Below are 57,671 nucleotides of genomic sequence, written 5' to 3'. Positions count from 1 at the left end.
TCCATGAGTCGCTCGACATTGAGCCGCAGGGCCTCGGCGTCCCCCACGGGTGAGAAAAGCGCTGTTCCGTCGGCATACGCCCGGACGCCACCAATATCAGTCGACACCACAGCGCAACCGCTGGACATCGCCTCAGCAGGTGGGAGATGCCAGCCCTCGGCATCGCTCGCGCAAAGGTAGATCTTCGATGACTGGTATGAATTCCGAATTTCTGCCTTAGACGGGTTCTTAATGTGCTGAACATGGTCGCCCAAGGATTCGGGGCGATCACAGGTGCCGAAGGTCACCGCCCGGAAGTTTGGGTACTTCTCCCCCAAAGAGTTGAGCACCTGAACAATGAGATCTGCCCTCTTCCATGGCACATCTGACACCATGGCACAAACATCATTCACCCGTGCATCAGTCTCCGGTCCGGACGGGAACTCAATCGGATCAATTCCGTTGGGAATAAGATCGCAATCCTCACCCAGAGTATGCATGTGCTCTTCCAGCCACGGCGCGATGACTATCTTCTTCAGTGGAAGTTTCCACGTGGAGTCGATGAAATCCGGGGCTGCCGACCAGTCTTCGTAGTGCTGAATGAAATACGATCCCGGGATTCCGGTCTTCTCGGCAACTGAAGCAACCAATGTTGCAGTCTGCACTTCCGTTGCGACGATGTAGTCCGTAGGGCGGACCAGGCCCGGGGTAAGGAATGGCAGGGTGAGGAATTGGATTCGTTCGTCAAGCGCAAACCATTCAGGCTTTTTATGCGGGCGGAGGCCTGCAAGGATTGAAGCGATCGGTCTACGGAAGTCTTTGACCTTGTGCCGAGCACCTTTGAGGAGCAAGGCATGCAAGAGAACGACTTCATGGCCTTGGCCGGCCAAATAATTGGCGTAGGAATAAACGACCTTGTAGCCACCAATTGGATACTTGCTGAACCCAGGCAGAACGATGGTAATTCTCGACCCCTGATTACGGCCGGCCGGTGACACAACCACTTCTGATTCCTGCTTGTTGCTAAACACTTTACTCCCGAAAACTATCTAGAGACTTGCGTTGACCGTGCCCCGGAGGATCTTCCTCGACGCGTTCCGCGGCGTGAGAACACCTCGACCGGAGCACCGGCCACAAACTCGATGAAGCATGGCAAGGCAATGCTGCCGCTGCGCAGCCCCGAAAGCAGAGCCCGTGAGGTAGGAACCCAGCCGTGACCTGTTTCGAAACCTGCCAGGCCATGCTCAAGTCCGGGAGCATCCGGGGCAACCCTTGCCCGCAGTGCATCAGCCATAACCCGGCGCCAGCCGAAGCTCAGGTCATTGGCGGTCTGGAGCATGGCGAAGGGGCTGCTGCTTCCCTGGAACTTACGGGACAGGGCTGCCACATGTTCTATTGACTTGAAGATGCTCTTCCGGCCGCCGACCTCGCCGAGGACGTTGCCGCCGTGCTGGACGTAGTCCTGGACAACGTCGTCAACCACAAGCGCGCCACCGGTCGCTTTAGCACAGACAGCCAGCCAATGGTCGTGTACCTGGGAGACGGTATTCAAACGCGGAAAGGGCAGCGCCAGGTCCAGGAGATCCCGCTGGAAGACACACAGGCTGCCGGTCACCTGATTCTGGGCAAGGAGTGCGCCCAAATCAACGTTCTTACGCTGGGTTGATTCTGTAACAACCTCATTGGCGGGAAGCCGGACAACCCGTGCCTGCCCGGCCACAAGGCTGACATCATTTAGGTGCGGCAGCAGCACCTCCAGCTTGGACGGATACCAGGAATCGTCCTGGTCAGACAAGGCGACCCATGCCGCTTCCGCCGGAACGTGCTGAAGGACGCGTTCAAAGTTGCCGTAGAACCCGAGCCTCTCCTCGAAGCCAAGCACTCGAAACCGCTCGTCTCCGCCGAACTCCCGGTCTACGAAGTCACGAATTTCAGCAAAACCTCCGTCCGCTGAAATGAGGCATTGGAACTGCGAGTGCGTCTGGCTCTGAATGGATCGCAGCTGGGTCCTGAACAGCTCCCAGTCCGGCTGGTACGCCGCAAGGGCAATAACACCGAACGTCGATGAGTCGTAGCGCATGGCCCGGGCCGCTATTCCGCGGCCGCCCGCTGGCCGAGGTACGTTTCGAGAACATCCCGGGAAGGCCGGGGTTTGAAGCCCGAGTTCTTGACTTTTGTCAGGTCCAGCACGCTGTTCAGCGGCCGGGGCGCCGCAGTCTTGCCTTTGAAATATTCTTCGCTGCTTACACCGGTGACGGCCGACCTTGGCTGCCCCGAAATTTCGTAGACATCGGCGGCGATATCTGCCCATGACTGGGGCTCGCCATCGTTGCTCAGGTTGTAGGTGCCGAAATCTGCGCCAGACTCCAGTAGGTGCTGGATTCCTGCTGCGATGTCTTCGGTGAAGCTGAGACGGCCGATCTGGTCGTTTACCACGGAGGGCTCGATGCCGCGGCTGGCGAGGTTTGCCATGGTCCGCACAAAGTTGTTCCCTTCACCGATGACCCAGCTGGTCCGGACAATGTAGTGCTTGGGAACTACAGACACCACCGCATCGCCGGCAGCCTTGGTCTGACCGTATACGCCCAGCGGGCTGAAAGGTTCAGTTTCATCGTGGCTCTTTTGGACCCCGTCAAAAACATAATCGGAGGATACATGCACCAGCGTCAGGTCGTACTCAATTGCGGTCCTCGCCAGCGCCGAGACGGCAGCAACGTTGACGGCCCAGGCAGCTTCGCGGCCTTCAGGAGACTCAGCCGTGTCAACTGCCGTATAGGCTGCGGCATTGACGATGGCGGAATAGTTTTTCCAGTTCCGCTGCGCAAAAGAGGCCGGACTGCCCAAGTCGAATTCGGCCCGGCCTGCAAACTCGACGTTCTTGTCGGATGCGTACAGTGTCCGCAGCGCCTTGCCCAACTGCCCGTCAGCCCCGACAACAAGAGTTTTTTTCCCGGGCATCGGAACAACGTCCGCGAGGCGCGGGTGAGCCCTGTCCTTGTCAGAAAGTTCAGCTTCGTCCAGGGGAACCGGCCAGGCAATTGCCGCCGTCTCGTCAGCCAGGTTGAGGAACGTATATTGCCCTTGGGCGTCGGCCGACCAGTGGTCGTTGACGAGGTATGTATATGCCGTGTTGTCTTCCAGCGTCTGGAATGCATTGCCAACACCACGTGGTATAAATATCGCCTGGCTTGGGTCCAGTTCTGCCGTAAAGACCGAACCGAAGGATGGCCCTTCGCGCAGGTCGACCCAGGCACCGAAAATCCTTCCGGTGGCAACGGAGATGAATTTGTCCCACGGCTCAGCGTGAATGCCTCGGGTAGTGCCTGCCTTCTCATTGAACGAGATGTTGTTCTGCACCGGGCGGAAGTCCGGCAGGCCCAAGGCAACCATCTTTTCCCGCTGCCAGTTTTCTTTGAACCACCCGCGGTTATCGCCGTGAACCGGGAGGTCGTACAGTACGACGCCGGGAATGGCAGTTGGGTGCGCGGTCAGCTTTTTGGAGAACTCAATCGACATTGCTTACTGGCCCTGTTCCTTGTACTTGGCTTCAGTGGCTGCTTTCTGCGGCCGCCACCAGTCCTCGTTATCGCGGTACCAGGCGATGGTGTCTTCGATGCCTTCGTCGAAGTTGGAGAACTGGGGCTCCCACCCAAGCTCGTCGCGCAGCTTGGTGGAGTCGATGGCGTAGCGCAAGTCGTGGCCAGGCCGGTCCACCACGTGGTCGTAAGCGTCCGGAGCCTGTCCCATGTGCTTGAGGATCAGCTCAACAACGTCTTTGTTGTTCTTCTCACCGTCCGCGCCGATCAGGTATGTCTCACCAATTTTTCCCTTGGCGATGATCGCCAGAACCGCGGACGAATGGTCATTCGCATGGATCCAGTCGCGTACGTTTTCGCCCTTGCCGTAAAGCTTCGGGCGGATCCCGTCGATCACGTTGGTGATCTGGCGGGGTATGAACTTCTCCACGTGCTGGTAAGGACCGTAATTGTTCGAGCAGTTGCTGATGGTGGCCTGCAGCCCAAAGGAGCGCACCCAGGCACGCACCAGCAGGTCCGAGCCGGCCTTGGTCGAGGAGTACGGGCTCGACGGGTTGTATGGGGTCTGTTCAGTGAACCGCTCCGGGTCATCGAGCTCAAGGTCGCCGTAGACCTCGTCGGTAGAAATGTGATGGAAGCGCTTGCCGTGTTTCCTGGCCGCCTCAATCAGCGTGTACGTGCCAATGATGTTTGTGTCCAGGAACGGGCGGGGATCATGCAGTGAGTTGTCGTTGTGCGACTCCGCGGCATAGTGAACCACCACGTCGGTGGCGGCAACAAGCCCATCCACCAGTGCAGCATCAGCGATGTCTCCGTGAACGAACGTAAAGCGGTCTTCAGGCAGGCCCCGCAGCGATTCCAGGTTGCCGGCATACGTCAACTTGTCCAGAACAGTGACATGGTCATCAGTATTTGCCAGGACGTAGTGGACGAAATTCGAGCCAATGAAGCCGGCGCCGCCGGTCACAAGGAGATTCTGCATCCAATCAGCTTACCGGCTGAGCCAAAGCCTTCTCCTCAGGTCCGTTGTGCTGTTCCCGCCGCACGCGGCGCCACGCCAGGGCCAGGCACCGAAGCAGCATAACGCGGGCCCTGATGATGACGGACAGGGAACGCCAGCTCCTGGGAGTGGCGTTACCCTCATGGATCCTGCGGAGCAGGGTCGATTCATCCAGGTGGCACATGGACCCTGCCACGTTGCCGCAGAGTGCCAGCCAAAGGTCGTGCGATTCAACGAGATACTTCGGAACGGGTGTAAACAGATGGACTACATCGCGGCGGAAGCCCATGGCACATCCGTAGTAGGCCCGGTAGCCCACCAGGGTGCCGAGTATGTTCGCTGCGTGCCGTTGGCTGTCTTTGCTGGAGAGACGGGAAATGTTCGGGCGGGCAGCATCCCCCAGCACGTCGAAATTCGAGGCAACAACCCTCGATGACTGGAGTGCGCGGAGCATCAACTGGAGCCTGCCGGGCAGCCAAACGTCGTCCTGGTCAGCGAGGAGAATGTACTCCCCCCGGGCCGCGACTACCGCTTGTTCAAATGACTTTACATAGCCCTGATTGGCGCGTACCTCTAAAAGGCGGATCCGTTCGTCGTCGAAAGCCCTGATTTTTTGAACGGTATCGTCCGGCGAGGCGTCGTCCACGATCACGACTTCATCATTCGGCCCGATCTGACTCATGATGGACTCAAGCTGTTCCTTGATATAGCGCCCGCCGCGGTAGCTGGCCAGGCAAACGCTGGCCCGGACTGCCTTGCTCTTGGCCTGCTCCGGGATGCCAACGGAATCGGTCTCCACTCTGCTCCTTCGTTATGCTGGAGTAGTATCGGCTCGCCGGAATAACTGTGCAGAGCCCGTTCTATCCTAGTCCGCACGGCCTAGGCTCCTGAGTGCGTTGTCCTGGTGACGGTCCCCGGCACAACCCACATTTCCCGGTTCCAATCGAGCCCCGTTGGGCTGCTGGTGGCTCGCAGTCGCCGGATGACCAGTGTGAAGTTGATATAGTTTGGACACCATGGAATCCACCCCCCATCCGCGCGTCCTGGTGATCATGCCTGCCTGGAATGAGTCGGAAGCCGTCGGTAACACAGTCCGTGAAGTGCTGAACACAGACCCCCGATACGACGTGCTTGTTGTTAATGACGGATCTACAGATGACACCGCCGCCGTTGCTGCTGCCGCTGGAGCCACGGTACTTAACCTCCCGTTCAATCTGGGTGTTGGCGGGGCTATGCGTGCAGGGTTTAAGTACGCCCGTCGTTGCGGCTACAGCCAAGTGATCCAGGTGGACTCGGACGGTCAGCACGATCCGCGCAGCATTGACGAAGTGCTTGAGGGGCTTGCCCATGCCGACATATCAATCGGCGCGAGGTTTGCAGACCGCGGCGACTACAAAGTCACCGGGCCCAGGAAATGGGCAATGCAGCTGCTGGCAAAAGTCATTTCTGGGCTGGCGAAAACGCGCCTCACGGACGTGACGAGCGGTTTTCGCGCAGCAAACCTGCGTGCTATGGATCAGTATCTCGACCACTACCCGGCCGAGTACCTCGGTGACACCATTGACTCCCTCGTCGTTGCCATCCGCTCCGGGTGCACGGTCACGCAGGTGCCTGTGGAAATGCGTGCCCGGCAGGGTGGAAAGCCCAGCCACAATCCGGCGAAGGCCGCAATATACCTCGGAAGATCGGTGTTTGCCCTGTTGTTTGCCCTCACCCGTAAGCGTTCCCACATGGTGCAACTGACTCCGCCCTCACCACACGCGACTGGCGTCTAGAGCATGGGTAATATCGCAGCCTTCCTGCTTGCCTTGGCGATTGTTGGCCTGGTCGTTGAAATGCTTCGACGGAAAAAACTCCGGGAGAAGTACGCTGCCCTTTGGCTGATCGTCGGCGTCCTCACGCTTGTTCTGGCAGCGTTCCCAAGGATGCTCAATGTTGTTGCCGAATTCGTCGGCGTACAACTGCCCTCCAACCTTCTCTTTGCGATGAGCATCCTGATGTTGCTCGGCGTGTGCCTGCATCTTTCATGGGAAATCTCAGTCGTCGAGGATGAAACACGGACCCTCGCCGAGGAGGTGGCCATCCTGCGGGTACAGGTGGAAGACCTTCACAACCGGCAGGCCCAAGGCGTTATCCTGCCGTCACAATCGATGGCGACTTCTCCAGAGTCTCAACCCCTTGCCGCCAAGCCCGATGTACGAGATAAAGGTTCGAACTGACACATGCCGTTGGATATTTTTGTTCCCTACTGGGGCGATCCGGAATACATGAAGGAAACGGTCACGAGTGTGTTGTCGCAGGACTGCGATGATTGGCTCCTCACCGTGGTGGATGACGCCTACCCCAGCCTCGAGGTTCAGGACTTCGTCACCGCCATCAAAGATGAACGTGTCCGTTACGTCCGCAAGGAAGAAAACGCGGGGATAACGGAGAATTACCGGACCTGCGTTTCCATGGCAACAGAAGAAATGCTCGTGATTCTCGGCTGTGACGACGTCCTTCTTCCCAACTACGTCTCCACGATCCTCGACGCCCACTCCCGCTATCCGGACGCAGCCCTGATACAGCCCGGGGTCCAGGTCATTGACGAAGAGGGCCGTGTAATCGTCACGCTGGTGGACTCAGTTAAGCAGAAACTCATCAAACCAAGCGGAGGCGGACGGCAACTCATGTCCGGCGAGGCGATCGCCAGCAACCTGATGCACGGTGACTGGCTCTACTGGCCATCTCTCGCTTTCCGTACTGACAAGATCCGGAAGGTGCAGTTTCGGGACGGATTTCCTATCATCCAGGACCTGGCCCTCATCATGGACATGGTCTACAACGGTGATCAGCTGCTTATCGAGCCGACCGTCTGCTTCCAATACCGCCGGCACTCGAACAGCGCATCCTCCACGAAACTCGTTGATGGATCCAGGTTTGCCGGCGAGCGGGAGTATTTCGCCGTGGCTGCCGGGCAGGCACGTGAGCTTGGCTGGGATAAGGCCGCCCGCGCAGCGCAACTTAGGCTGACATCCCGCGCCCACGCGGCGTCCCTGCTTCCCAAGGCTGTAATCGGCAAAAATACCGCCGCCGTCAAGGCCCTGGTCCGCCATACCTTCGGCAAGTAACGCCGTCGCTACGAAAGGTCCCACGTGACTTCCACTACAACTTCCGCCCGCCCTGGTGGCACTGTTCTCGTAACCGGGGGCGCCGGATTCATCGGCTGCGCAATCTCCGATGAACTGGCCAACAAATTTGACCGCCTGGTGGTCGTGGACAACCTTCACCCTCAAATACACGCAACAGGAGAACGTCCACCACAGCTGAACCCAGCGGCGGAGCTCATCGTCGCGGACGTTACTGAAGCGCAGACGTGGGACTCCGTGCTGCAAAGCGTGACGCCCGACGTCGTCATCCACCTCGCTGCGGAGACCGGAACGGGTCAATCTCTGGAGGAGTCCACCCGACACACACACGTCAACGTCGTCGGCACATCTCAGCTCCTGGATGGCCTTAACCGACATGGCAAGCTGCCGCGGCGCATCGTGTTGTCGTCGAGCCGTGCAGTATATGGAGAAGGCGCCTGGACCGATTCAGAAGGACGTACCTTTTACCCTGGCCAGCGAACGAGCGAAACGCTCGACAAGGCTCAGTGGGATTTTCCCGGCGCCTTCCCCGTCGCCATGAAGGCATCGGAAGTCTTCCCGGCACCAGTCAGCGTTTACGGTGCAACCAAGCTGGCCCAAGAGCACGTCCTTCAAGCATGGGCCAAATCCTATGGCGTCGAAACAGTCATCCTTAGGCTTCAGAATGTTTATGGACCTGGCCAATCGCTCATCAACCCTTACACCGGCATCATGAGTCTGTTCTGTCGTATGGCCATGGGCGGCAAATCAATTCCGCTGTATGAAGACGGCGAAGTCCGCCGTGACTTCATCCTCATCGACGACGTTGCCTCCGCCATCGTCGCGGGAGCCGTCTCCCCCAGTGTTCAAGGCGAGCCGATGGATATCGGCTCCGGCGAGTTCCAGACAATCGGTACAGCCGCCAAACTCATCGCCCAGCACTACAAGGCACCGGAAGCCCACGTCACCGGCCAGTACAGGCAAGGTGACGTCCGCCACGCGTGGGCAGACATAACCGCCGCTGAAAAAGTACTGGGATGGTCACCCAAATACAACCTGGCGCAGGGCATTGAGCGGCTGGCGAACTGGATCGACGCACAGCCAGACGTCAAGCCTGCCTGACCGTCAAAGGCATGAAATCCACCGCAACCACAGCGATTGTCAGCGTCTTTAACCCTGATGACCGCGTTTTCGACAACGCCTCGGCCCTGCTTTCCCAAGTGAAGCACGTCGTCATTGTCGATGATGGAAGTCCTCAGAACCCGCAGCAGATCCTGCAGGGCCTGCGGGACCTTGGCTGCACGGTCGAGAGACTCCCCCGCAACTCCGGAATAGCGGCGGCCCTGAATGCGGGAATTGAGCTCGCACGCGGCTTACCGGAACGACCAAAGTTCATCCTGACCATGGATCAGGACAGCCTCCTTGATGAGGGCTATGTCGCGGCGCTTGAAGAAGCAGCTGAGTCTGCCGAAAAGGCAGGCGTAAGGGCAGGCCTGATCGCTCCGGCTTCCATCCGAGGCCTGCCCACCCGCCGCGCCGGTCACAAGAACGGCGTGCCTTTGGGGGGTGAGCCTATTCAGTCGGGCCTCCTCGTGCCGGTGTCAGTGATTGAAGAGATTGGGGCATTCCAAACCGAGCTTTTCATTGACGGAGTGGACACTGAGTTTTTCCTGCGATGCGAATCAGCAGGGTTCAAGACGGTTATTGCACCGAATGCCGCCCTCAACCACACGCTGGGAACCATGACCAGGGCGAGGCTGTTGGGTGCTGATGTCTCATTCCGCGGCGTCCCCGTCAGAGTGCGAACCGCCGCGACATGGCGGTACTACTATTTGTTCAGAAACCGTATCCTGCTCGCCCGCAAGTACTGGCGTGGGCACTCTGCGTGGGCCCTGAAAGGATTTCTGGCTGATTACCGGCACCTGGCAATCGTGACGCTACTGGCGCCCGGCCGCCTGGAACGCCTGTCCGCGGCCGCAGCCGGGATCGTCGCCGGTGTTGCCGGCCAGGCCGGGCCACGACGAACCCGCTAGATGCGTTGCAGCACTTGGCATAAATTACCGCAGTTCCTACAAATCAACGTCAGACTGCCCCTGGGCGATATGGAAGAGACTGCGTCTGGACGCACATTGGGGACTGGGTACGTGGACACTGGATCAAACAAAGCTTTACCTATACGCGCCGTCCGGTCAGTGGTGTCCGCATGAGCACTTCAGGTTTGAGACCAAGCGCATTCCGTTCCCTTCGCGGGCCAGCTGCTTTCGCCTGCGCAGCACTCCTGGTTGTCATCCTGCGCGTCAATAGCTTCCTCGACGGCTACCTTGGGCTTTGCTTCGCTGCTGCTCTCATACTTCTTCTTCCCACAGCCCGTCATCTTTCGCTGCGGGTTCTCCTGAATGGGCTTCTGACACTTGGTTTCGCACCTATGACTTGGTGGGTCCCCGAGCGCTTTCTGTACGTTGACCATGGCACGGCCTTGATGGCGGCTGCTGCCGGTCTCCTCGCTTGGTGGGTTTTCTCTCCCCGGGCCGTTGTGCCCAGGCTATGTCGCCTCCTGCCACGAATGCGGTGGATCGATGTGATTCCGCTGCTGGCAGGGGGTCTGGGCGCGCAATCTTTATCAGTTATGCTGTCCGTCCGGTCAGCTTCCGATGCTTTGTCCCTGATGACAAGCCGGTGGGACTACCAATCACATTTCAGTATCTTCTACATGATCCGCACACATGGAGAAGTCGTACCATCGATCCCGCACCCTGCGCCGGGAGTGACGTGGGGCTTCGAAGAATATCCGCAAGCGTTTCACGCGTTACTGGCCTCCTTCGCGGACATCATCCGACCGGTAGACACGATTCTTGAAGCCGAGCTGATTTCTTATCTGAATCTGCAGGCAATTATTAGCGTGCTGACCGTTGTGCTGGTAGTTGCAGGGTTGTGCGCGTTACCTTTGGTCCGTCGGCGGCCCCTCTTGATGGTTCCGTTTATTTCCGCTGCAGCAGCCGCCTGGGTTTACGGACCGGGTTCCATACCCGTCTATGAAGGATTCGCCAATTTCTACCTCGCCTGCGGCCTCGCCACTGCGACGGCCTTAACGCTCCTGATCTTCAACCGCCGGCTTCCTGTGCTGGCAGTTGCGGCGGTAGGAGCGGGACTGATCGGGATAGCAAACAATTGGGTCCTGCTGCTGACGTTTGTTGCGTTCCTCTTTTTTGTCAGGTTCTGGCCGATTCTCACCCAACGCGAACTGTACGGCAGAGTTTGGTGGACCTTGGTGTCCATTTCAGGGGCGCTAACCGGGGTTGGCGTCATTCTTCCGCTCGTCCAGCTCTCGCCCCTAGTGGAACAGACCCGGGACATACTGGGCCTCCCCGGCGGAATCGCACTTCCGGATTTTGGGCTTGCCCTGACAATCATCGCTTTGGTCTCCACCTTGGGAGTTGCAAATTCCGTTGCTCGTGCCGCAAACCCGCTCCAGAGAAGTGGACAGCAGTCAGCAGCAAGTGCATGTCTGGGACTTTCGATTCCGATCGGGCTTTGTCTTTGGCTCGCCATCTCACAAAGCGTGACCAACGGCGTCATTTCGTACTACTTTTATAAATACTTGATTGCCCTGCTGTTGTTTACGTGGCCCATTGCAGTTGTAGCAGTGTCCTCCCTCGTGCCAGAGCGTCTTTCCATACTCGTTCGGGCGGAGAAGAAACTTGCGATAGCCCTATGCGTGTTTGCCGCGGCGGTGACGCAAATCTTTGGCTTCTCCGTTACTGGCCTTGACGAGCTGGGGCTGCCTGCAACTGCCCGAGGGATAATCGAAATGGAGAACCAATCTGCACAGCTGAAGACGACTCCGGATTTTGTGACACGCCTCCTGAGCAGTGCACATCAAAAACAGCCGGATGAGTCCGTCTATATTGTCGCGCCAAATACGATTGATACCCTGCTGGCAGCCCGCTGGCAGTGGGGCATGCTAGGAAAGTCTACGTCAAAGACCACGATGTTGAGCCCGTTTATCGAAGACATAATGACAGACTACGAGAATGCTCCTGAGCACATAGCCACGTTGCTACAGGCAAATCCTGGCACGTCAGTCATAGTTGATCCAGAACTGTACGAAGACGCCAGCACTCATTTAGAAACACTCGGTTTGGGAGCACGGTTACTCAAACTGCTGTAACGGCCGAACTACCTGATCCTATGGCTTCAGCCTTTTACCTATCGCCCCGTTAGGGCGAGAGCGCACCTGCCATGAGGGGAGCCAACTCCTCTGAGGCGCGGGCACTTATATGATTGATGTCCGAGTAAAGGGCGGTGTTCCCAATGAAGGGCGGGCACTTGCCGTCGACACAGAACCAATTTTTTGTGGGTATATAAACGGCCCCGTCACCGAGGGCGGCAACTGCACGGCGTTCTACTTCACTGTTGTTGTCAAACCTCGCAGCCCGCTCCGTGATGCAATCGGCAGGCTTGCTAAAGCGCGATATGCAGAGACTGGGATCTGCGCCGGCTGGAGCGGGAGCCTCAAGCAATACGTATCTTGCTCCATTCCCAACAACCAATCCACCCATCGCGGAGATGTTGCGTTGCCACTCCGCGTCAGCCTCCGGACCTGTTGCCCCACTCTTCAAATGCCCGTCATTCCTAAGCATTGATGATACGACGACGTCGGGGCGCTCGGTCAGGATTTTTTCTTTTACCCACTGCTTGAACCGGATACATTCCTCGGCGGAAGCATCTTGTCCGTCAGGAACTTGCGTCGGTGAGCAGGCGGCTACGGTGTAGACGAAAATCTTGACGTCCTGGTCCGCCAACGCCTTGCGGATGCCAGGCACAAAGCTCATTGTGGTGGAATCGCCGAAGACTATTACCGATTTGTCGGCCGCTTCATCCCCGTACACGCATCTTTGCGCATTGACCGTGACATCCTTGTCGTGCGCCAGCGGTGACAACTCACCACCCAAACAACCGTCTTTCGTCCACTCCACAGGCTTGGCCAAGGCACCATCCGGACCCATTCTGGTCGGGTCGGGAGTAAGACTAGGCCACTCCGCTGCATTGACTGCAGAAAGAAGCTGTTCTTGGCGCCCTTCGACGGTTTTCGCAGTTATGGATTCCGGGCCTTCCACACCTGGGCCGGTGGCTCCTGCTTCGACAGACCGCACATTTCCGAGCGTTGCAGAAGCGGTCAGGGGCGCAGCAACCAAGAGCGCGGCGAAGACTGCAACAGCGAAAAAACCGGGTTGTGGCCTTGTCGCGCCGGCTCGAACAGTAAACGTTTTAGAAATAAAGCTGCCGCGGCGCATTGGATCCTCTACCAACTTGAACGAGCAAACTGACAGCAAAATCATCAGGCAGACAGCCGCGACGTAATACCGCTTCGAGCCGAGAGGCAAGAGCACACCGACGAATATTATGACTGGGAAGTGCCAAAGGTAGAGCGAGTAGGAAATCTTACCGACGTACCTACTCAACGGGTTTGTGAGGACCCAAGCTGCCTTGTCGTATCGGCCGGACTGCTTGCCCGTGCCGGCCAATATAACGAGACATGCACCCAGGACTGGGTACAAGGCATTCGGCCCCGGGAATGGCATTTCGGGCGTGATGAATAGAGCGGAACAAGCAAGGACAGCCAGACCGAGCCACAGCAGCGCCGCCCTAAGCGTTCCACTGAACCCACTAAACTTTGCAGTCAGCACGGCGAGAATTGCCCCTGCGCTGAGCTCCCATCCTCTGGAGAATGTAGAAAAATAAGCAACGGTATGGTGCGTCTGGGTTTCCCATAGAGCAATGGCAAAAGAAACCACCGTAAAGGCAGCCATGGTGCAAACCAGGATGGTTGCAGTTCCACGGCGGTTGGCTTTCAACCTCCGCGCAAGGAACAACGCCCCCAGTATTATCCATGGCCAGAAGATATAGAACTGCTCCTCAACCCCGAGCGACCAATAGTGCTGGAGTGGAGATACGGATGATCCTGAGTTCATGTAATCTGTGCCAAGAATGGCGAAGCGCCAGTTCGCAGAGAACAAGAGAGCCCAAATCCCGTCTCCCGCGATGGAGGCGGCACGCCCGCCGTAGAAAAGCACATAGGCGATAGTTATCGTTACAGAGAGCACGACGACCGCGGCTGGAAGAATCCGCTTTATACGCCGGATATAGAACTGCCGGAATGATATCTTTCCTGTTGCAGTCGCTTCCCGGAGCAGAATCCCGGAAATAAGATAGCCAGAGATGACGAAAAAAATATCAACGCCAACAAAACCGCCCAGCGGCCAGTGAACCAAGTGATCTAGAACAACAATCACCACAGCGACAGCCCGCAGGCCCTCAATGTCCAGCCGACGTTGGTGCACAGACACAGGGCTGATTGCTCCCGGCCGCGTCTCACTGGCCAGTACTGAAGGCATAGTAAATCCGCTCATTCTTAGTCTAGGGGTCGCTCCAGCCTACCAAGGCCTGCCGCGCAGCTGAGCACCCCGGGTGCTCCAGGTGCTTACCGGTTTGGTGCTGAGTCGCGGTTGCGCCATGATTGGTATTCATGCGTGGAATTATTCTTGCCGGCGGAACTGGGTCCCGGCTGCACCCGATTACCCTTGGTATCAGCAAGCAGCTCGTCCCTGTTTACGACAAGCCGATGATCTACTACCCCCTTTCCACGCTGATTCTCGCTGGCATTCGCGACATCCTGATCATCACTACACCTCACGACGCTGACCAGTTCCAGCGACTGTTGGGCGATGGTTCCCAGTTCGGAATCAACCTGACGTACGTGCAGCAGCCGTCTCCCGACGGACTTGCCCAAGCGTTCATCCTCGGTACTGACCATATTGGCGATGAAACTGTTGCGCTTGTACTGGGCGATAACATTTTTTATGGCCAGGGTATGGGCACGCAGCTGCGGCGGCACGCTGACATCAAGGGCGGGGCAGTCTTCGGCTATTGGGTCAACGACCCGAAAGCTTATGGCGTTGTGGAGTTCGACGATGAAGGCAAGGCACTCTCCCTTGAGGAAAAGCCCGAGAAACCGAAAAGCCACTATGCGGTACCGGGGCTGTATTTCTACGACAATGACGTTGTTGAAATAGCCCGCAACCTCAAGCCGTCGCCTCGAGGTGAACTTGAAATTACAGATGTCAACAGGGCCTACCTGGAACGCGGAGATCTGCAGGTGGAGATCCTGCCCCGGGGTACAGCCTGGCTGGACACCGGTACTTTCAATGACTTGAGTGACGCGTCCAACTTTATCCGGACGGTGGAAAACCGGCAGGGACTGAAGATTGGGGCACCAGAGGAAATTGCCTGGCGTCAAGGGTTCCTGACGGACGAAGAGCTCCGCGACCGCGCCGAGCCGCTGGTCAAGAGCGGTTACGGCAGCTACCTTTTGGGCCTCTTGGAGAACTAAATTCCTCAGCCGACGGCTCAATCGCCGTCGTATTCTTCGAGTGGAGCCTCACAATGAGTTGGTTTTCAACCGCGCCTGCGATTTTTGCATGCCTTGGATTGTTATTCATCCCGGGAGCGCTTGTGGTTGCTGCGCTGGGAGTTCGGCGGCCCTGGTATCTGGCAGTTGCCCCGCTTCTGTCCATTACCCTGGTTGCCGTCACGGCCATCCTGGCCCCGTTCTTAGGAGTAGCCTGGAGTTTGCTCCCGGTCAGCGTAGTGACGCTGATTGTGTCCTTGGCTTTCTTGGGCGCGCGTCTCCTGCTGCAGCGCAATGGGGTTCAGGCGGTAGCGCCGGCACTGCCGTGGCAGTTCCGAAAGCCCTCCAGGGCCAACATCGTCGTTACCATAGGTTTTCTCGCCGGTTCAGCAGCCATAGCGTTCCAGCTATATAAGGCGTTCGACCGCCCGGATAATATCTCCCAAACCTTTGACAACGTATTCCATCTGAACGCGATCCGCTACATTCTCGATACGGGTAATGCTTCGTCGCTGACGCTTTCAGGCATGACCACGGGAGATAACCCGCCATATTTTTATCCGGCCGCTTGGCACGGATTGGCCTCGCTGCTTGTTCAGCTGACGGGCTCACCCATCAGTGTTGCCGTCAACGTGCTCAACCTCTGCGTCGCCGCGACTGTTTGGACTGCTGGCTGCATGTTCCTGACGAGGACGGCCGTTGGCCCCAATGCTTACGCGATCAGCGCGGCGGGAGTGCTCGCGGCCGGTTTCGGCTCGTTTCCATTGCTCCTTCTCGATTTTGGTGTGCTGTATCCGAATTTCCTTGCAATCAGCATGCTGCCCGCAGCTCTCGCCTGCGTCGCCATATTCTTCGGCATCAGCGACAGGACTGGAGAGCCCGGTCTGGCACGCTACGTGCTCGCCCCGGCAGCGGCCATCGGCACAGCCATTGCCCACCCCAACGGGCTGATGTCCCTTTTGGCCCTTTCAATCCCCATTCTCCTGGTCTCCTTCATCCGTTTCCTCTTGTTGAGGTACCGTAACGGACACGGCCATGGGCGGACAGTCTTCATGGGAGTCGGTTTACTAGCCATCCTTGGTGTCATAGCAGTGATGTGGAACTACATCAGGCCGCCCGCGGCCGCAGCGACGTGGCTTCCGTTCCAGACGCCTGGCCAGGCAATTGGTGAAATCATCACCAACTCTGCGATGCAGCGGCCTCCGGCATTTGCAGTCAGTATCCTGCTGATTGCAGGAGTTGTGGTTCTGCTTCGTCGCCATCGGCGCATCTGGCTGCTTGGCTCCTTTGGAGTAGTCGCTGCGCTTTTTGTTGTGGTCTCCGCAGGACCTGTCGGTTCGATGCGCGACACACTCACAGGGGTCTGGTACAACGACAGTTACCGCCTGGCGGCACTACTTCCCGTTGCAGCGGTGCCGTTAGCCGCCGCGGGCGCAGGCTGGCTAGCAGGAAAGCTGCAGCATCTATGGCAGGAACGCAGCGCCTCTCTGACCTTCCTCCCAGAACGGCTTACAACGTCCCGGGTCATGGTTCCGGTCGTTGTCCCGTTGGCCTTACTTGGTGTTCTCCTTGTAGCCCAGACGCTGCCGCTGCGCGCCTCCATAGCTTCAGCGAGGGCCAACTATTCAACGACCCCTGATTCTCCACTGGTCAGTTCCGACGAGATGGCCCTGATCGAGGAGCTGGACAGGATCGTACCGCCCGATGCGACCATTGCTGTTAACCCCTGGACCGGCGGAGCCATGGCCTTCGCACTGGCGGACCGCAATACAACTTCGAAGCATACGCTGACGACGTACACGAAAGAGGTTGAACTCCTGAACGACAAGCTCAGGGATGCAAGCGAAGATCCAGCAGTCTGCGACGCTGCCCGGGAGGACAACGTGCGCTACGTACTGGACTTTGGCACTCGAGAGGTCCACGGCGGCAATCACGGGTTCGCCGGACTCCAGATTCCGGATAACACACCAGGCTTTAGTCTCTTGGCCCGTCAGGGTGATGCGAAGCTATTCCAAGTTACAGCCTGCCAGTAGGGCCAGGCTCGCACACGTGTAATGCAGGCACAAATCCCTCGCGGCTTCATTTCTCTTGACGCGTGGATAGATGCTGCTCAGGAGTGTGGACGCTGATTGTTTGCGCTTCCCTATGGAGGGTCCTGCCTAGAGATCCAGTCTTCTTGCCAGGACGGGAGCCAAAGATTTGGCGAAAGTATTGGTCAGGTGGTTGTCGCGATACACCAGGACATTGCCTATCACCGCAGGGCAGGTCTTCCCCCGGCAGACGTATTCACTCAAATCCAGGACCTCCACCCCATCGATTTGGCCCGCTGCCCGCCTTAAAGGATCGTCGCTCGTGTCCTCGCGGGGCCGGCTCACCTGGCATTGCGCGGAGTCCGGGCCCTTTAGCTGGACACAGTCCGGGGCGGAGAACCGCGGATAGGGATTGTCGAGAACAACCGCCACACGAAGTCCGGCAGCCCGCAGGGGCCTGAGCAGATCGACGTAGCCGTTCACCAATGACTCCGGAGAATCCCAGCGCCAGTGCAAGGCATGCTCGTAGCCCTCAGGCACCATCCCGGATACCACAACCAAATCTGGCCGCAGAGCCAGAATCCTCTGCAGCGAGACCTGATTCTGGTTGGAGCAATTGTGGTACACGGTCGTTGCGTCCGCAGGCGGCGTGGACGTAAAGGGACACCCGTTCCGGACCATCGCCCGCACTTCCCATCCGGCAGGCGCTCCTGCAAGCACCAGCGGATCGACAAATTGGGCTGCATGGGAATCCCCGACTACAACCATGCTTTTGGTCGGGTTTTCGGCGCCATACACGCACTGGTCAACGCCCATGCTGGCCGGATCATAGACACCGCACTGACCTGCGCCTGTCAGCGGCACGTCTTTCAACGCTACTGAAGGGTCCGGTTGGATGGGCAAACCAGCAGGAACAGGCACTGCACGGCCGGGATCAAAGGCCAAAGCCCCGGGATATTCGCGGATATTCAGCAGACTTTGGAGTTCCTGGGATTTGGCTTCGACAATGCCCCAGGGAGCCAAGGCGGAACCCGTAGTTGCAATCACTACGCCTAAAGCGGCCAGAAACGAACCAACGGGAACGCGGCTGGTTGTCTTGAACCGGGCCAATCCTGGCGGAAGGTGCTTGTACCCATGCCTGAATCGTTGCTCGACAAGATAGTAGGAAGGGACGGCAAGTGCCACGCTTATACCCGCTATGACAATTCCATGCACGATGCCCGGTTCACGTCCAAGGAAGAAAACGTAAAACACCACAACCGGCCAGTGCCACAAATATAAGGAGTAGGAAATATCGCCCACGAACGTTATGGGGCGCAAACTAAGGAACGACGTCACTGAGAACGCACCCGGGACGTCTCCCGTTCGTGAACCCGAGGCCAGGATCAGCAGCGTCGACATCACGGGGAGTAACGCCGCGTAGCCGGGAAAGGCCAACGAGGTCGAGAAACTGAAGGCCGAGTAAGCCACACCCGCCAGTCCAAGCCAACCTGCGACAGCCCAAAATTTACGTTGCAGCGGGCCACGGCCAGGCAGCAGCAGCGCGGCCAACCCACCGACTCCGAGCTCCCAGATCCGGGTGGTGGTAGCGAAATAAGCAATTTCGTGATGGGAAGAGGAAAACAGGACGCTGTGGCCAAAGGACGCCGCAGTGATCAAAGCAACAACCCAAACGGAGACGGCAGTTGCGTTGAGACGCGCGTTTCGAGCCAGCGCCGCTCCCCCGAGAAGCAACAGCGGTATGAGGATATAGAACTGCTCCTCAACAGCCAGCGACCAGTAGTGCTGCACTGGGGAGACCAGAGCCGTTGCCTGCGCGTAGCTGTTGGCGCTGAATGCCTGATTCCAGTTCTGGATCTGCAGCCCCGACATGATCACATCCATGCTGATGGATTGCCACCTGCTCTGCGGCAGCAGGACTACCGTAGCCAGGACGATGGAAATCAGCACGAGCGTGGCCGCAGGCAGTAATCGCCAAATCCTTCTTTCGTAAAATGCAAGAAGGTTCAGCGTTTCCTTACCTGCGATCTCCCGGACCAGGGAACCGATAATGAGGAATCCGGAAATGACAAAGAAGACGTCGACCCCGACGAAGCCACCCGGAAGTACCGAGGGCCAAATGTGATAAACGATAACCAGGCCTACAGCGACGGTCCTAAGGCCTTGGATATCGCGCCGTTGGGGAATGCGTTCCCCTTTGGGTGGCCTGATCCGTACGTGTCGCCCGGCAAGAACCTGGGACGTGGGCGGCATGAGCGCAGCTCTCTTTCAAATGTGCAGACGCAGGATTGCCAGGAACGGAAGCCTCAGGACCGAAGGATTGCTACGGCGTCGTGTATCGAACCGTCAAACTTGACGTTGCCGTGTTCAAGGAGGATGCCGCGCTCACATATCCGGGACACGAGGTCCAGGTCGTGACTGACGACTACCAAAGTCTTGCCGTCGCGGGCGAGTTCCTGAATCTTGTCGATGCACTTTCGTTGGAAAGGTTCATCACCGACGGCAAGGATTTCGTCGATGAGGAAGACTTCCGGATCCGTGTGCACGGCGACAGAGAATGCCAGCCGCAAGTACATCCCTGATGAATAGAACTTGACCTCGGTGTCGATGAACTGCCCGATTTCCGAGAACTCAACAATGTCGTCGAACCGGTCTTTGACCTGTTGCTCGGTCATCCCCAGGATGGCACCATTCAGGTACACGTTATCCCGGCCGGAAAGATCCGGGTGGAAACCTGCACCCACCTCAATGAGACCCGCAACCCGTCCCCTCGTCTTTACGGTTCCGGTGTCGGGCAGCATCACGCCTGAGATGTGCTTGAGCAGGGTGGACTTGCCGGAGCCATTGAAGCCCAGGAGTGCAACCGTCTCACCGGTCTTGATATCCAGTGACACATTCTTCAGCGCGTGGAACTTCTCAGACAGATCGCCTTTGCGCCCCTTGGCCAGCCACACGACGGCCTCCTTGAGGGACCTGGTATGGCGCAGCACGAACTGTTTGCTGATATCCGAAACTTCTATTGCCGTGACCACTTACAGCTCCTGAGCAAAACGGCCCTCGAGGCGCCGAAAGGTAAATTGACCCAAAATGATGATTACCACCGCAACCACAAGCCCGACGGGCAACCATAAACTAAAAAGATTCGGGGGCATGGAGACAGAGCCGTCCGTGGTGGGGAACCAGAACGCGTAATGGAACAACTCCACACCGATAGTGATCGGGTTTGCCTGGTATATGGCAAACGCCGTACTGCCGAGCTTTTCCTCCACCATGGACCATGCATACATGACGGGCGAGGCCCACGTTGCCACCATCAGCAGCATGTCAACGAGGTTCTCGGAGTCGCGGAAGTAGACGTTCGCGGCCCCGAAGAGGAGCCCGAGACCTGTTGCGAGCAGGCCCACGATAACAAAGCCGGCCACCGCTGCGAGCAACTGAAGAAAACTCGGATGCCAACCTGCAAAGACACACCCAACGACGAGGACCACCAGCTGGGGGAAGAAGTGAACAGCCGAAACCCAAACAGAAGCAATCGGAAACAGCTCGCGGGGAAGGTAAATCTTCTTGATCAGGTTCCCGTTCATAACGATGGACCTGGCCGCATTTCCCAATGCTTCCGAGAAGAAATTAATCAGCACAATTCCCGAAAACAGGTACACGGCGTAGTTTGCCAACCCATCTGGATTCCGGGCGCTCCGCTCCAGTCCCAGGAAAACTCCCAAGGCCACATAGAAGACTATGAACTGAACGCCCGGCTTGACGTAAGACCAGAGGAGGCCGAGGACAGAACCCCGGTAACGTACTTTGAGTTCCTTCCGGACTAACAGCTTCAGCAAAAAGTTCGACTGCCGGATGTCCCCCAGACCACGGCCCAGCCCTGGTGTGGTCAGATCACTGGTTGAAGTCGTGCTCACTTGATCTCGTTCTGCGTATGTTTCTCGAACGTCTTCCTCCACGACTCGATGGAGGTCAGGTCGTTCATGGCAGTCTTGTATTTCTTACTGAGGGCCGGCCATTCCTTGAGCAGGGCGGAGTGAAGGCGTGCGCTTTCCACCAGCATTTTCCGCAGCTGCTTCGGATCACGCCGGTACCAGGAGGCCCCGGTACCTTCAGCGTTGGAAACAACAGCGCTGTCATACTGGGCCATGCGCCACCACCGGTTGTCCTGGTGGGCCACTGTGGTCTGCGGGCGCTCGGCGCTGGTTCCCTTTACCGGGCTCAGCAACTGACGGACGACAGTCTTGGCTGCCCAAGGCAGAAGGGTGATTCGCGTCGGCTGGGAAGGCCCGTGGCCGCGACGCGGGGGCTTGTCCATCTTCGGGGCCGGGAAGTCCTCAGGATCCGGGCGGAAAACTGCATCCGAATGGGCGGCCATCATTTCGCGGATTTCGGGCAGCTTTGATGACAGCAGGTCAGGCAACGCTTCCGGGCCCTTCAGTACGTCTTCCAAAGCCCACTGCCTGCCCTGTGCCGTGGCATACTGCATGGACACCATGTGCTTCACGTCCCCGTACTGCGAAACCTTCACTACTTCGCCACCGAACTCATACGGACTGTGCAGCAGTGCGGCAATCACGCGGTTGCGGGAGTGGAAGTAAGCCTGCCACCCGACCAGGTCGTCTTTGTCGATCCAGGACACGTGCCATACGGCAGAGCCGGGCAGCGAAACCGTCGGGAAGCCATGGGCTTTGGCCCGCAGGCCATATTCGGCGTCGTCCCACTTGATAAACAGAGGCAGGGAAAGCCCAATTTCGCGGATCACCTTGGTGGGAATGAGGCACATCCACCAACCGTTGTAGTCCACATCACAGCGCCGGTGAAGCCACGGCGTCTGCCGCAGGTTGGAGGACATGAAGTCATGACCCAGAATCATGTCTTCGCTGGGCAGGGACGGCTGGAAGCGGTACGGGTTAACCACCTCTCCAAACGTGTGCAGGACAGTCCGGTTGTACAAATCGAACATATGTCCGCCCACCAGGGTGGGGGTCTTGCAGCGGTCTGCGAAGGTCAGCAGCCTAATGATGCTCTCGGGCTCGACGACGATGTCGTCATCCATGAGCAGTACATAGTCACTGTCGTTTTCGACGGCTTCGAACATCCCCCTCGCAAATCCACCGGAACCGCCCAGGTTGGACTGGTTGATAATGCGCAGCTTACCGTTCAGAGAGTTCTTGACCTCATCAAAACCGTCCGCCTCCGAGAGCTTTTGCGTGCCCTGGTCCACAATGAGGATTTCCTGCACGTGCGCGAGGGCTTCCTCGCTCTCGGCAAGCAGCCGGAGGTTGTTCAGGCAAAAATCCGTCTTGTTGAGGGTGGTGATCTGGAGGGTCACCGTCCCTGGCGTGCTTCGAACAGCCGGCCCCTGCCATTCGGCGTCAAGCATGACCAGCGGTTCTGATCCGGCCACAAGGTCGAACCAGTACCAGCCGCCGTCACCGAACGGGGCAAGCGAGAGCTCGAAGAAGTTTTCTGCAATGCCTTCTACGCGGCGCGTGTCGACGCGCTGCAGCGACCCGCGGGCGTTTGATTTGTAGACGATAACCGAGCCGGTGCCCTGCGTTCGGACATGCAGCCGGATCTTGTCCACGGTAGTCCAACGGCGCCAGTAGCTGGCAGGAAAGGCGTTGAAGTAGCTGCCGAAGGAGACGCGTTCGCCCGACCGGACAGAGGTCGAATGCCGTGAAAGGAAGTCCTCCACGTGCGCTTCTTTTGTGGGGCTGCTGATAGTCCGGGGCTTGGACGTCTTTGTGTCCTGGTCACCCATAGTCGGCAGTTGAATACCGGTGGCCGTCCCCATATCCATGTACAGCGGCACCGTGTCCATCTGGCTGACACTGGGCAGGATTACCCGCTGGAGCGTTTCCCACTCACCCGCCTGTTTTTGGATTGCCTCGGCGGTGGCCTTCTTCTGGCTTGCAGTTGTCACGCTCATGCGTCCACGCCTCCACTTTCCAGCTGTACGCCGCTTTCATAATGCGGCCGGATCTTGTTGTCGAACATGCTCAGCGCGGCGCCGATAGCCATGTGCATGTCCAGGTACTTGTAGGTGCCCAGGCGGCCGCCGAACAGTACATCTTTCTCTGCGGCGGCGAGGTCGCGGTACTTGAGCAGGCGTTCCCGGTCCGCGGAGGTGTTGACGGGATAATAGGGCTCGTCGCCCTTCTCCGCGAAACGCGAGAATTCGCGCATGATGACCGTTTTCTCGGTCTGGTAGTCACGCTCAGGGTGGAAATGGCGCGGTTCGATCACACGGGTGTAGGGAACGTCGTCGTCGTTGTAGTTCACTACAGACGTGCCCTGGAAGTCACCAACGTCAAGAATTTCTTCCTCAAAGTCGATGGTGCGCCAGGAGAGGTCCCCTTCGGCGTAATCGAAGTAACGGTCCACGGGACCTGTATAGACCACGGGGATGTTCCCGACAACCTTGTTCTTGCTGTATTCATGCGACTCGTCGAAGAAGTCGGTGTTCAGCCGCACCTCGATGTTGGGGTGCTCGGCCATCTTTTCGATCCAGGCCGTGTAGCCGTTGGTGGGCAAACCCTCGTACTTGTCATTGAAGTACCGGTTGTCGTAGTTGTAGCGCACCGGAAGCCGCGAGATGATGCCGGCGGGCAGGTCCTTGGGGTCCGTCTGCCACTGCTTGCCTGTGTAGTGCTTGATGAAGGCCTCGTACAGGGGGCGGCCGATCAGCTGGATGCCCTTGTCGTTAAGGTTCTGGGGATCAGTTCCGGCAAGCTCGCCCGCCTGCTCCTGGATCAGGTCCCTTGCCTGGCCCGGAGTGAGGTTGGCGCGGAAGAACTGGTTGATCGTTGCCAGGTTGATCGGCAGGGAGTAAACCTCGCCCTTATGCACGCCGTAGACCTTGTGCACGTAGTTGGTGAAGGTGGTGAACCTGTTGACGTACTCCCACACCCGTTCGTTGGATGTGTGGAAAAGGTGGGCGCCGTACCGGTGGATCTCAATACCGGTCTGCTCTTCCTTTTCGCTGTAGGCATTGCCGCCGATGTGGTGGCGGCGGTCGAGGACAACCACCTTCAAGCCGAGCTCAGTAGCGGCCTGTTCTGCGATTGTCAGGCCAAAAAAGCCGGACCCTACGATGACAAGGTCAGCGGTCACAAAATCTCCTGGTTTGAATGCGGGCAGCGCAATGGTGCGCATTGTCTGCTGCTCTAGCCTACCCGAGGCACCACAGCGCACGTCGAATCAGGGCGCCGGGGCAACCGCCAAAAAAGTGGCGACGCTACGCCTCCGCCAGGAAGCCATCCCGCTCGAGGTATCGGACCCCGGTCTGGGGGCACACCCATTCGCTGCCCTCCTGCTGCAGCGGGTAGCCCGCCTTCCCCACCCAGCCAACACGACGGGCGGGTACGCCCGCCACGAGGGCGAAATCCGGCACATCCTTGGTGACAACGGCACCCGCGGCGACCGTTGCCCACGCCCCGATAGTCAGCGGCGCAATGCACACGGCCCGGGCCCCGATAGCAGCGCCCTGGCGGATGGTGACACCGACCTTGTCCCAGTCATCCTCAGTTTTCAGCACGCCGTCGGGAGTCACTGCACGGGGGAAGACATCGTTGGTCAGCACCACCGCAGGGCCAATAAAAACACCTGCCTCCAGAACCGCCGGCTCATACACCAGCGCATAGTTCTGGACCTTGCAGTTGTCGCCCAGTAAGACGCCCGGACCTATATAAGCCCCGCGGCCGATCACACAGTTCTCCCCCACCTGCGCGGACTCCCGGACCTGTGCCAAATGCCACACTTTTGTCCCCGCCCCGATGACGGCTTCCTCAGAAACATCAGCGCTGGCTGCAAGTGTGCTCACAGGGGCTCCTTCAGGGCCTGGACCGCGTGTGCGATCGAAGTTTGTAGCGATCCTAACCGAGCGCGGACGGAGTTTGTCCACATACAGAAACTCGGCAGGACGCCCATGCCCTTCTGCTGGCTAGCGTGGATTCAAAGGCCGTAAGGATCTGTACCCATGAAATTCCATTGCACCCTCGTCCACTGTCCAGGGGCCGGGCTGCCGGACGAACCACTGGAACTCACCATCGAGGCTCCCGAAGGCACCCCCGGCGCCCACATTCAAAGGCAACTGACGCGCCAGTTCGCTGCCGGAGGCGTCTCAGTCAGCGGCAAGGACCTTCACTCCCTCAGCGTGGGTGATCCACCTTTAGTTAACGGCGCAGTTCTGATGGAAGCCGCCTCCCTGCCGGGCGAACGCAAATTACGACGGCGGGCGCCCGCCGATGATGCCCGCCTCGCCCTTGCCGTCCACAGCGGTGTCGGCGCAGGCACTGTCGTGCCGTTACGCCGCGGCTCGTACTCCATAGGCCGGAGTGGTACCCGAATTGTCATCCCCGACCCGGAGCTCTCGCGGGAACATGCCCGCCTCGATGTTACTGACACAAACATCATGATCATCGACCTGGACAGCGTCAACGGCATTCACGTCGACGGCGAGCGCGTCCGGAATGCAGTTGTCTCCACGGACTCGGTTATCCGCTGCGGGAACACAACGATGTCGCTGGTTCTGATGGATCTGCCCGAACGTGCACTTTCCGACGCCGGGAAATCGACGCGTCAGCCCATCGAGGTCGCCGGCCGGACGGAGACAGGCAACCGGGCCATGCTCATCCTGGCGGCGGTCCTTCCGCTGCTGATCGGGGTGGGACTTGCCTTTGTAACAGGGATGTGGATGTTCCTCGCCTTCTCAGCTGCCTCGGCCGTCTCCGTCCTGGTGCCCCTGGCCACCGGGCGGCGCCAGCGCCACGACCTTGCCAAAGCTGTTGCAGCCGCCGTGGACGAAGACCGGGAACGGCGACGGCGGGCCGGCCCGTCGCTGGCGCGCCTGGTATTGGCCGCGCGCCAGAACCAAGGCAGCCGGAAACCAGGGGGCCAACCGGAGGTGGACTTCGACGCCGACGACGAAGGGAGCGGCGTTTGGCTCCGGCTCGGGGAAACCCCCCAACCGGCGAACGTGAAAGTTGAGCCGGCATCCCCGTCCGTCAGTATTCCGTCCGCCGGCACCGTGCCCGTCGCATTGGATCCTGGCATCCCCAGGACAACGTTCAGTGGTCCGGCAGCCGTGGCGGACGGCCTGGCCCGTTCCCTCGTGATGCAGCTGGCCGGCTACCCCAGGGGCCGCAGCACCCGTATCCTCATCGTGGGCGAAGCAGCCCGTCTTCCTCTGGCGGCACGGTATCTGCCGGGGACAACTCTCACCACCTCCCACGGCAGGGCACGGGAGATTCTGCGCGAGGGCTTTGGCCCCGCACATCACCGCGGCGTCCTCATCCTGCTGGGAGCCTCGAAGGCAGAAGACGACGACGCGACGTCGGCTACGGGGGCGGATTTTGCCTGGCAGGTCCTTCAGTTCGCCCCGGCTGCCAGCGGGAATGCCAGCGCCTCCGCAGTGCAGCTTGCCGAGAGGGCATCCATCCTTCGGAGCACGACAAGCGACCTTGTTTTCGTCCCGGATCTGGCCCCCGCGGAGGTGTTCACCGACTTCTGCAGAAGGCTTGCCGGACCACCCGGCTTGCCGGACAAAGGACTTAGGACTGTCCCAGGCTCCTGCTCACTTCGGGACCTGATGCCGCTCACACCGGACAGCACTGCCGCCCGGTGGAATGCGAGCGCCGATACCTCCGCGCTGGATGTTCCCCTGGGGGCCTGTGGAGCCGGAACGCAGACCCTTGACCTCAACGCAGACGGCCCCCATCTGCTGGTAGCGGGCACCACAGGATCGGGCAAATCAGAACTGCTCCGCACCCTCACCCTGGCGCTGGCCCTCACCCACCCGCCCGACCGGGTGAACTTCCTCTTCATTGACTTCAAGGGCGGGTCCGGGCTGGGCCCCTTGACCAAACTCGTCCACTGCGTCGGCCTGCTGACGGATCTGTCCACGTACGAACTCGAACGGACCCTGGCCTCGCTGAGGGCGGAGATCAGGTTGCGCGAGGAAGCGCTGGCTGCCGCCCGTGTGCCGGATCTGAACGCATATCGCTCCACCGGGGCATCCCTCAGCTTCACGCTCCCCCATCTGGTCATCGTCATCGATGAGTTTCGGATGCTCGTTGATGAAGCACCTGAAGCGCTCCGGGAACTGATGCGGATCGCAGCCATCGGCCGCTCGCTGGGGATCCACCTGGTCATGGCCACTCAGCGCCCGCAGGGGGCCGTCACGGCCGATATCCGGGCCAACGTCACCTCCAGCATTGCCCTCAGGGTGCAATCGGACATGGAGTCCCGCGACATCATCAACACTAAGGACGCAGCCGGCATCAGCGTGGGCACTCCGGGACGGGCCTTTCTGGCGCGGGGTACTGAAGCTCCGCAGGAGTTCCAAGCCGCGGCGATCCAGCTTTCCCCTGCCGGAGCCGGGCAGGCGGAGAGCGTGACAGTACAACTCGCCGTCGACTGCCTTACGCCAAACAGAACCAGAGGTGCAGGCGGTGAAGACGATGGGCACCGGCAGGTCGGGCAGCAAACACCCGCCCAGGCTGCCCATCCCCTGGTGGCGATGGTGCAGGATCTCTGGGACGCCCGCAAGGGACCGGCACCCCGCTTGCCGGTGGCCGCTCCCCTGCCTTCGAACCTGCCGGTCCAAGAAGGAACTGCGTCGGCAGTCCACCCAGGAACCAGGAAGGAATGGCTGATGGAACTCGGGCTGATGGATCTGCCCGAACAGCAGGAGGTGGTTCCCTTGGAATGGAAGCCTGCGGGGCACAGCCACCTGGCACTCATCGGTGGTCCGTCGTCCGGCGCGCTGGAAGCTCTTGAACTCACCGTCACCCGGCTGGTTCACCACCCGGTGGAAGCACACGGCTACCTGCTGGACGCGGGAGGCACTTTCCTTGGCCAGGCAGCCTCCGGACGAATCGGAGCGCACGTGGGCCCGCATGAACTGAGGCGGGCTGTCCGGGTGCTGGAGCGCCTGAAACTGGAGATGGCCCGTCGGCTGAGTAACGGTGGCCCGAACAGCAAAGTGCCGCTGGTACTCGCTGTATCCGGGTGGGGAACGTGGATGTCGGCGCTGCGGGCAGGACCCCTCGCCTGGGCCGAAGACCTCGTCCAGGACCTTGTCCGTGACGGCAATCGGGCCGGCATTGTGGTGATAGTTCAGGGTGACAGGGAACTTGTCAGTTCCCGGACGTTCGCTGCGCTGCCGAACCGGCTCTACTTCCCGGCCGGGTCTAACCCGGACAGCCGCATAGCGTGGCCCCGGATGCCGGCAACAGCATCTGTCAAGGGACGAGCCGTGGCTTTCGGCCCCGTCGCCGGCGGCGGCCCCGCCATTTGCCAGTTGTACACCCCGGACCCTCAAACCTCGTTCAACCCCGGACCCGTCCCAGCAAAGGCGCCCACAGAAAGTCCCTTCCGCATCGAACCACTTCCGGCGCTGGTTCCGGCAACCAGGATCAGATCGACCACCACGAGCACTGCGGCCGGTTCCCTCGAATCTCCAAGGGAGCCCAGATCCGCGGGAGCCAGCGGGTCAAACAAGGGCCAACACCTGCTGATTGGCGTTGGCGGGGATGAACTCGAGCCGGCGGGCATCAGCCTGCAGGCCGGGGGCGTGCTCACAGTCCTGGGCGGGTCCGGCTCCGGGAAAACCAATTTCCTGCGGGCTTTGCCGCTGATGAATCCGGCAGGCGGCCCATGGCTCTGGTCCGGAGACGGCAGCGACACCGCTTACTTCTGGCAGCAATCCCTGGCAACTGCAGCGGTGGGCGGGCTTCAACGGGGGACGGTGGCGCTGGTGGACGATGCCGATCTCCTGCCCGCGGAAACCCTCGAGCACGTGTCGCAGTTGAACGCGCTGGGCTGCGCGGTGGTGCTGACGGCCAACTACAGCCCGCTGCTCCTGCAGCGCCTGCCGCTGGTGATGAAGTCCCGCATGTCCGGCACGGGAGTGCTCCTGGCACCACGTTCACTGCAGGATGGCGATATCTTTGGCATCAGGTTCGAAGTGGAGGCCAACCCGCCACCTGGCAGAGGGGTACGGACCTTCCGCGGCGGGGCATCGAGCATCCAAGTGGGCTGGGCGGGCGCCGACGACCCATAAAGTACTGTCGCCGGCACACCAGGCCCGTACCAAAAGTGCGGAAAAAGCCGCTCAGAGGGCCGGCGTCGAACTGCCCGTCCGGGAAGCGAACTTGATGAGCTTGTTCTGGAACAACAGCACAATGGCGGTGACCGCGGGAACCAGCATCGCCAGCCCGGCCAGCGGAAGGCCGGCACTCATTGTGGGGAAGCCGATGGTCAGAACGAACAACTGGGCCACCAGGGCCGCGGCCCTGGTCCAGCGGTAGCCCCGGTAGAGGAAAACCGAAACCGCGTACAGCCACGCCGAGAATGCCAGCAGCAGCCCAAGCGTGAACACGGCGCCCCAGAAAGAAAGCACGGGGCTGCCGGACGCCAGCTCGTAGCCGTACCACGCGGCCGCGGCGAGCAGGGCGGTTGCCTCAGCGGCGACAATCAGCGCCACGATGAGCACGGAACGCGGGCGGGGCGGGCCAGCGGGCTGCTCCGGCCCTGGCCCCTGTGATGGAGTCCGCGGGTCTGCAGGGTTTTCCGGAGGTCTTGACACACTGGCACCCTACCGGACATAGTCGGACAGTGGTGAGGCCCAGTACCACCACTGTGATGCATCGCTCAGCGTTCCGGGGATTTCAAGCCTTATTACCCCTTGTTTACACAGCGTTAACATGACAGGCTTGACTCAGATGACCAACGGGGCCCTGCCGGGCCCCTTTCCTTTGTAGCTACTAGTGAATAATTTCACAAAGGGCACTTCCCAGAAATGGAGCAACTGATCAGCATGGATTGGCGTAACCGCGCAGCGTGCCTCGAAAAGGACCCGGAACTGTTTTTCCCCGTTGGAAACACGGGCCCGGCACTCCTGCAGATCGAGGAAGCCAAAAGCGTCTGCCGCCGGTGTCCGGTAGTGGACACATGCCTGCAGTGGGCTCTCGAGTCGGGCCAGGACGCCGGCGTATGGGGCGGCATGAGCGAAGACGAGCGCCGCGCCCTGAAGCGCCGGGCAGCCCGCGCCCGCCGGGCCTCCTGATTCGTACAGGAACAGCACTGCCGGCTGAATAGAGCTATAAGAGAAGGCCCTGGCCGCAACCCGCAAGGTTTGCCGCCAGGGCCTTCTTGTTGTGGACCGCTATTTGGCCGGCAGGATCAACCGGATCTGGACGGCAGTGCCGCCACCTTCACGTGGAAGCCATTGGATGCTCCCGCCCAACTCGCTGGTGACCAGCGTGCGTACGATCTGCAGGCCAAGACCCTCCACGTGGGGTGTGTCAGGAAGGCCCACCCCGTCGTCGGCAATCGTCACGGTGAGCTCCTCGCCGTCGTCCCCTTCGGACCGGTCGGCAAGCAGCCAGACTGTTCCCGCCCGCCCTTCCAGGCCGTGCTCCACAGCATTGGTGACCAGTTCATTGATCACCAGCGCCAGCGGAGTGGCAAAATCACTCGGCAACTCTCCGAACAGGCCGGAACGCTCGGTCCGGACCTGCTGCGACGGTGAAGCCACTTCAGCGGAAAGCCGGAACTGCCGCCCGATCAGTTCGTCAAAGTCCACGCTCTGAGTGAGGCCCTGGGACAGGGTCTCGTGAACCAGCGCAATGGTTGCCACCCGGCGCATCGCCTGCTCGAGCCCCTGTTTTGCTTCGTCGCTCACCATCCGGCGGGACTGCATCCGCAGCAGTGCGGCGACGGTCTGCAGGTTGTTTTTGACGCGGTGGTGGATCTCGCGGATCGTGGCATCCTTGGTCACGAGTTCCATCTCGCGCCGCCGGAGTTCGGACACGTCGCGGCAGAGGACCAGCGCGCCGAAGCGCTGCTGCTCATCACGCAGTGGAATTGCCCGCAGTGACAGGCTCACGCCGCGGGACTCGATCTCACTGCGCCACGGCATCCGCCCGGTGACTACCAGGGGCAGGGTTTCGTCCACCATCCGGCGGTCCTTCAGCAGGCTGGCAGTGACCTCGGCCAGCGAGCGTCCCTCCAGCGATTCCCCGTCCCCAAGGCGGCGGAAAGCAGACACACCGTTGGGGCTCGCGTACTGCACCACACCCTCGGCGTCCAGCCTGATGAGCCCGTCACCCACACGGGGAGCACCGCGGCGGGAACCCGTGGGTGACGCGAAGTCCGGCCAAAGCCCCAGGGTGCCCATCCGCAGCAGGTCGTAAGCGCACTGCCGGTACGTCAGTTCCAGCCGCGAAGGCATGCGCGAACTCGACAGGTCCATGTGCGTGGTGACAACGGCCAGGGTGCGCCCGTTCCGGACCATGGGCACAGCCTCAACGCGGAGCGCCATCTCGCTGCTCCAGTTGGTTTCACTGGAGCGTTCGATGGAGCGGCTGTTCCAGGCCTTGTCCACCAGCGGCTGGAGGTCCGAGCGGATGGGTTCGCCCACGAAGTCACCGTGGAACACGGTATGTGTGGTGGATGGCCGGACGTGCGCCAGCGCCACATACCCGTGGTCAGGGTGGGGGAACCACAGCGCCAGGTCCGCGAACGCCAGGTCCGCGACCATCTGCCAGTCCCCCACCAGGAGGTGCAGCCATTCGGCATCGCCCGGCCCGAAATCAGCGTGTTCCCTGATAGGGTCCGTAAAGATTGCCACTGCACCTCCATTTGCGACGCAGCACAGGCTAGCGTCGGACGATTGACCTCAAGAGCCTCAATGCTACCGACAGTGAAGCCATATCGTCGGCCTCGAGGGCATTGACCTCATCGAACATGCTCTTCGCCCGGCCGAGCTGCTCCGCGTTCTGCGCTTCCCAGTCCTTGAGCCGCGCCTCCGGTGAGTCGCCGGCCGCGGTGGCGTCCAGCACCGCCGTCGTCATGTCCGAAACTGTGGAGTACAGGTCATCGCGCAAGGCCGCCCTGGCCAGGGCCTGCCACCGGTCCTGCCGCGGCAGGCTGCTGATCCGCTCCAGAAGCGAATCCGCGTGGAACCGGTTGAAAACGGTGTAATAGACCGCCGCGATCTCCTCCACCGGATTCTTGCGCGCCCGCGCGATCTTCGCGATGTCCAGCAGGACAAAGCTCTCGAAGAGCTCCGCCCACCGCAGGGCCAGCCCTTCGGGAAGCTCCCACTCGCGCGCCGTCTCAAGCCAGCCAGCTACCCTGTCCCGGTCGTCGCCGCGCAGGTAGTCCAGCAGGCGGGCCCGCATCGGGTCGACGAGGGGCTTGAATTCCTCCACAACGTCGGCAATGGGCTGGTTCACGCTGCCCTGTCCCAGCAGCCACCGGACGGCCCGGTCAAGCAGCCGCCTGATGTCCAGGTGGACCGTGCTCCAGTGCTCAGTGGGGAACGACGCCGGCAGGCTGTTCAGTTCCTCGACCATCGCGTCCAGCTCGTAAACCTCGCGCAGGGCGACGAAGGCCTTCGCCACAGCAACTTCCGAGGCCGAGGTCTCTTCCATAGTCCGGAAGGCGAAGGTGATACCACCAAGGTTGATCATGTCGTTCGCCACCACCGTGGCGATGATTTCGCGGCGCAGCGGATGTGTGTCCAGCTCCGCGTCGAAGCGATCGCGCAGCTGCTCCGGGAAGTAGGCGCGCAGCGTCTTCCGGAACCACGGGTCGTCAGCGAGGTCGCTGTCCCGCAGCGCGGAGGCCAGTTCAATCTTGGCGTAGGCGGCCAGCACCGACAGCTCCGGCGAGGTCAGGCCCTGGCCCTGCTGCAGCCGTTCCTGCAGCTCCGCCGTGGTGGGCAGCGCCTCAAGCTCCCGGTTCAGGTCAGCCTTCTTCTCCAGCCAGTCCATCAGGCGTTCGTAGCTCGGGCTCCACTCGGCCACCCGGGTACGGTCGTTCAGCAGCAGGATGTTCTGGTCGATGTTGTCCTCAAGGACGAGGCGGCCCACCTCGTCGGTCATCGAGGCAAGGAAACCGGGGCGCTCTTCGGCGGACAGCTTTCCGGCAGCCACCATCCGGTCCACGAAGATCTTGATATTGACCTCATGGTCCGAGCAGTCGACGCCGGCAGAGTTATCGATGGCATCCGTGTTAAGGATGACTCCCTGCAATGCAGCCTCAATTCGGCCACGCTGCGTCATGCCAAGGTTTCCGCCTTCGCCCACGACCTTGACGCGCAGGTCCTTTCCGTCCACCCGGATCGCATCGTTGGCCTTGTCACCCACTGAGGCGTTGGTTTCAGTGCTCGCCTTGACGTAGGTTCCGATGCCGCCGTTGTACAGCAGGTCCGCAGGCGCCAGCAGGATGGCGCGGAGGAGTTCGGGCGGGCTGAGTTCGGTGGTGTCCGCCGGCAGTCCCAGGGCAGACCGGACCTGGGCCGACACCGGAATCGACTTCGCCTGGCGCGGGAACACGCCGCCGCCTTCGCTGATGAGGGACTTGTTGTAGTCGTCCCACGAAGACCTGGGCAGTTCGAACAACCGCTGCCGCTCCACAAACGAGGTCTCCTCGTCCGGGTTGGGGTCGAGGAAGACGTGGCGGTGGTCAAAGGCCGCAACCAGCCGGATATGGCGGGAAAGGAGCATGCCGTTGCCGAACACGTCGCCGGACATGTCCCCCACCCCCACCACGCTGAACGGCTGCGTCTGCGTGTCCAGGTCAAGCTCGCTGAAGTGGCGCTTCACAGATTCCCAGGCGCCCCGGGCGGTGATGCCCATGGCCTTGTGGTCGTATCCCACCGATCCGCCGGATGCAAACGCATCCCCGAGCCAGAACCCGTATTCGGCGGCCAGCCCGTTGGCGATGTCCGAGAAGGTTGCGGTTCCCTTGTCGGCCGCCACCACGAGGTAGGAATCGTCGCCGTCGTGACGTACAACGTCCGACGGCGGGACGAGCCGCTCGCGGCCGCCCTCCGTCAGGAGGTTGTCGGTGAGGTCGAGCAGGCCACGGATGAACGTCTTGTAGCTTTCGATGCCTTCGGCCATCCAGGCGGAGCGGTCCACTGAGGGATCCGGGAGCTGCTTGGCGAAGAAACCGCCCTTGGCACCGGTGGGCACGATGACCGCGTTCTTCACCGTCTGGGCCTTCACCAGGCCCAGGACTTCGGTGCGGAAATCTTCACGCCGGTCGGACCAGCGCAGGCCGCCGCGGGCAACCTTGCCGAACCGGAGATGGACGCCCTCGACGCGGGGGGCGTAGACCCAGATTTCGAACATGGGGCGCGGGAAGGGCAGCCCCTTGATCTGTGCCGGATCCAGCTTGAAGCTCAGGTGCGGCTTGTACTGGTAGAAGTTGGTCCGGAGTGTTGATTCGATCAGGTTGAGGAAGGTCCGCAGGACGCGGTCCGCATCCAGGGTGGCCACTTTTTCGATGGCCTCGGCCAGTTCTGCACGCACCGATGCCTGGGCCTCAGCCCGCTGGTCCTCGCTCAGCGATGGATCGAAGCGGGCGGCGAACAGAGCGCTGAGGCCCCTGGTCACGTCCGGGTTCGCGAGCAGCGTGTCCGCCATAAAGCCGAAGGAATTGGTGTTGCCCATCTGGCGCATGTACCGGGCGTAGGCGCGCAGCACCGTGATCTGGCGCCACTGCAGTCCCTCCCGGAGGACCAGCCTGTCAAAAGCGTCGGACTCGGCAGCGCCGGTCACGGCGGCACCGAACGAATCGGCCAGCAGCTCGTTGGTGGCCAGGGGGTCAACCCCCGCCGGGTACTTCAGGCCGAGGTCATAGAGGAAGAAGTCGCGGCGGTCCGCCGTCTCGATCTCGAACGGGCGCTCGTCGAGCACCTCCAGGCCAAGGTTGTGGAAGAAGGGCAGGATCTGGCTCAGGCTCTTTGGCTCAAGCATGTAGAGCTTGACCCGGGCGTCCTCCTCCAGCGTCGCCCCCGCACCTTCGGGCAGGTAGACGTGAACGCCGGGGCGTTCCTGCTTCGCTCCTGCCGTCCGTTCCGCGGCTGCACCATATTTTTCGAAGCGGGCGATGTCTTCAAGGGCGTCCTCAACTTCATAGTCCACCCGGTAACTTGCCGGGAAGGCTTCGGACCAGATGGCTGCAAGCTCCTTGGCCTCAGCGACGTCCCGGCCTTCGCGCAAAACTTCGGCGATGCCCTCACTCCAGGAGCGGGCGGCCAACACGAGCCGTTTTTCCAGTTCCTCTGTGTTCACATGGCTGACGTCGGCGCCCTTGGGCAGGCGGATGCGGAAGAAGAGCCTGGCGAGGGCAGATTCCGTCATCCGCGCCTCGTAGTCGATGGACACGGCCTGGAAGGTTTCGCGCAGTTCCTGCTCGATGCGGAGCCGGACATTCGTGGTGTATCTGTCCCTGGGAAGGTAGACCACAGCGGACATAAAGCGTCCGTAAATATCGGGCCGCAGGAAAAGCCGGGTGCGCCGGCGCTCCTGCAGTTTCTGGATGCCCAGGGCCGTGGCGGCGAGGTCCGGGACCTCGATCTGGAAGAGTTCGTCCCGGGGATAGGTTTCCAGGATGCCCAGGAGGTCTTTGCCCGAGTGCGAGTCCGGCGGGAAGCCGGCGCTGTTCAGGACGGCGTCGACCTTTTCGCGGACGATGGGGATGTTGCGGACGGAGCCGGTGTAGGCGCTGGTGGCGAAAAGGCCGATAAAGCGCTGCTCACCGTTGACGTTGCCCGCCGCATCGAAACTCTTGATGCCGATGTAGTCGAGGTATGCGGAACGGTGGACGGTGGACCGCGAGTTGGCCTTCGTGATGACAAGGGCACGCTTTTCGCGGGCTTTCTTCCTGCCGGTGTCCGTCAGGTGCTGGATATGGGGTGAATCCGCGGCTGCGCGCAGCAGTCCCAGGCCGCTGTCTTCGCGCAGTTCCAGGACGTCTTCCCCGTCAACATTGAGCAGGTCGTATTCCCGGTAGCCCAGGAAAGTGAAGTTGCCGTCGTCGAGCCAGTGCAGGAGGTCCTTCGCCTGGCGCAGCTCGGCAATCTGGGCAGGGTTGGCCACCTTGTCCAAATTCTCGGCAATTTCGATCGCCTTCTGGCGCATCTTGGGCCAGTCTTCGACCGCCGCCCGGACATCGTTGAGAACCCGGCGCAGGCCTTCCAGCAGCGAGTCCTTCGCTTCATCGGAGACACGGTTGATCTCGACGGCAATCCACGACTCCATGTACGAGGCGTTTTCACCCTGGGCGATGAGGTGGGACAGGCTGGGCATGGCAGCGGTGTCACCGCTGGAGATGCCGATATGGGAGGGAACCTTATTAACCTTCACCAGCGCGCCGGTTTCCCTGTTGCGGGCGGCTACGAACAGGGGGTGGACCACCAGCCTGATGGCCGCGTGCTGGCGGACCAGCTCTGCGTTGACTGAATCGACGAGGAAGGGCATGTCGTCGGTGACAACGAAGACCACGCTGCTGTCTTCCTCATCTTCGATGGAGATGTTCGCCTGACCGGGTTTCCGGACGGAAGCGGCGCTGCGGTGCCTTTCCGCCCGGGCGGTCAGCACGTCCCCGGTGTAACTCCGGGCGTCCTCTTCGGCCAGGTGCTCATAGTAGTCCCCGAGAAAGCCTTCATGGCCCTCAATGGAAAGGGGCTGATCCTCCACGCTGGATCCAGACGACATCGACAAACGCCTCCATCACAAGTCTTCGCTGCATCGTTGCAGCTCTTACGGCGAGCCTAGTCTTTTAGTTTCCGCCTTGCTGTGGAAGAAAATACAGAGGTTTTCAATTTTTGCTGGGCAGGTGCACAAACGAGGCTGGCGATGGCGCGGCGAAGCGGAGACTCCGGGGCAGCCTCCAGCAGCAGGGAGCCTCCGAGCAGCGCCGCGTCCGCCGCCGCTGCGTCGTCCGGCAGGAAGGCTTTGAGTTCCGACGCCGGGCCGTACCGTGCCCAGGCATCCTGCAGTTGGCGCTCCGGGCCCCGGCCCACGGAGGACGAGCGGACTTTGTTCATGACCACGACTGGCGCGGCCTGCGGCACTGCGGCCTCAAGCTCTGCGAGGCCGCGGACAAGGCGGGGCACTCCCACGGGGTCGGCGGCTCCCACCGCGTAGACAGTGTCGGCCAGCTCCAGCGAACGAAGGGTGGCTGCATTGCGCCGCGGAGCCATCGTGTCAAAACTCAGTTCCTCGTCAGCCTCCAAGCAGAAACCGGTGTCCACCACAACAACCTCGGCAATCTGGCGTGCACGTTCAAGCACCAAGGCAAGGGCCGGTGCCCGCAGTTCGGTCCAGCGATCGGCGCGCGTGATACCGGTGAGTACGCGGAAAGAACCGAGTTTTGTGGCAACCGGACTCGCCACCCTCTTCAAGGCGGCAGTGTCCAGCAGGCCCTGGTCCGCAAGCCTGCAGGCCTGGGCGAGGCCCGCGGATTCATCCATCAGGCCCAGCACCGCGGCAATGCTCGCCCCATAACTGTCCGCATCCACAAGGAGGACGCTTTTGCCTTCTGCGGCCAGTTCCCCGGCAATATTCGCCGCAACGGTTGTCCGGCCCGGTGATCCTGCCGGTCCCCAGACCGCGATGATCTGCCCGGGACCCCGCTCGTCAGGACTATTCGCAGATTCCACTTCAATGGGGGTGAGGGCCGCCCCGGGATCGGCCGGAGAACTCCGGTGGGCTCCGCGGGGTCCGCCCCCGGTGAGCAGTGCCACCGCCTCGGCAATCCTGTCCGAGAGCACCGCCGATTCAACCCCGGTGAGGGCTGAAGCCACCCCTATTCCCCGCAGCCTGGCGGCTTCCTCGGCAGAGTCGGTCAGTGCGATGACGGCTACACCCACAGCCCCGAGGCGGTCGACGAGGGACGCGGTCAGATCCTCGGAGCCGTCCGCCACTACCGCAGCCCGCGCGAGTCCGCTCTGGCAAGCTGCCAGCAGCTCGGTAAGTTCCGTACATCTCCGTACTACTGTCACGGGCCCATGCAGGCGTTCCAGCCCGCCGACCAGGTCCTCGCGGCTCTGGCCAACGGTGACGACGGGAATGCTCATCGAGTGCCGCCCCCCGGATTCCAGACCACGGAGATCTTCGCTTCATTGGCCTGCGCACCGAGCAGGGCAGGCATCTGCGCGTCCTCGACGAGCACCATCAGCACGGTGGTACGGGACGACCCCAGCGCAGTTGTACCTTCGGTGACCTCGGCAATCTCAGCGCCGGGCAGCAGAAGTTTCGGTTCGCTGAATCCATTACGTGCGTCAGGCTGGGCCACCCAGACATCAACCCTGGCGCCCGGGACCGCCTGGGCAGGCAGCGCTTCCTCGATGGCCAGGGCAACAGGCTTGCGGTCAAGCTCGTCCACCGCGCCCAGGCTGGCCTTGGGCACCAGCTGGTCCTTGCCGATTCTTTGTACGGCCACAACGCCGTCCGGCAGCCCCGACTCGGCCGTAATGTACTGGGACTCCACCTCACCCAGCCTGACCTTGGCCCGCACTACGTTCTCAGACGTGAGCTTTTCACCCACGGAGATGCCGTCCCGGGCAGCATAGACCTCTGTGGTCCGGTCTGCGCTCCCCACCAGGAAAACGACGCCGGCCACGGATGCCAGCACCAGGAGGACACCTACCAACAGGCGGGGATCCTTCCAGGAAGGTCTTTTCAACCTGGCCGCCGTGGCAGATGACTCAGGAACCATTACTTTTTCTCCCCCCGATGTGCACCGGGACTGCACAATGTACCCCGGACTCCCCATTGTTGCGGCAGGCGCCCGGGAACAAAAGCAATAATTCCAAACAAGGTCAAATTGTGGATAACGCCAGCAAAGAACACCCAACAGTGGCAAAATGAATGCATGCCCAGGTTTCTTACGCTCGCAGATGTCGCGGAACAGCTTCAGATCAATTCCCCGGCTGCTTACGCCCTCGTGCGCAGCGGTGAGCTCAAGGCCATCCAGGTGGGCGGGAGAGGCCAGTGGCGCGTCGAGGAAAAGATGCTTGAGCAATACATTGAGGAACGCTATGCCGAAGCAAGCCGGATGATTCAGGAGTCCAAGTCCAAGTCAGTGTGACTCCTATCGCAGGCCTGTTCCGCCGGGACGGCAACCTGCATAGCTCACTCGACTGAGCGGAGTGAGCTGATGGCCCCCAAGGCACTAAAGGGAATAGTGGCAACCTGGCTGACCTTGTGGCTGCGCCGCGCCTCCCCGGGAGGAAGGACGGCAAGGTCAAGATGATCCTTTCCAACACGATCGATTACCCCTGCCAGCCGCACCGACCCCGAAGCACCCCCGACAAGGACTGAGAGGTCCGCCCGGTCACGTGCCATGCTGCGCAGGGCATGGGACAGCCCCAACCTGCTCCGGACCGGCGACGTCTCCATCGCTGAGAGCCTTCCCAATCCCACATATCGTGCCGCCGCTGCATACGGCACTAGAACCTGGTGCTGTTCTTCGTTCAGAACCAATGCATCTGCGCCTGCGTACATCAGCGTTCCTGAAAATGATTCCCCTGACGCCAGGAAGACGGTAAGCCGGCAGCCCAACACTGCACGTAACCGGTCAGCGAGTTCCAGGCCAACCATTTCCACCCTGGCCCGTTCGTTGATTTCGGCGTCAAGAGCCAGCCGGTCCACTTCGGTGAATTGGCTTTCCAGGTCATTAAAGAGTGCATCCCAGCGCATTCGGCCAGCGTAGGGTCCTGCCGCCCAGGGGTCAACGGCCCTCATCTTTTTCTCTCCAACGTCTGGACAAAGGAGGAATAGTGGGGGCAAACTGAAGCAAGTTGCATCAAACAACATCAAAGTACATCCAATAGGAGCATCCGATGGCGAAAGAAGCTGGACCGCAACCGTGGACCGACGCCATGTGTGCGGCAGCAATCCTGCTGCTGGGTGTGCTGCTGTACGTAGTTGGTGCCGGCCTGCTTGAACAATGGCAGCAGTCCTCGCAACACCGCCAGGGACCGGAAGCGGAGGACCTGCTCGGAGCGGCGGCAGCAATCAGCGGCGCCCTTCTGGTGGGCTGGTGGACTGTCTCCCTGCTCCTGGCCACAGCGACCACACTCCTGGACCGGATGGGAAACCTTCGGGCTGCAGCAGTAACGCGGAGGCTGTCGCCGGCCTTTATGCGGCGGCTTGTGCTTGCTGCCCTGTCTGTCCAGCTGGTGGCTGGCCCTGCCGCCCACGCGGATACGACAGTTCCGGGTCCGCAGTGGGCTCCCACCCATGACCAGGTTTCCTCCGCTCCGGCGGACCCGGGAAACGCCATCGACTCATCGGCTTTCAGCACCCCCGGTGACGGAGCCGATTGGGTGATCGCTCATCCGCCGATTGAAGAAGCTGAGAAGGACAACGTGCCTCCTCCCTCCAGGCTTGAGCCGGGCTGGCAGCCGGCCGCCCCGATCGTCAGTCCAGGACTGCTGACGGCTCCCGGGGTGCGCAGCATCGGGGACGCAGAAACGGAAGCCAGGGCTGTCACGGTCCTTGCCGGAGACACGTTGTGGGACATCGCCGCGTTTGCCTTGGGGCCGGAAGCGACGGATGTTGACATCGCCTTGGCGTGGCCCCGGTGGTACGAGGCCAACCGGTCCGTCATCGGCCAAAACCCGGATGTGCTGCTTCCGGGACAAATCCTTCAGCCGCCCTCCGCGGCATAACTACGGGCCGGGCGTCCAACTATCCCGGCCGCTAATTAAGGGGAAAGCAATGACTGCAGTGACACCGATCAGGGCTGGCCAGCGACCTGGAATGGCAGGGAACCCGCCCCCGCAAGTCCGGCCGGGTCCCGCCTCCGGATCCGCGCCAACCCAGGCCGGAACTCCGGTGGGATTGCGGCCCGTTGATGAGCTTTCCGAGGTCCGCGCGATCGCCCGGGGCACGGTGCAGGCAGCCATGGAAGTTCTCGCCGGAATCCGGCCAGTCCACCAGCTGGCACGGAGGCTTGATCCGCGGTGCCTGTCAGCACTGCAGCACCGCGCCTGTCTCATCAGGCGCGAAGTGGCCCGGACGAACAATCCCGCACTGGCACGGCTGCACAGGAATTCAACGGTCCGCTCTGTGCGCGTTTGCGAAGTGGCTGAGGGAATTTTCGAGGCCAGTGCCGTGGTGGTGGACGACGTCCGTGCCCGGGCTGTTGCGCTTCGGCTGGAACGGGGCAAGCAGGTTTGGCGGGTCACTGAGCTTGTCATTGGCTGAAGGTCCGCGTCATTGGCTGAGGGCCGCGGCCGGAAGCAGCGTTGAAACTGACGTGGAACTGAAGCAGGGCCGGGATATGCATCCCGGCCCTGCTCCTTGTTTTGATCCCTCCGCCGGCTATCCGGCGGGCGGTTACCGCTTCTTCTTTTTCCCAGGGCGCTTGGCAGCATCCTGGGCTGCTGCCTTGGCCGGGTTTCCAGAGCGGCCGGACTGCCGCGTCTCCACCCGGGTCTGCGTGCCGCCGCTTTCGCTGGGTGCGGTGTACTGCAGCTGGGCGGGCTGCGCAGGGGCTTCCAGACCGGCGGCCCGCACCTGGGGCTCGACGTGCTCGGTGTGCCCGCCCTCGGCGTCGGCAACCACCACGTCCTGGGCGGGAGTGACTTCCACTTCCAGGTTGAACAGGAAGCCCACGCTTTCCTCACGGATGGCTTCCATCATGCTCTGGAACATGGCGAAGCCCTCACGCTGGTACTCAACGAGCGGGTCGCGCTGGGCCATGGCACGGAGTCCGATGCCCTCCTTGAGATAGTCCATCTCGTAGAGGTGTTCCTGCCACTTACGCCCAATGACTGAAAGGACAACCCGGCGCTCCAGCTCGCGCATGCTTTCCGAGCCAATGGTCTCTTCCCTGGCCTGGTAGACCAGACGCGCGTCAGACAGCAGCTCTTCCTTCAGCATCTCGACAGTGAGCCTGGACTTTCCGCCGGCTTCCTCGATGATCTCCTCCGGGGTGACACTGACCGGGTAGAGCGTTTTGAGGTTGGTCCAGAGCTGGTGGAAGTCCCAGTCGTCCCCGTTGCCCTCGGCGGTCGCAGCGTCAATAAGAGCCGTGATGGTGTCCTCGACGAAGTACTGCACCTTCTCGTGCAGGTCGTCACCCTCGAGGATGCGGCGGCGATCGCCATAGATGGCCTCGCGCTGGCGGTTGAGGACGTCGTCGTACTTCAGGACGTTCTTGCGCTGTTCGGCGTTGCGGCCCTCCACCTGGCCCTGGGCGGACGCGATGGCGCGGGAGACCAGCTTGGATTCCAGTGCAACGTCGTCCGGGACTGAGCTGTTCATCAGGCGTTCGGCCGCGCCGGAGTTGAAGAGGCGCATCAGGTCATCAGTCAGGGACAGGTAGAACCGGGACTCGCCCGGGTCCCCCTGGCGGCCGGAACGGCCGCGGAGCTGGTTGTCGATGCGGCGTGACTCGTGCCGCTCAGTGCCCAGCACGTACAGGCCGCCGAGGTTCAGTACTTCCTCGTGTTCGTCCTTGACGGACTGCTTTGCAGCTTCCAGGGCGTCAGGCCAGGCGGACTCGTATTCATCTGAATTCTCTTCCGGGTCAAGCCCGCGCTTCGCCAGCTCGGCCACCGCAGTGAATTCGGCGTTGCCGCCAAGCATGATGTCGGTACCGCGGCCGGCCATGTTGGTTGCCACGGTGACAGCACCCTTGCGGCCGGCCTGGGCAACGATGGCAGCTTCACGTGCGTGGTTCTTTGCGTTCAGGACCTCATGGCGGATGCCTTCCTTGGCGAGGAGCCGTGACAGGTATTCGCTCTTCTCGACGCTGGTGGTGCCCACAAGCACCGGCTGGCCTTTTTCGTGGCGCTCGGCGATGTCCTTGACGACGGCGTCGAACTTGACGGTTTCATTCTTGAAAACGAGGTCCGGCTGGTCGATCCGCTGCATGTCCCGGTTGGTGGGAATGGGCACCACTCCGAGCTTGTAGGTGCTCATGAATTCCGCGGCCTCGGTCTCGGCGGTACCGGTCATGCCCGAGAGTTTGTGGTACATGCGGAAGTAGTTCTGCAGCGTCACCGTGGCCAAGGTCTGGTTCTCGGCTTTGATCTCAACGCCTTCTTTGGCCTCGATGGCCTGGTGCATGCCCTCGTTGTACCGGCGGCCGGCGAGGATGCGGCCGGTGTGCTCGTCGACAATCAGGACCTCGCCATCGAGGATGACGTAGTCCTTGTCCCGCTTGAACAGTTCCTTGGCCTTGATGGCGTTGTTGAGGAAACCGATCAGGGGTGTATTGGCGGATTCGTACAGGTTTTGGATTCCGAGGTAGTCCTCGACCTTTTCGATGCCGCTTTCCAGGACGCCGACGGTGCGCTTCTTTTCGTCGACTTCGTAGTCCTTCTCGGGCTGGAGCCTGAGGACAACTTTGGCGAATTCGCTGTACCAGCGATTGGTGTCGCCCTGGGCGGGGCCGGAAATAATGAGCGGCGTGCGCGCCTCGTCAATGAGGATGGAGTCCACTTCGTCAACGATGGCGAAGTGGTGTCCGCGCTGGACCAGCTCGGCCTTGTCCCAGGCCATGTTGTCGCGGAGGTAATCGAAGCCGAATTCGTTGTTGGTGCCGTACGTGATGTCGGCGGCGTACATCTGGCGCCGGACGGAGGGATCCTGGTTCGAAAGGATGCAGCCGCTGGTGAGGCCAAGGAAACGGTAAACGCGGCCCATGAGGTCTGACTGGTATTCGGCCAGGTAGTCGTTCACCGTGACGACGTGGACACCCTTGCCGGTGAGCGCATTGAGGTAGGCGGGAGCCGTTGCCACCAGGGTTTTGCCTTCACCGGTCTTCATTTCGGCGATGTTGCCCAGGTGCAGTGCGGCGCCGCCCATCAGCTGGACGTCGAAGTGGCGCATGCCCAGCGTGCGTGAGGACGCTTCCCGGACCGCGGCAAAGGCCTCCGGAAGCAGGTCGTCAAGCTTCTCGCCGTCCTGGTGGCGTTCGCGCAGCCTGTCAGTTTCCTCGCGGAGTTCGGCATCCGTGAAGGTCTTGAACGAGTCTTCCAGGGCATTGATGGAATCGGCATAGTTCCGCAGTTGCCGGAGGGTTTTTTTGTCACCCGTGCGGAGAAGTTTTTCGATAAGTGATGCCACGTGAAGATGCTCCCAGTCTTTGCCGCCGAATTCTGGCGTTTTTAGTCTACGGGAGAGACACCGGACCGCTACTTGTTTTCCCTCAGAGCGGAGAGCGGCCTATCCTGCTGCCACCGCATGGGCGAGTTCCCCGGCGAGATCGCCGCGCGGGCAGACTTCCACACCGGGCAGTCCCAGCCAGTCCCCCATCAACCTGAGCTCCGCGGCGAGTTCGACGGCGGTATCCGGCGGGGCACCAGGCTCGGCAAAGGCGGACCGGGCCAGCAGTTTCCCGGCGGCGCGGTCAGCTTTGAGGTCCACCCGCGCCACGATCCTGTCGCGCAGGAGGAAGGGCAGGACGTAATACCCGTACCTCCTTTTGTGTTCCGGCGTGTAAATCTCGATCCGGTAGTGGAAGCCGAACAGTTCCTCGAGCCGGCGACGCTCAAAGACCAGGGAATCGAACGGACTCAGCAGGGCGCGGCCCGTCGCACTCCGCGGCAGCCTGGCCTCGGCGTGAAGGAACACCTCACGGTTCCAGCCCGCCACGGTCACCGGCTCCAGCCTGCCGGACTCCACCAGATGCTCGACTGACGCCGCGGCCGCCTTGACGGGGGTCCGGAAGTAATCGGCGAAACACCGCAGGGTGCCGATGCCGTGGGCTTGCGCGGCGGCGTCGATAAGCCTGTGCAGGGCAGGAACCGGATCATCCTGCCCCGGCTCAGCATCCGAAAGATCCGGCAGCACCTTCGAGGTGAGCGTATACCGCCGCTCAAATTGCTCGGTCCTGGATGCCGCCGACACAAGGCCTTCCTCGAAAAGGTGCTCCAGGACCCGTTTGACCGCGCTCCAGTTCCAGCCCCAGTTGTTGTTCTGCTTTTCCTCGACATGGCCGATCCTGTCCGCGATCTGCGCCGCAGTCAGGGGCCGTGCTCTGGCGAGGGTTTCCAGGATCCTGGCGGAAATGGTGGCGCGCAGGACCGGATCCATGCTGTGGGCGCCTACCCAGGTGCGTTTCTGCCACAAGCGGAGGTCGGCGAAGTGCTCGGGCCGGATGTAGCTGGCTTCGTGGGCCCAGTACTCCACCATACGCCGCGGATGGGTGGCCGACATCCGCTGGAGGATGGTGCGGTCGTAGTTCCCGAGCCGGGAGAAGAAAGGAAGGAAGTGGCTCCTGGCGAGGACATTGACGGAATCGATCTGGACAAGCTGGAGCCGGGCAAAGGTCCGGCCCACCGCCCGTGATGTTACGGGGCCGGTGGGCCGTCCTTTGTCGAGTCCCTGTGCTGCCAATGCGATCCGCCGGGCCTGGTCCAGGCTCAGCGTCGGCACATCAGTCCTCTCTGTGGATGGTGGTTACCACCCTAGGCGTTGGCTGCCGCGTCGTCGGAACGGTACGCGAGGATCTTTTCTTCAACCACGGTGTCGCCCGGTTCGCATTCGTGGTCCAGGGTGATGACCCCGTAGGTCCAGCCGCGGCGCCGGTACACAACAGACGGTGTGTTGGTGGCCTTATCCACGAAGAGGTAGAAATCGTGGCCCACAAGTTCCATGTTGTCCACGGCATCGTCGAGTGAAAGCGACGCGGCGGGGAAGACTTTGCGCCGGATCAGGACCGGGGAATCACCGGCGGGGATGTCGTTGTCGACATCATAAGGAGACTTTTCTGCGGAAGCCGGCGAAGCTTCGCTGCGGTGGCTCGCCTCGACATAAATCGGTTCGTGGGCGCTGGCGGGTTCCAGCGTAGCGGTGGCTTCACGGACGGCTTTGGGTGTGTGGCGTCCGTGGTGGACCTTCTTGCGGTCCTTGGCGCGGCGGAGCCGCTCGAGCAGCTTGTTGTATGCGAGGTCGAAGGCAGCGAATTTATCAGCGGCGCTTGCTTCGGCACGGATCACCGGCCCCCTGCCCAGTACTGTCACTTCCACAGTCAGCTGGTCGCCGGTCTGCCGTGAGTTGGTCTCCTTTGAAACTTTCGCATCGACGCGCTGGACCTTGTCCCCCAACGACTCGATCTTTGAGATCTTCTCCCCGGCATATTCGCGGAACCGGTCTGAGACTGTCAGATTTCGTCCGCTGATCATAAACTCCATGGTGCCCTCCAAATGACTTCGGTGACACGACGGCAGCACTTCGCTGGGCCGATCTGTTTGACAGTCAAGCCCCTTTCCGAGCCGCCATCGACAGGTACATTCTGTTCTTGGTACCCACCACCGACGTTAGTTCATAGCCACCCGTTATTCATCCTTTCGTGGTTTATTTTTTTCTAAGTCATGCCCCTCCCCGCGGCCTTCAGGGGATGCGGCGCCGGTGCCCGCGGAGTCCGGCGGGCGTGTCGCGGCGAGGACCACGGCTCCGGTCACCACGGCGCCCGCGAGGTGCAGTGCCCGGGCTGCTTCCGCGAGCGTGGCACCCGTCGTGAGGACGTCGTCGACAATGATGCAGGGGTGTCCGGCCACCTTGTTCCGCCCCCGCCGGCGGACCCGCATGGAACCCCGCACGCGCCTCGCGCGGCCGCCGCGGTCCAGGCCTTTCTGGCCTCCGGGCAGCTGCAGAACACCGCCTCCGCTCTTTTCCAAAACGTTAACCACGGGATGTTCGGGCAGCTGGCGTGACACCTTCCGCAGGAGCAAGTGGACCGGACTGAAGCCACGCTTCAGGAAAGCTGCGTTGCTGGTGGGTACCGGCACCAGGAGGATGCCTGATGTGCCCTCAGTTCCCGCCCGGACGGCGCCGGCGAGCGCCCGGCCCAGGCTCTTCCCGAGCTGGTGCTGGCCGTGCCGTTTGAAAGAAAGCAGAGCCTGTGCCAGTTCCTCCCTGTACACGCCTGCGGCTACCGCCGGCAACAGCACCGTCCCGCCGACGTCCATCAGGGCCGGTGCTCCCTGTTCAGCCCGAAAAGGTTCCTGGGTCAGCCGGCGGATGTTGCGGGCGCATGGAATGCACAGCGCCCGGTCTTCGGCTCCGCAGCATACGCAGTCCACCGGAACCGCCAGCGCGAGGAGATCCCCGGCCGCGCCTGCCAGGTGGTCCATCATTCGCAGCAACGCGCTGTGGTGGTCAGAGCGGTGTCTGGCAGGCCGCTCATCGGCAGGGACAAGGTCCGGGTCGATGCGGACGTTCCCTGGCGCCCCGGCCGGCACCGTCAGTCTGTGGCTCACCGGTCAAGCATCCGCCGGGCCTGCCCACAGGGACACGCCATAGGCCCCCTATGTGGACAATAACACCGGACTCACCCGGGGAATGAGGGGTCGATGGGTCCCTTGATCTGCGGCGACCAGCCGTTGCCCAGCCGCTGGAAGACGCCCTCCGCGGACTGGGCGTAGATTTCCTCCGGTCCGTTGCCGGCGCTGAGTGCAACGAGCCCAGGCCACGGAGCCAGCTGTTGCGGCTGCCCCGAGGTAAGCGAGAGCAGCTCCGGCGTGACGTTCGAACCGGCTGCCGCCTTCATCACGGCAACGGTGGTATCGCTGACCCACACACCCTGGTCGGGCCCGCTCTCGGTGGCCAGGGTGACAGGCGGGGTGAGCTCGCGGGGCGTGCCGTCGCCGCCCCGGATGATGCCGGTGACCTGCACCCGGGTCTTGCCGTTTTGCTCCGAGATCACCAGCGCGCGGACTCCCTCCCGCGAGATCCGGAAGTCCTTGACTGTCCGGCCCGCCAGCCAGGCGGGTGTCAGCGTGACCGAGGGTACGGAGGCCCCCTCGGCCACCCCGGTGGGCCGGAACGCCACAACTTCGGTTCCCCCCGTGGCTCCCGGGCCCGCCGACCACAGCCAGTCGCTAAGCCCGAACGACGGCCGCGTCAGGGCGCTTCGTGTGGTCAGTGCTCTGGCAGGCTGGCCGGGATTGATGCTGTACAGGGTGGTGCGGCTGTCGTTGAGGAAAGCTGCCGTCTGCGATACCGGCGATTCGGCGGGGAACCGCGGCGTCAATGACGACACCGGCTGGATGTCCGGCAACGGCGAGATCCTGTTGTTTTCGTACCGGACCAGCTCGTTGCCGCTGACCGCAATCTGGCGTGAGGGAACACTCTTGTCCACCACCGGCGGCAGGACCGAGCCGTTGTCCTCCACGCGGACCAGGTCCTGGTTGGCGCGGAGCTCAACATTGACTACGTCCGGCTGGCTGCGGAAGGTCAGCGTCAGCTGCATCTGCATCCGCAGCCGGTCTTCGGGCGATGTTTCCGTCAGCTCCTTGGCGGTCAGGTCCACCTGGGCTGCACCGGAGACGACGGGCACCGATTCCCGGGCCAGCTTGATGCCTGAGGGAAAGGCACTGGCCACGGCACCCCGCAGGTACGGCGCCGGCCCTGCCAGCAGCGCACTGGTCATCGCCTTGACGGTTTTGTTCTTGATGAACCAGCGCACGTCCGGCACCGCGTAGGTGAACGTGGGGTCATAGAAGTAGATGGGATACGCGCCGTAGATCACCTTGAAGGTTTCTTCGGCGATGGCAGTCCCGTCCGGCAGGGCAGAGATGCGCCACTGCCCGTCCACCTGGGTGACGGTGACCGGGATTTTTTCGATGGTCCCTTTCGGTGACTGCGTTGCTATCCCGTCAGCATCCACGGTGTACGCGACGTCGAGTTCGTAGTTGTAGACGTTTTCGGCTTCGCCCGGCACAACCTTCGCTTCCCGGTACACGAGGGCACGCTGGTCCGGCTTCCACGAAACGGACGAGGCTTGGGTCAAATACTGCCGCGCGACTGCATAGTCGTCCTCGTAGCCGCTGCCGGCACGGTAAAAGTAGTCGATGATCGTTTCCGGTGACGCGCCGGGCTGCGGCGCTGCGGGCAGGAATACTGGTGCGCTCAGGTTGCCCGCGCTGCTCTCGCTGCTTTTGCCCACAGGGCCGGACGTTGGAATCCTGGCGCAGCCGGCCAGCAGGGCAAGCAGGAGCACCAGCAGCGAAGCGGCCAGCCTGGCCCCAGTGGCCGTACGCCCCGTCATGGAGTCTCCTTCGAGGCCGCGGGAGCCAGCGGAGTGCCGGCCTCAAGGACCAGCATGTTCCTGTTGTCTGTTTCGCCAGGGATAGTGATGTCCTCCGGTTCGAGCTGCACGGGCGACTTGTCGATCTCTTCTCCCTGCCGCAGGGGCAAGGTCAGCCTGAAGTTGGCACCGCTGCCCTTCTTGCCCCACGCCTGCAGCCACCCGTTATGAAGCTTGGTGTCCTCCATGGCGATGGAAAGCCCGAGGCCGCTGCCGCCTGTGGTGCGGGCACGGGCGGGGTCTGCCCGCCAAAACCTGTCGAACACCCGCGCGGCTTCCGCAGGCGCCATACCGATGCCGTGGTCCCGTACGGCAATCCCGACGGCGGTCTGGCTGGCTCCCACGGTGACCGTCACCGGCTTCCCCTCGCCGTGTTCCACCGCATTGAGGATCAGGTTCCGCAGGATGCGGTCGATCCTGCGGGCATCCATCTCAACGACGATGGCGCCTGCGGGGGCGCTCAGGATAATCTCGGAGCCGTATTCGGCGGCGACCGGCGCAGCCCCTTCGATCACGTGGGCCACCACCTGCAGGATGTCTTCCGGCTCGGCATCGAGCATGGCAACACCGGCGTCGAAACGGGAAATTTCCAGCAGGTCCGAAAGGAGGGACTGGAACCGCTCCACCTGGTTGTACAGGAGCTCCGCCGAACGCTTGTTGATGGGATCGAAATCGTCCCGGGCGTCGTACAGCACTTCGGCGGCCATCCGGACTGTGGTCAACGGAGTCCTCAGTTCATGGGAGACGTCGGACACGAAGCGCTGCTGCATCTGGGACAGCGTAGCCAGCTGGGTGATCTGCTCCTGGAGGCTGGCTGCCATGTGGTTGAAGGAGGCGCCAAGGCGTGCCACCTCGTCCTCGCCCCGGACCACCATCCGTTCCTGCAGCTGGCCGGCAGCGAGTTTTTCGGAGACCATCGCGGCATGGCTCACGGGGCTGACCACGTTGCGGGTCACGTACCAGGCGATGGCGCCGATCATCAGGACCAGCACAGCTCCGCCGGCCCACAGCACGCTTTGAATCTCGTTGAGGGTCTGCTGGGCGGTGTTGAGGTCGTAAATCAGGTACAGCTCGTAAACGGTGCCGTTAAAGGTCACCTTGTTTCCCACGGCGATGCCGGGCCGGTCCTCGGTGCCCACCGGGATCACGGTTGAGGCCCAGTACTGGTCCTTTCCCGATTCCTGGACCGCCTTACGCAGTTCCGGGGGGATGACGCTGACGGTCAGCTGGTCCGAAGCCCGTGATTCCACCCAGCGGTTCCGCGGCTTGGTCTGTTCGGGCATCGCCTCGAAGACGTATCTCCGCTGGATTACGGAGCCCCGGCCCTCCACGGCGTTCAGGGTGTCGTACACCAGGGTGATCACGCTGGACTGGTCGGTGACCTGGGCGCCGTCGAACGTGTCCTGCACCTGCTTGACGTTGTAGCGTGTCTCGGACTCCGCCTGGGTCAGCCGCTCCTGGAAGAGGTTGTTGGCGATCTGGTTCGAAAGATAGGCGCCCACCACGGCAAAGGACGTGATGGCCAGGAGCAGGGTGGTCAGGACCGTGCGGAACTGCAGCGACCGGCGCCACCGCTGATGCAGCGCCCGGCCTATATACCGAAGGGCCGGGAGGAACTTCCGGAACCCGGTCCATACGAGCCTGGCGACGCGCAGACTGACAATCAGGGCACGGCGCTGCCAGATCCTGGCCTGGAAGGACAGCCGCCGGAAGCCGGGGGTGCGGGCATCGGTGTGTTCCGGAGCATTGGGGTGCCCTGGGTGATTCCCGCCTGCGGAGCCGGCAGGACTTTCCGTGGCGGGTTCGTGTGCAGGTCCCCCGGGGGGAACTGCGGGGTCAGGCCCCTGCTTTGTAGCCGACACCACGCACCGTCAGGACAACTTCCGGAGCTTCCGGGTCCTGCTCGATTTTGGACCGGAGCCGCTGGACATGGACATTGACCAGCCGCGTATCGGCGGCGTGGCGGTAGCCCCAGACCTGCTCCAGCAGCAGCTCGCGGGTGAACACCTGCCACGGTTTGCGGGCGAGTGCCACCAGGAGGTCGAACTCCAGGGGCGTCAGGGAAATACGCTCGTTGCCCCGGCTCACTGTATGACCGGCGACGTCGATGGTGATGTCGGCGATCTTGAGCGTCTCGGGCGCCTTCTGGTCGCCGGGACGCAGCCGGGCACGGACGCGCGCCACCAGTTCGGCGGGCTTGAAGGGCTTGGGCACGTAGTCGTCGGCACCGGACTCAAGTCCGCGGACGACGTCGGAGGTGTCCGACTTGGCGGTCAGCATCACGATGGGCACGTCCGACTCCGCCCGGACCTGCCGGCAGACTTCGATTCCGTCCACACCGGGAAGCATCAGGTCCAGCAGGACGAGGTCGGGCCTGGATGAACGGAACACGTCGAGCGCCTTGGCGCCGTCAGCGCAGAACACTGGTTCGAAGCCGTCATTGCGAAGAACAATTCCGATCATCTCGGCCAGTGCTTCGTCATCGTCTACCACCAGAATGCGTGCCTTCATAGTTATATATTCCCTTATCAGGCAGGCTTTGTCCTGTTCAGCGCGTTGCGGCATGGCGGAACGCTAGGTAGCCGTGCCCGCGGAACTATAGGCTGGGAGCATTGCCGGAGGTTCCCGGTGCCCACCGTTCTGTCACGGCCCGGGCCTGGCTGCTTCAGGCACTGCTACAGGGGGAAGGAACACGGGTGTCAGAACAGGATCCGGGCGCGGAGAAGCCCCAGCCACCTGGCGGGCAGCAGCCAGAGTCTGGCCGGCAACCCCAGTGGGGCCAGCAGCCTGGATGGGGCGCGGCGCCTGGCTGGGGACAACCCCAAGGCCAGCCGCACTGGGGTTCGCCGCAGCCTCCCTACCCGGGCCCAGCCTACGGCCCGCCACCTTATGGCCAGCCTGCATTCGGCCAACCGCCCTTCAGCCCCTACGGCCAGCCCCGCTACGTTGCGCCACCGAAACCGGGAATCGTGCCGCTTCGCCCCCTGATGTTCGGCGAGATTCTGGACGGGTCATTCCAGACCATACGGCGGAATCCCAAGGCCATGCTGGGTGCTTCCCTCCTCGCCCAGTCGCTGGCTGCGATCCTTGCCGCTGTGGTCACTGTCGTCACCGCCACCTCCATGGTCTCCATAGAAGCCTGGGCGGAGAGCGCCAGCCCGGCTGACTTTGCTTCACTGGGCCTGAGCTTCCTGGCCGCCGTCCTGCTGGTTGCCATCCTTACCCTCTTTATCTCGGCCGTCCTCCAGGGCGCCATGGTGGTGCCGGTGGCACGGTCCATCCTCAACCGCCCCACGGGGTTCCGGAAGATGTGGATCCTGGCACGCTCGCGGGCGTGGACGCTGGTGCGCCTGGCTGCGGTCATGGTGCTGGCCGGCCTGCTTGCTTTCCTGCTGCCCGCAGGCCTGGCCGTAGCGCTGATTTCCACGATGGACCGAACGGGGATCCTTTTCCTTATCCCCCTGGTTCCCGCTGTTGTTGCCGTGCTGATCTGGATCTATATCAAACTGATGGTGGCGCCCGCCGCCGTCGTGATCGAAGATCTGGGCGCGCTCCAGGCCTTGCGCCGTTCCTGGGCGCTGACCCGCGCCAACTGGTGGCGGATCTTCGGCATCACGCTGGTGGTGAGCATGCTGGTGGGAATCATCGGGCAGGTGGTCATGATCCCGGTGAGCCTGCTGCCCACGTTCCTCTCCGGTTTCCTGTCGCCTCATGCCGGCAGTGACCAGGACATCACGGTTGCCGTTGCCGTAGGGGTGGCCACTGCGATTGTGGGCGCCCTGGTGGGTGCTGTCGGCTATGCCTTCCAGACTTCTGTTATGGCCTTGATCTACATGGACCTGCGGATGCGCAAGGACGGCCTGGATATTGCGCTGCTCCGCCAGCTGGAAACCGGGGCAGACCCGGATGGCATTCCGGGCCGCGGCATCGCCGCGGGTCCCGGGCCGGTGCCCGGAACCGGCAAGGGCGGGGTCTGGCCGGATGTCCGCTGAGCCTCCTGTCCTGCCCGGCGCGGAGGAAGCCCGCCGCTGGGCCGCCGAGGAACTGTCCAAATCCGAATACCGGGAAGCCGAACCTGGCTGGCTGGACTCGTTGTGGCGCGGTTTCCTGGACTGGCTGGCATCGCTGGACGGGCCGCCCGGCGCCGACGCCCCGGTGCCAAGCCCTGCCATCGGCGTCGTGATTGCCGTGGTCATTGCTGTTGCCGTGATTCTGGCCCGGCCCCGCCTGAATCCCAAAGCCCGGCACGCCAGGGAAGTCTTCGAGCCGGACAGCGAACTCACTGCCTCGGACTACCGGCAGCGGGCAGCCGTGTCGGCCGCTGCCGGGAAGTGGGGGGACGCCGTCGTCGACCGCTTCCGTGCCTTGGTCCGCTCCGCCGAGGACCGTGTGCTGCTCGAACCCCAGCCGGGCCGGACGGCGGACGAAGCCGCTGTCGCCCTGTCCCGGCCCTTCCCGGCCGAAGCAGCGCGCCTGGACCACGCCGCAAGGACCTTCGACGCAGTGCGCTACGGAAACTGGGCCCCGGGCAGCCCCGACTACGAGGCAATGACAAGGCTGGACACGGACCTCGAGGCAACCAAGCCCGTCCGGCCGGAAACGGCTGTGGACCCGGCGGCGCGGCCATGACTGAAACCCTGCAGGACACAGCTGGACAGGAAAACGGAGAAGACGGCGGCAGTCCGGATTCCCGGGCTGCATGGGGCAGGAACCCGTTGCGCTGGCTCCGGAGGCACCGCGGACTGGCCGCCCTTGCGGCCGTGGTGGCCACCGCGCTGGGCCTGGCCGTCTGGGGGCAGCTTGCCCCGAAGGGGGACGCTGTTCCCTTGTCCGTCCGGAATCCGGCGCCGGAGGGCGCACGGGCTGTCAGCGAAATCCTTGGCCGCCACGGCGTACGGGTCAACGACGTCGCAAGCTTCGACGAGGCCATGGCTGCGTTGGAGGGCAGCGGCTCCCCCACCCTCCTGCTCTACGACAGGAACGGGTACCTGGATGATGCCCGGCTCAGCGAGCTGGCCGATGCCGCCGTGCATGTGGTGGTGGTCTCGCCCCGCCTGCAGACGCTTGCCGCGCTGGACAGTGGCATCAGGCAAGCAGGTGTGGTGCCGGACTCGGTGCCGGTCCTGGAGCCCGGCTGTTCCCTCCCGGATGCAGAGGCCGCCGGCCAGGTCTCGGGCGAGGGTGGCTTTGTGTACGACGGCGGGACGTCCTGTTACCGGCCTGCCGGGACCAGCGCCGGGCTGCTGGCCGTCAGCGGCGACGACCGCATCACCGTGCTGGGCAGTACCGCCGTCCTCAGCAACGACAAGCTCGACGAACTGGGCAACGCCGCCCTCGCCATTCGGGCCCTCGGCAGTTCGCCGGACCTCGTGTGGTACCTCCCGTCCCTTGAGGACCTGGACACCACCGGTTCCCCGCAATCACTCGATGAACTGGCACCCGACTGGTCGCGCTTTATTGGGTTGTGGCTTGCCGTGGTGGCGCTGGCGGCAATCGTGTGGCGTGGCCGGCGGCACGGGCCGCTGGTGTTCGAGCCCCTGCCAGTGGTGGTCAAGGCAGTGGAAACCGCGGAAGGAAGAGCCCGGCTTTACCAGGACGCGCGCGCCATCGGGCAGGCAAGGGACAATCTCCGCGCCGGAACCCTGGTGCGTTTGGCCAGGAAACTCCGCCTGGGTCCGGCCGCCACGGCCGATGAAGCAGCCGAAGCGGCAGCCCGGTTCCTGGCCCGGCCTTCCCAAGAGGTCAAGCAGCTCCTGAACGAATATCCGCGCACCGAGGCACGGCTTGTTGCCTGGGCGCAGGAACTGAACACCCTAGAGAAAGAGGTCAGTAGCCGATGAGCGAACAAGGCAGCGGCCCCCGGGTCCTTGATTCCAGTGGGCAGGATCCTGCCGCACATGATTCAGCCCGGCAGGCGCTCCTGGACGTGCGCCATGAGGTGGCAAAGGCTGTGGTGGGGCAGGACGCCACCGTTACGGGCCTGCTGATCGCCCTGCTGTCCCAGGGGCACGTGCTGCTGGAGGGCGTACCCGGTGTGGCCAAGACCCTGCTGGTCCGTGCACTGTCCGCGGCGCTGAGCCTCGACACCAAGAGGGTGCAGTTCACGCCGGACCTCATGCCGGGCGACGTCACCGGCTCCCTGGTCTATGACTCGCACACCTCTGAATTTTCGTTCCGCGAGGGTCCCGTGTTCACCAACCTCCTGCTGGCCGACGAAATCAACCGTACGCCGCCCAAGACGCAGGCCTCACTCCTGGAGGCCATGGAGGAACGGCAGGTCTCTGTGGACGGCGCTTCCCGCCCGCTCCCTTCACCGTTCCTGGTTGCCGCCACCCAGAACCCGGTGGAGTACGAGGGCACCTATCCCCTCCCCGAGGCACAGCTGGACCGGTTCCTGCTGAAGCTCACCATGCCACTGCCGGAACGCCGTGACGAGATGGAAGTCATCAGGCGGCACGCGGCGGGCTTTGACCCCCGCGACCTGGCGGCAGCCGGAGTCAGGGCCGTGGCGGGCGCCGCGGATCTGGAGCGGGCCCGGCAGGCAGTGGCCACCGTGGCAGTGGAGCCGGAAATCATCGGCTACATTGTGGACCTGGTGCGGGCCACCCGTTCTGCGCCGTCCTTCCAGCTGGGCGTCTCACCCCGCGGCGCCACGGCCCTGCTGAACACATCCCGCTCCTGGGCCTGGTTGTCGGGAAGGAGCTACGTCACTCCTGACGACGTCAAGGCCCTGGCCCTGCCCTGCCTGCGGCACCGGGTGGCGCTGCAGCCGGAAGCGCAAATGGACGGTGTCCGGGTGGATGACGTGCTGGGCAGCATCCTGGCCTCCGTTCCAGTACCTCGCTGATGGCCGTCTCCGGGCGTTTTGTGCTCCTGGTACTGGTGGGCCTGGTGCCGGTGCTGCTGCTGCCCGGCTGGGGAACCGTGTTCCTCGTTGCATGCTGCCTCGCCGCCCTGACCGCCCTGGACCTGGTCCTGGCCGGTTCACCGCGCCGCGTTCATCTTGAGCGCCGGGACCCCGGCAACGTGGGCCTGCAGGGAACTGCGGAGTCCGTGCTTACTGTTACCAACAACGGCGGGCGCCGGCTGCACGGCACGCTTCGGGACGCCTGGCAGCCGTCGGCGGGAGCCCGGAATCCGGTCCAGGACCTTGACGTTCCGGCCGGCGAAAGCCGACGGGCCACGGTGCGGCTGCAGCCTGGCCGGCGAGGGGACCTCAAGGCCCCGCACGTCACCATCCGCAGTTTCGGGCCGCTGCTGCTTGCGGCACGCCAGCGGACCATCAGCTGCCCCGGGCTGTTGCGGGTCCTGCCGCCCTTCCATTCCCGCCGGCACCTGCCGTCCAAACTGCGGAAGCTGCGCGAACTGGACGGCAAGGCTGCCGTCCAGATCCGGGGTGCCGGGACTGAGTTCGACTCCCTCCGCGATTACGTGCGGGGTGACGACGTCCGGTCCATCGACTGGCGTGCAACAGCCCGCCGTTCAGCGGTGGTGGTGCGCACCTGGCGGCCGGAACGCGACCGGCGCGTGGTGATGCTCCTGGATACGTCACGGACGTCTGCGGCAAGGATCGGCGACGAGCCCTGCCTGGATACCGGTATGGAAGCCGCCCTCCTGCTGGGCGTCCTTGCCGAACGGGGCGGAGACAGGGTCGATTTCCTGGCTTTCGACCGACGGACCCGGGCCAGGGCCGGAACAGCAGGCCAAGGCAACCTCCTCGGCCAACTGGTCCAGGCGATGGCCCCGCTGGAAGCCGAACTCATTGAACTGGATTGGCAGGCAATCCCGGCGCAGGTCCGCGCCGTGTCCGCGCACCGGTCCCTGGTGGTGCTGCTGACCTCGCTGGAAGGCGGCGCCCCGGAAGAAGGCCTGATCCCCACCGCTGTGCAGCTGGCGCGCCAGCATGTTGTGGTGGTGGCAGCGGTACGGGACCCCCAGCTCGGCCTGATGCTGCAGGAGCGTGGCAACGCCGCCGGGGTCTTCCGGGCCGCTGCCGCCGAGCGCTCACTCCTGCAGCGGGCAGCAGTAACGGCTGAACTCCGGCAGCACGGTGTGGAGGTGGTGGACGCGGAGCCGCAGGAGCTTCCACCGAGGCTGGCCGACATGTACATCAGGCTCAAGGCGGCAGGTAGATTGTGAAGGACCAGCCACCTGTCCGTTCCCGTCACAAGGAGGTCCTTCTTTGAACGTTCCCATTTACCGGCAGGCCCTCGGAACGGACTACGGCCGCCTCCAGCCGGAACTGCAGGAATACTTTGCCCTCGCACCGGGCTCGGGCAGGTACGGCGTGGGCGAAGGGAGCTTCGACGTGGTGGGCTGCCGGCAGGACTGGCTGCGTCCCCTGCTGCGGCTCACCGGCGGTGAGGAAGCGTTCTTTCCCGAATACGGGGAGAACATTCCCTTCCGGATTGAGAACCACGCCCACCAGGATCCCTTCGGCCGCTCCAGCCTGACCGCCCGCCGGGAAATCCGGTTTCCCGGCCGGACGCGGATCTTCCAGGACACCACCAGCCTCACCACGCGGAACGGTGCACCCCAGCTGGTTGACTATGTGGGCCGGTACCGGCGATTAGTGACGGATTTGAACCTGAGCGTTACCGCAGAGGGACGGCTGCGCGGCGTGTCCGAAGCATCGAGGCTGTTTCTTGGCCCCCTTCGCATTCCCCTTCCCGCCGCCCTGGATGCCAAGGCCTACGCGGAGCAGTGGTGGGACCCGGCGGAGGGCAGTAACGGCAAGCACCGCATCCAGGTCAA

44 protein-coding genes (2 of these 44 only partly in view) are annotated in these 57,671 nt (G+C 62.2%); 19 read left to right on the top strand and 25 right to left on the bottom strand.

Going from position 1 to position 57,671, the window contains the following annotated elements; all coding sequences use genetic code 11:
* The 5 genes in view from AC3A4Z_RS05960 to AC3A4Z_RS05940 are tightly spaced (at most 14 nt apart) and all read right to left on the bottom strand, a layout consistent with a single transcriptional unit that may run on beyond the window.
* A protein-coding gene (locus tag AC3A4Z_RS05960; protein ID WP_493970040.1) for a glycosyltransferase crosses the window boundary here: on the bottom strand, window positions 1-1,010 show its 5' portion. It extends 112 nt beyond the left edge of the window; only the first 1,010 of its 1,122 coding nucleotides appear in the window; the start codon lies at window positions 1,008-1,010; its stop codon lies off the left edge, out of view.
* Between the two features lie 14 nt (window positions 1,011-1,024).
* Window positions 1,025-2,059, bottom strand: a complete 1,035-nt coding sequence (locus tag AC3A4Z_RS05955; RefSeq protein ID WP_498710713.1) for a glycosyltransferase — start codon at window positions 2,057-2,059, stop codon at window positions 1,025-1,027.
* A gap of 11 nt (window positions 2,060-2,070) precedes the next feature.
* Window positions 2,071-3,495 (bottom strand): sugar nucleotide-binding protein, encoded by a 1,425-nt coding sequence (locus AC3A4Z_RS05950; RefSeq protein ID WP_498710711.1) that lies wholly within the window; start codon window positions 3,493-3,495, stop codon window positions 2,071-2,073.
* Between the two features lie 3 nt (window positions 3,496-3,498).
* On the bottom strand, window positions 3,499-4,497 hold the full coding sequence (rfbB, locus tag AC3A4Z_RS05945; protein ID WP_498710710.1) for a dTDP-glucose 4,6-dehydratase: 999 nt from the start codon (window positions 4,495-4,497) through the stop codon (window positions 3,499-3,501).
* A gap of 4 nt (window positions 4,498-4,501) precedes the next feature.
* Entirely contained in the window at window positions 4,502-5,314 is an 813-nt protein-coding gene (locus AC3A4Z_RS05940; protein ID WP_493970036.1) for a glycosyltransferase, read from the bottom strand.
* Window positions 5,315-5,531: 217 nt separating this feature from the next.
* Here AC3A4Z_RS05940 and AC3A4Z_RS05935 point away from each other — a divergent pair, with 217 nt between their 5' ends.
* The 6 genes from AC3A4Z_RS05935 (at window position 5,532) to AC3A4Z_RS05910 (ending at window position 11,790) form a co-directional block, all read left to right on the top strand.
* A complete protein-coding gene (locus tag AC3A4Z_RS05935; protein ID WP_498710708.1) occupies window positions 5,532-6,290 on the top strand; it encodes a glycosyltransferase family 2 protein in 759 nt (252 codons plus the stop codon).
* Between the two features lie 3 nt (window positions 6,291-6,293).
* Window positions 6,294-6,734, top strand: coding sequence for a DUF2304 family protein (locus tag AC3A4Z_RS05930; protein ID WP_493970034.1), 441 nt, complete (start codon window positions 6,294-6,296; stop codon window positions 6,732-6,734).
* Window positions 6,735-6,737: 3 nt separating this feature from the next.
* Window positions 6,738-7,625 carry a glycosyltransferase gene (locus tag AC3A4Z_RS05925; protein ID WP_498710706.1) on the top strand — a complete coding sequence of 296 codons (888 nt, stop codon included), beginning with the start codon at window positions 6,738-6,740 and terminating at the stop codon, window positions 7,623-7,625.
* A gap of 24 nt (window positions 7,626-7,649) precedes the next feature.
* Window positions 7,650-8,744 (top strand): NAD-dependent epimerase/dehydratase family protein, encoded by a 1,095-nt coding sequence (locus tag AC3A4Z_RS05920; protein WP_498710705.1) that lies wholly within the window; start codon window positions 7,650-7,652, stop codon window positions 8,742-8,744.
* Between the two features lie 11 nt (window positions 8,745-8,755).
* Window positions 8,756-9,655, top strand: coding sequence for a glycosyltransferase (locus tag AC3A4Z_RS05915; RefSeq protein WP_498710703.1), 900 nt, complete (start codon window positions 8,756-8,758; stop codon window positions 9,653-9,655).
* 530 nt (window positions 9,656-10,185) lie between these two features.
* Window positions 10,186-11,790, top strand: a complete 1,605-nt coding sequence (locus AC3A4Z_RS05910; RefSeq protein WP_498710701.1) for a hypothetical protein — start codon at window positions 10,186-10,188, stop codon at window positions 11,788-11,790.
* A gap of 49 nt (window positions 11,791-11,839) precedes the next feature.
* Here the strand turns inward: AC3A4Z_RS05910 and AC3A4Z_RS05905 are convergent, their stop codons facing one another.
* Window positions 11,840-14,017, bottom strand: a complete 2,178-nt coding sequence (locus tag AC3A4Z_RS05905) for an acyltransferase family protein (RefSeq protein WP_498710699.1) — start codon at window positions 14,015-14,017, stop codon at window positions 11,840-11,842.
* A gap of 131 nt (window positions 14,018-14,148) precedes the next feature.
* On the opposite strand from AC3A4Z_RS05905, the gene rfbA reads away from it, so the two are divergent.
* Both rfbA and AC3A4Z_RS05895 read left to right on the top strand, forming a co-directional pair.
* Window positions 14,149-15,012: a glucose-1-phosphate thymidylyltransferase RfbA gene (gene rfbA / locus AC3A4Z_RS05900; RefSeq protein WP_498710697.1), complete on the top strand. Its 864-nt coding sequence runs from the start codon at window positions 14,149-14,151 to the stop codon at window positions 15,010-15,012.
* Between the two features lie 53 nt (window positions 15,013-15,065).
* Window positions 15,066-17,063 carry a DUF6541 family protein gene (locus AC3A4Z_RS05895; protein WP_498710696.1) on the top strand — a complete coding sequence of 666 codons (1,998 nt, stop codon included), beginning with the start codon at window positions 15,066-15,068 and terminating at the stop codon, window positions 17,061-17,063.
* 126 nt (window positions 17,064-17,189) lie between these two features.
* Here AC3A4Z_RS05895 and AC3A4Z_RS05890 read toward each other — a convergent pair whose 3' ends face one another.
* From AC3A4Z_RS05890 to AC3A4Z_RS05865, 6 genes are all read right to left on the bottom strand, one after another.
* Window positions 17,190-19,313 carry an acyltransferase family protein gene (locus tag AC3A4Z_RS05890; protein WP_498710694.1) on the bottom strand — a complete coding sequence of 708 codons (2,124 nt, stop codon included), beginning with the start codon at window positions 19,311-19,313 and terminating at the stop codon, window positions 17,190-17,192.
* A 53-nt stretch (window positions 19,314-19,366) separates the two neighbouring features.
* Window positions 19,367-20,092 carry an ATP-binding cassette domain-containing protein gene (locus tag AC3A4Z_RS05885; protein WP_493970026.1) on the bottom strand — a complete coding sequence of 242 codons (726 nt, stop codon included), beginning with the start codon at window positions 20,090-20,092 and terminating at the stop codon, window positions 19,367-19,369.
* A complete protein-coding gene (locus AC3A4Z_RS05880; RefSeq protein WP_493970025.1) occupies window positions 20,093-20,974 on the bottom strand; it encodes an ABC transporter permease in 882 nt (293 codons plus the stop codon).
* Window positions 20,971-22,992, bottom strand: coding sequence for a glycosyltransferase (locus AC3A4Z_RS05875; RefSeq protein ID WP_498710693.1), 2,022 nt, complete (start codon window positions 22,990-22,992; stop codon window positions 20,971-20,973). The genes AC3A4Z_RS05880 and AC3A4Z_RS05875 overlap by 4 nt, the downstream gene beginning before the upstream one ends.
* Window positions 22,989-24,176, bottom strand: a complete 1,188-nt coding sequence (glf, locus tag AC3A4Z_RS05870) for a UDP-galactopyranose mutase (protein ID WP_498710692.1) — start codon at window positions 24,174-24,176, stop codon at window positions 22,989-22,991. The genes AC3A4Z_RS05875 and glf overlap by 4 nt, the downstream gene beginning before the upstream one ends.
* Before the next feature lie 124 nt (window positions 24,177-24,300).
* Complete coding sequence (locus AC3A4Z_RS05865) at window positions 24,301-24,885, bottom strand: acyltransferase (protein WP_498710691.1); 585 nt, start codon at window positions 24,883-24,885, stop codon at window positions 24,301-24,303.
* A 156-nt stretch (window positions 24,886-25,041) separates the two neighbouring features.
* Here AC3A4Z_RS05865 and AC3A4Z_RS05860 point away from each other — a divergent pair, with 156 nt between their 5' ends.
* Window positions 25,042-29,127, top strand: coding sequence for an FtsK/SpoIIIE domain-containing protein (locus tag AC3A4Z_RS05860; protein WP_498710689.1), 4,086 nt, complete (start codon window positions 25,042-25,044; stop codon window positions 29,125-29,127).
* Between the two features lie 51 nt (window positions 29,128-29,178).
* On the opposite strand, the gene AC3A4Z_RS05855 is transcribed toward AC3A4Z_RS05860, so the two are convergent.
* Window positions 29,179-29,559 (bottom strand): hypothetical protein, encoded by a 381-nt coding sequence (locus tag AC3A4Z_RS05855; RefSeq protein ID WP_498710784.1) that lies wholly within the window; start codon window positions 29,557-29,559, stop codon window positions 29,179-29,181.
* 324 nt (window positions 29,560-29,883) lie between these two features.
* Between AC3A4Z_RS05855 and AC3A4Z_RS05850 the strand changes: the two genes are divergently transcribed.
* The gene (locus AC3A4Z_RS05850; protein WP_015937605.1) at window positions 29,884-30,132 is read left to right on the top strand and encodes a WhiB family transcriptional regulator; all 249 of its coding nucleotides are present in this window, start codon (window positions 29,884-29,886) and stop codon (window positions 30,130-30,132) included.
* Window positions 30,133-30,231: 99 nt separating this feature from the next.
* Here the strand turns inward: AC3A4Z_RS05850 and AC3A4Z_RS05845 are convergent, their stop codons facing one another.
* From AC3A4Z_RS05845 to AC3A4Z_RS05830, 4 genes are read right to left on the bottom strand one after another with little or no spacing between them, the layout of a single operon-like run.
* Window positions 30,232-31,698, bottom strand: a complete 1,467-nt coding sequence (locus tag AC3A4Z_RS05845; protein WP_493970020.1) for a histidine kinase N-terminal domain-containing protein — start codon at window positions 31,696-31,698, stop codon at window positions 30,232-30,234.
* 28 nt (window positions 31,699-31,726) lie between these two features.
* The gene (locus AC3A4Z_RS05840) at window positions 31,727-36,580 is read right to left on the bottom strand and encodes an NAD-glutamate dehydrogenase (RefSeq protein ID WP_498710687.1); all 4,854 of its coding nucleotides are present in this window, start codon (window positions 36,578-36,580) and stop codon (window positions 31,727-31,729) included.
* A gap of 56 nt (window positions 36,581-36,636) precedes the next feature.
* Window positions 36,637-37,944 (bottom strand): CpaE/TadZ family protein, encoded by a 1,308-nt coding sequence (locus tag AC3A4Z_RS05835; RefSeq protein ID WP_498710686.1) that lies wholly within the window; start codon window positions 37,942-37,944, stop codon window positions 36,637-36,639.
* The gene (locus AC3A4Z_RS05830; RefSeq protein WP_498710685.1) at window positions 37,941-38,585 is read right to left on the bottom strand and encodes a hypothetical protein; all 645 of its coding nucleotides are present in this window, start codon (window positions 38,583-38,585) and stop codon (window positions 37,941-37,943) included. The genes AC3A4Z_RS05835 and AC3A4Z_RS05830 overlap by 4 nt, the downstream gene beginning before the upstream one ends.
* Window positions 38,586-38,741: 156 nt before the next feature.
* Between AC3A4Z_RS05830 and AC3A4Z_RS05825 the strand changes: the two genes are divergently transcribed.
* Window positions 38,742-38,957, top strand: a complete 216-nt coding sequence (locus tag AC3A4Z_RS05825; protein WP_045729765.1) for a helix-turn-helix domain-containing protein — start codon at window positions 38,742-38,744, stop codon at window positions 38,955-38,957.
* Between the two features lie 44 nt (window positions 38,958-39,001).
* Here AC3A4Z_RS05825 and AC3A4Z_RS05820 read toward each other — a convergent pair whose 3' ends face one another.
* Entirely contained in the window at window positions 39,002-39,568 is a 567-nt protein-coding gene (locus tag AC3A4Z_RS05820) for a hypothetical protein (RefSeq protein ID WP_498710683.1), read from the bottom strand.
* 143 nt (window positions 39,569-39,711) lie between these two features.
* On the opposite strand from AC3A4Z_RS05820, the gene AC3A4Z_RS05815 reads away from it, so the two are divergent.
* Window positions 39,712-40,542 (top strand): LysM peptidoglycan-binding domain-containing protein, encoded by an 831-nt coding sequence (locus AC3A4Z_RS05815; RefSeq protein ID WP_498710682.1) that lies wholly within the window; start codon window positions 39,712-39,714, stop codon window positions 40,540-40,542.
* 49 nt (window positions 40,543-40,591) lie between these two features.
* Complete coding sequence (locus tag AC3A4Z_RS05810; protein ID WP_498710680.1) at window positions 40,592-41,080, top strand: Rv3235 family protein; 489 nt, start codon at window positions 40,592-40,594, stop codon at window positions 41,078-41,080.
* A gap of 132 nt (window positions 41,081-41,212) precedes the next feature.
* Here AC3A4Z_RS05810 and secA read toward each other — a convergent pair whose 3' ends face one another.
* The 7 genes from secA to mtrA all read right to left on the bottom strand — a co-directional run bounded on the left by secA (window position 41,213) and on the right by mtrA (window position 51,428).
* A complete protein-coding gene (secA, locus tag AC3A4Z_RS05805) occupies window positions 41,213-43,951 on the bottom strand; it encodes a preprotein translocase subunit SecA (RefSeq protein ID WP_498710678.1) in 2,739 nt (912 codons plus the stop codon).
* A 99-nt stretch (window positions 43,952-44,050) separates the two neighbouring features.
* On the bottom strand, window positions 44,051-45,262 hold the full coding sequence (locus AC3A4Z_RS05800) for a winged helix-turn-helix domain-containing protein (protein WP_498710676.1): 1,212 nt from the start codon (window positions 45,260-45,262) through the stop codon (window positions 44,051-44,053).
* A 32-nt stretch (window positions 45,263-45,294) separates the two neighbouring features.
* Complete coding sequence (gene hpf / locus AC3A4Z_RS05795; protein WP_493970013.1) at window positions 45,295-46,020, bottom strand: ribosome hibernation-promoting factor, HPF/YfiA family; 726 nt, start codon at window positions 46,018-46,020, stop codon at window positions 45,295-45,297.
* A gap of 144 nt (window positions 46,021-46,164) precedes the next feature.
* Window positions 46,165-47,088 carry a ComF family protein gene (locus tag AC3A4Z_RS05790; protein ID WP_498710672.1) on the bottom strand — a complete coding sequence of 308 codons (924 nt, stop codon included), beginning with the start codon at window positions 47,086-47,088 and terminating at the stop codon, window positions 46,165-46,167.
* A gap of 71 nt (window positions 47,089-47,159) precedes the next feature.
* The gene (locus AC3A4Z_RS05785; RefSeq protein WP_498710671.1) at window positions 47,160-48,878 is read right to left on the bottom strand and encodes an LpqB family beta-propeller domain-containing protein; all 1,719 of its coding nucleotides are present in this window, start codon (window positions 48,876-48,878) and stop codon (window positions 47,160-47,162) included.
* Window positions 48,875-50,782: an MtrAB system histidine kinase MtrB gene (gene mtrB, locus AC3A4Z_RS05780; RefSeq protein ID WP_498710670.1), complete on the bottom strand. Its 1,908-nt coding sequence runs from the start codon at window positions 50,780-50,782 to the stop codon at window positions 48,875-48,877. Before mtrB ends, AC3A4Z_RS05785 begins: the two co-directional genes overlap by 4 nt.
* The gene (gene mtrA / locus AC3A4Z_RS05775) at window positions 50,754-51,428 is read right to left on the bottom strand and encodes an MtrAB system response regulator MtrA (RefSeq protein WP_050054527.1); all 675 of its coding nucleotides are present in this window, start codon (window positions 51,426-51,428) and stop codon (window positions 50,754-50,756) included. Before mtrA ends, mtrB begins: the two co-directional genes overlap by 29 nt.
* A 458-nt stretch (window positions 51,429-51,886) precedes the next feature.
* On the opposite strand from mtrA, the gene AC3A4Z_RS05770 reads away from it, so the two are divergent.
* The 6 genes in view from AC3A4Z_RS05770 to AC3A4Z_RS05745 are tightly spaced (at most 43 nt apart) and all read left to right on the top strand, a layout consistent with a single transcriptional unit that may run on beyond the window.
* Complete coding sequence (locus tag AC3A4Z_RS05770; protein WP_498710669.1) at window positions 51,887-52,909, top strand: DUF7847 domain-containing protein; 1,023 nt, start codon at window positions 51,887-51,889, stop codon at window positions 52,907-52,909.
* Complete coding sequence (locus AC3A4Z_RS05765; RefSeq protein ID WP_498710668.1) at window positions 52,899-53,546, top strand: DUF4129 domain-containing protein; 648 nt, start codon at window positions 52,899-52,901, stop codon at window positions 53,544-53,546. The genes AC3A4Z_RS05770 and AC3A4Z_RS05765 overlap by 11 nt, the downstream gene beginning before the upstream one ends.
* Window positions 53,543-54,757, top strand: coding sequence for a DUF4350 domain-containing protein (locus tag AC3A4Z_RS05760; RefSeq protein ID WP_498710667.1), 1,215 nt, complete (start codon window positions 53,543-53,545; stop codon window positions 54,755-54,757). Before AC3A4Z_RS05765 ends, AC3A4Z_RS05760 begins: the two co-directional genes overlap by 4 nt.
* Window positions 54,754-55,764, top strand: coding sequence for an AAA family ATPase (locus tag AC3A4Z_RS05755; RefSeq protein WP_493970007.1), 1,011 nt, complete (start codon window positions 54,754-54,756; stop codon window positions 55,762-55,764). Before AC3A4Z_RS05760 ends, AC3A4Z_RS05755 begins: the two co-directional genes overlap by 4 nt.
* Window positions 55,764-57,056, top strand: coding sequence for a DUF58 domain-containing protein (locus AC3A4Z_RS05750; RefSeq protein ID WP_498710664.1), 1,293 nt, complete (start codon window positions 55,764-55,766; stop codon window positions 57,054-57,056). Before AC3A4Z_RS05755 ends, AC3A4Z_RS05750 begins: the two co-directional genes overlap by 1 nt.
* Before the next feature lie 43 nt (window positions 57,057-57,099).
* Window positions 57,100-57,671, top strand: the 5' portion of a protein-coding gene (locus AC3A4Z_RS05745; RefSeq protein ID WP_498710663.1) for a DUF4166 domain-containing protein. The gene runs 142 nt beyond the window's last position; only the first 572 of its 714 coding nucleotides appear in the window; the start codon lies at window positions 57,100-57,102; its stop codon lies beyond the right edge, outside the window.

This window comes from Arthrobacter sp. Soil_C_49 (genome assembly GCF_057656635.1).
Note: the sequence above shows the minus strand (reverse complement) of the source record. Positions and strands in the feature narration are given on the sequence as shown.

Excerpts from the sequence above, each read along its gene's own strand:
- AC3A4Z_RS05955 (WP_498710713.1), bottom strand. The coding sequence starts at position 2,059 with ATGCGCTACGACTCATCGACGTTCGGTGTTATTGCCCTTGCGGCGTAC.
- AC3A4Z_RS05950 (WP_498710711.1), bottom strand. The coding sequence starts at position 3,495 with ATGTCGATTGAGTTCTCCAAAAAGCTGACCGCGCACCCAACTGCCATT.
- rfbB (WP_498710710.1), bottom strand. The coding sequence starts at position 4,497 with ATGCAGAATCTCCTTGTGACCGGCGGCGCCGGCTTCATTGGCTCGAAT.
- AC3A4Z_RS05935 (WP_498710708.1), top strand. The coding sequence starts at position 5,532 with ATGGAATCCACCCCCCATCCGCGCGTCCTGGTGATCATGCCTGCCTGG.
- AC3A4Z_RS05930 (WP_493970034.1), top strand. The coding sequence starts at position 6,294 with ATGGGTAATATCGCAGCCTTCCTGCTTGCCTTGGCGATTGTTGGCCTG.
- AC3A4Z_RS05925 (WP_498710706.1), top strand. The coding sequence starts at position 6,738 with ATGCCGTTGGATATTTTTGTTCCCTACTGGGGCGATCCGGAATACATG.
- AC3A4Z_RS05915 (WP_498710703.1), top strand. The coding sequence starts at position 8,756 with ATGAAATCCACCGCAACCACAGCGATTGTCAGCGTCTTTAACCCTGAT.
- AC3A4Z_RS05910 (WP_498710701.1), top strand. The coding sequence starts at position 10,186 with ATGCGGTGGATCGATGTGATTCCGCTGCTGGCAGGGGGTCTGGGCGCG.
- AC3A4Z_RS05905 (WP_498710699.1), bottom strand. The coding sequence starts at position 14,017 with ATGCCTTCAGTACTGGCCAGTGAGACGCGGCCGGGAGCAATCAGCCCT.
- rfbA (WP_498710697.1), top strand. The coding sequence starts at position 14,149 with ATGCGTGGAATTATTCTTGCCGGCGGAACTGGGTCCCGGCTGCACCCG.
- AC3A4Z_RS05895 (WP_498710696.1), top strand. The coding sequence starts at position 15,066 with ATGAGTTGGTTTTCAACCGCGCCTGCGATTTTTGCATGCCTTGGATTG.
- AC3A4Z_RS05890 (WP_498710694.1), bottom strand. The coding sequence starts at position 19,313 with ATGCCGCCCACGTCCCAGGTTCTTGCCGGGCGACACGTACGGATCAGG.
- AC3A4Z_RS05875 (WP_498710693.1), bottom strand. The coding sequence starts at position 22,992 with ATGAGCGTGACAACTGCAAGCCAGAAGAAGGCCACCGCCGAGGCAATC.
- AC3A4Z_RS05860 (WP_498710689.1), top strand. The coding sequence starts at position 25,042 with ATGAAATTCCATTGCACCCTCGTCCACTGTCCAGGGGCCGGGCTGCCG.
- AC3A4Z_RS05850 (WP_015937605.1), top strand. The coding sequence starts at position 29,884 with ATGGATTGGCGTAACCGCGCAGCGTGCCTCGAAAAGGACCCGGAACTG.
- AC3A4Z_RS05840 (WP_498710687.1), bottom strand. The coding sequence starts at position 36,580 with ATGTCGTCTGGATCCAGCGTGGAGGATCAGCCCCTTTCCATTGAGGGC.
- AC3A4Z_RS05835 (WP_498710686.1), bottom strand. The coding sequence starts at position 37,944 with ATGAGCATTCCCGTCGTCACCGTTGGCCAGAGCCGCGAGGACCTGGTC.
- AC3A4Z_RS05830 (WP_498710685.1), bottom strand. The coding sequence starts at position 38,585 with ATGGTTCCTGAGTCATCTGCCACGGCGGCCAGGTTGAAAAGACCTTCC.
- AC3A4Z_RS05825 (WP_045729765.1), top strand. The coding sequence starts at position 38,742 with ATGCCCAGGTTTCTTACGCTCGCAGATGTCGCGGAACAGCTTCAGATC.
- AC3A4Z_RS05820 (WP_498710683.1), bottom strand. The coding sequence starts at position 39,568 with ATGCGCTGGGATGCACTCTTTAATGACCTGGAAAGCCAATTCACCGAA.
- AC3A4Z_RS05815 (WP_498710682.1), top strand. The coding sequence starts at position 39,712 with ATGGCGAAAGAAGCTGGACCGCAACCGTGGACCGACGCCATGTGTGCG.
- AC3A4Z_RS05810 (WP_498710680.1), top strand. The coding sequence starts at position 40,592 with ATGACTGCAGTGACACCGATCAGGGCTGGCCAGCGACCTGGAATGGCA.
- hpf (WP_493970013.1), bottom strand. The coding sequence starts at position 46,020 with ATGGAGTTTATGATCAGCGGACGAAATCTGACAGTCTCAGACCGGTTC.
- AC3A4Z_RS05785 (WP_498710671.1), bottom strand. The coding sequence starts at position 48,878 with ATGACGGGGCGTACGGCCACTGGGGCCAGGCTGGCCGCTTCGCTGCTG.
- mtrA (WP_050054527.1), bottom strand. The coding sequence starts at position 51,428 with ATGAAGGCACGCATTCTGGTGGTAGACGATGACGAAGCACTGGCCGAG.
- AC3A4Z_RS05765 (WP_498710668.1), top strand. The coding sequence starts at position 52,899 with ATGTCCGCTGAGCCTCCTGTCCTGCCCGGCGCGGAGGAAGCCCGCCGC.
- AC3A4Z_RS05760 (WP_498710667.1), top strand. The coding sequence starts at position 53,543 with ATGACTGAAACCCTGCAGGACACAGCTGGACAGGAAAACGGAGAAGAC.
- AC3A4Z_RS05755 (WP_493970007.1), top strand. The coding sequence starts at position 54,754 with ATGAGCGAACAAGGCAGCGGCCCCCGGGTCCTTGATTCCAGTGGGCAG.
- AC3A4Z_RS05750 (WP_498710664.1), top strand. The coding sequence starts at position 55,764 with ATGGCCGTCTCCGGGCGTTTTGTGCTCCTGGTACTGGTGGGCCTGGTG.